This is a genomic window from Paraburkholderia sp. BR14320, assembly GCF_040948665.1.
Classification (GTDB): Bacteria; Pseudomonadota; Gammaproteobacteria; order Burkholderiales; family Burkholderiaceae; genus Paraburkholderia; species Paraburkholderia youngii.
The window spans coordinates 1-57075 of sequence record NZ_JBFPKG010000008.1 but is presented as its reverse complement, the minus strand read 5'-3'; the positions used below and the strand labels follow the sequence as shown (position 1 = coordinate 57075).

At 64.9% G+C, this 57075-nt stretch carries 52 protein-coding genes, 1 tRNA gene and 3 pseudogenes (1 of these 56 only partly in view); 30 read left to right on the top strand and 26 right to left on the bottom strand.

Annotated features, from left to right (window positions below):
- From AB3X89_RS10740 to AB3X89_RS10725, 4 genes and pseudogenes are all read left to right on the top strand, one after another.
- Positions 1-1282, top strand: partial view of an efflux RND transporter permease subunit gene (locus tag AB3X89_RS10740; protein ID WP_368583247.1) — the 3' portion only. Its footprint begins 1901 nt before the window's first position; only the last 1282 of its 3183 coding nucleotides appear in the window; its start codon lies beyond the left edge, outside the window; its stop codon occupies positions 1280-1282.
- Between the two features lie 103 nt (positions 1283-1385).
- A pseudogene (locus AB3X89_RS10735) lies at positions 1386-2117 on the top strand (efflux RND transporter periplasmic adaptor subunit); the annotation flags it as partial.
- A pseudogene (locus AB3X89_RS10730) lies at positions 2104-3306 on the top strand (efflux transporter outer membrane subunit); the annotation flags it as partial. The pseudogenes AB3X89_RS10735 and AB3X89_RS10730, both read left to right, overlap by 14 nt.
- Before the next feature lie 221 nt (positions 3307-3527).
- Positions 3528-4718 carry an MFS transporter gene (locus AB3X89_RS10725; protein ID WP_368583246.1) on the top strand — a complete coding sequence of 397 codons (1191 nt, stop codon included), beginning with the start codon at positions 3528-3530 and terminating at the stop codon, positions 4716-4718.
- A gap of 14 nt (positions 4719-4732) precedes the next feature.
- Here AB3X89_RS10725 and AB3X89_RS10720 read toward each other — a convergent pair whose 3' ends face one another.
- Positions 4733-4900: a hypothetical protein gene (locus AB3X89_RS10720; RefSeq protein WP_368583245.1), complete on the bottom strand. Its 168-nt coding sequence runs from the start codon at positions 4898-4900 to the stop codon at positions 4733-4735.
- A gap of 101 nt (positions 4901-5001) precedes the next feature.
- On the opposite strand from AB3X89_RS10720, the gene AB3X89_RS10715 reads away from it, so the two are divergent.
- On the top strand, positions 5002-5184 hold the full coding sequence (locus tag AB3X89_RS10715; RefSeq protein ID WP_008923386.1) for a hypothetical protein: 183 nt from the start codon (positions 5002-5004) through the stop codon (positions 5182-5184).
- Between the two features lie 100 nt (positions 5185-5284).
- Here AB3X89_RS10715 and mgrA read toward each other — a convergent pair whose 3' ends face one another.
- Complete coding sequence (gene mgrA, locus AB3X89_RS10710; protein WP_018436920.1) at positions 5285-6328, bottom strand: L-glyceraldehyde 3-phosphate reductase; 1044 nt, start codon at positions 6326-6328, stop codon at positions 5285-5287.
- Between the two features lie 226 nt (positions 6329-6554).
- On the opposite strand from mgrA, the gene AB3X89_RS10705 reads away from it, so the two are divergent.
- Positions 6555-6761, top strand: a complete 207-nt coding sequence (locus tag AB3X89_RS10705) for a DUF3185 family protein (protein ID WP_152851698.1) — start codon at positions 6555-6557, stop codon at positions 6759-6761.
- Between the two features lie 30 nt (positions 6762-6791).
- On the opposite strand, the gene AB3X89_RS10700 is transcribed toward AB3X89_RS10705, so the two are convergent.
- Positions 6792-7553 carry a phytanoyl-CoA dioxygenase family protein gene (locus tag AB3X89_RS10700; protein WP_368583244.1) on the bottom strand — a complete coding sequence of 254 codons (762 nt, stop codon included), beginning with the start codon at positions 7551-7553 and terminating at the stop codon, positions 6792-6794.
- 515 nt (positions 7554-8068) lie between these two features.
- On the opposite strand from AB3X89_RS10700, the gene AB3X89_RS10695 reads away from it, so the two are divergent.
- On the top strand, positions 8069-8431 hold the full coding sequence (locus AB3X89_RS10695) for a hypothetical protein (protein WP_368583243.1): 363 nt from the start codon (positions 8069-8071) through the stop codon (positions 8429-8431).
- 151 nt (positions 8432-8582) lie between these two features.
- On the opposite strand, the gene metK is transcribed toward AB3X89_RS10695, so the two are convergent.
- Entirely contained in the window at positions 8583-9770 is a 1188-nt protein-coding gene (gene metK / locus AB3X89_RS10690) for a methionine adenosyltransferase (protein WP_368583242.1), read from the bottom strand.
- Between the two features lie 282 nt (positions 9771-10052).
- On the opposite strand from metK, the gene AB3X89_RS10685 reads away from it, so the two are divergent.
- From AB3X89_RS10685 to hslU, 9 genes are all read left to right on the top strand, one after another.
- Positions 10053-10937 carry a lipid A biosynthesis lauroyl acyltransferase gene (locus AB3X89_RS10685; RefSeq protein WP_368583241.1) on the top strand — a complete coding sequence of 295 codons (885 nt, stop codon included), beginning with the start codon at positions 10053-10055 and terminating at the stop codon, positions 10935-10937.
- 228 nt (positions 10938-11165) lie between these two features.
- Entirely contained in the window at positions 11166-12101 is a 936-nt protein-coding gene (gene dapF, locus AB3X89_RS10680) for a diaminopimelate epimerase (protein WP_368583240.1), read from the top strand.
- Between the two features lie 57 nt (positions 12102-12158).
- The gene (locus AB3X89_RS10675; protein ID WP_368583239.1) at positions 12159-12917 is read left to right on the top strand and encodes a DUF484 family protein; all 759 of its coding nucleotides are present in this window, start codon (positions 12159-12161) and stop codon (positions 12915-12917) included.
- Between the two features lie 28 nt (positions 12918-12945).
- Complete coding sequence (gene xerC, locus AB3X89_RS10670; RefSeq protein ID WP_368583238.1) at positions 12946-13869, top strand: tyrosine recombinase XerC; 924 nt, start codon at positions 12946-12948, stop codon at positions 13867-13869.
- 63 nt (positions 13870-13932) lie between these two features.
- Positions 13933-15135, top strand: a complete 1203-nt coding sequence (locus AB3X89_RS10665) for a class I SAM-dependent rRNA methyltransferase (protein ID WP_368583237.1) — start codon at positions 13933-13935, stop codon at positions 15133-15135.
- 233 nt (positions 15136-15368) lie between these two features.
- A complete protein-coding gene (locus AB3X89_RS10660) occupies positions 15369-16469 on the top strand; it encodes a GTP-binding protein (protein ID WP_368583236.1) in 1101 nt (366 codons plus the stop codon).
- 682 nt (positions 16470-17151) lie between these two features.
- Positions 17152-17571 (top strand): RNA polymerase-binding protein DksA, encoded by a 420-nt coding sequence (gene dksA, locus AB3X89_RS10655; protein WP_008923580.1) that lies wholly within the window; start codon positions 17152-17154, stop codon positions 17569-17571.
- Positions 17572-17910: 339 nt separating this feature from the next.
- Positions 17911-18447, top strand: coding sequence for an ATP-dependent protease subunit HslV (gene hslV / locus AB3X89_RS10650; RefSeq protein WP_013088078.1), 537 nt, complete (start codon positions 17911-17913; stop codon positions 18445-18447).
- Between the two features lie 10 nt (positions 18448-18457).
- Positions 18458-19804, top strand: a complete 1347-nt coding sequence (gene hslU, locus AB3X89_RS10645) for an ATP-dependent protease ATPase subunit HslU (RefSeq protein WP_368583235.1) — start codon at positions 18458-18460, stop codon at positions 19802-19804.
- 99 nt (positions 19805-19903) lie between these two features.
- Here the strand turns inward: hslU and AB3X89_RS10640 are convergent, their stop codons facing one another.
- Positions 19904-20446 (bottom strand): response regulator transcription factor, encoded by a 543-nt coding sequence (locus AB3X89_RS10640; protein WP_013088076.1) that lies wholly within the window; start codon positions 20444-20446, stop codon positions 19904-19906.
- The gene (locus AB3X89_RS10635; protein ID WP_368583234.1) at positions 20443-21753 is read right to left on the bottom strand and encodes an ATP-binding protein; all 1311 of its coding nucleotides are present in this window, start codon (positions 21751-21753) and stop codon (positions 20443-20445) included. The genes AB3X89_RS10640 and AB3X89_RS10635 overlap by 4 nt, the downstream gene beginning before the upstream one ends.
- Before the next feature lie 126 nt (positions 21754-21879).
- Here AB3X89_RS10635 and AB3X89_RS10630 point away from each other — a divergent pair.
- A pseudogene (locus tag AB3X89_RS10630) lies at positions 21880-23460 on the top strand (hypothetical protein); the annotation flags it as partial.
- Positions 23461-23467: 7 nt separating this feature from the next.
- On the opposite strand, the gene AB3X89_RS10625 reads toward AB3X89_RS10630, so the two are convergent.
- Positions 23468-23695, bottom strand: coding sequence for a cysteine-rich CWC family protein (locus AB3X89_RS10625; RefSeq protein ID WP_368583354.1), 228 nt, complete (start codon positions 23693-23695; stop codon positions 23468-23470).
- 265 nt (positions 23696-23960) lie between these two features.
- On the opposite strand from AB3X89_RS10625, the gene argB reads away from it, so the two are divergent.
- From argB to AB3X89_RS10590, 7 genes are all read left to right on the top strand, one after another.
- On the top strand, positions 23961-24860 hold the full coding sequence (gene argB / locus AB3X89_RS10620) for an acetylglutamate kinase (RefSeq protein ID WP_013088074.1): 900 nt from the start codon (positions 23961-23963) through the stop codon (positions 24858-24860).
- A gap of 163 nt (positions 24861-25023) precedes the next feature.
- Positions 25024-25791, top strand: coding sequence for a pyrimidine 5'-nucleotidase (locus AB3X89_RS10615; protein WP_368583233.1), 768 nt, complete (start codon positions 25024-25026; stop codon positions 25789-25791).
- 41 nt (positions 25792-25832) lie between these two features.
- On the top strand, positions 25833-26543 hold the full coding sequence (gene slmA, locus AB3X89_RS10610; protein WP_368583232.1) for a nucleoid occlusion factor SlmA: 711 nt from the start codon (positions 25833-25835) through the stop codon (positions 26541-26543).
- Positions 26544-26864: 321 nt separating this feature from the next.
- The gene (locus tag AB3X89_RS10605; RefSeq protein ID WP_368583231.1) at positions 26865-28010 is read left to right on the top strand and encodes a homoserine O-acetyltransferase; all 1146 of its coding nucleotides are present in this window, start codon (positions 26865-26867) and stop codon (positions 28008-28010) included.
- Positions 28007-28615 (top strand): methionine biosynthesis protein MetW, encoded by a 609-nt coding sequence (gene metW / locus AB3X89_RS10600; RefSeq protein ID WP_368583230.1) that lies wholly within the window; start codon positions 28007-28009, stop codon positions 28613-28615. The genes AB3X89_RS10605 and metW overlap by 4 nt, the downstream gene beginning before the upstream one ends.
- A 14-nt stretch (positions 28616-28629) precedes the next feature.
- A complete protein-coding gene (locus AB3X89_RS10595) occupies positions 28630-30024 on the top strand; it encodes an AmpG family muropeptide MFS transporter (protein WP_368583229.1) in 1395 nt (464 codons plus the stop codon).
- Positions 30021-31250, top strand: a complete 1230-nt coding sequence (locus tag AB3X89_RS10590) for a M48 family metallopeptidase (RefSeq protein ID WP_368583228.1) — start codon at positions 30021-30023, stop codon at positions 31248-31250. Before AB3X89_RS10595 ends, AB3X89_RS10590 begins: the two co-directional genes overlap by 4 nt.
- 61 nt (positions 31251-31311) lie before the next feature.
- On the opposite strand, the gene AB3X89_RS10585 is transcribed toward AB3X89_RS10590, so the two are convergent.
- From AB3X89_RS10585 to gatC, 5 genes are all read right to left on the bottom strand, one after another.
- A complete protein-coding gene (locus AB3X89_RS10585) occupies positions 31312-32091 on the bottom strand; it encodes an exodeoxyribonuclease III (protein ID WP_368583227.1) in 780 nt (259 codons plus the stop codon).
- 52 nt (positions 32092-32143) lie between these two features.
- On the bottom strand, positions 32144-32983 hold the full coding sequence (locus AB3X89_RS10580) for a PPK2 family polyphosphate kinase (RefSeq protein ID WP_368583226.1): 840 nt from the start codon (positions 32981-32983) through the stop codon (positions 32144-32146).
- 132 nt (positions 32984-33115) lie between these two features.
- Positions 33116-34591, bottom strand: coding sequence for an Asp-tRNA(Asn)/Glu-tRNA(Gln) amidotransferase subunit GatB (gene gatB, locus AB3X89_RS10575; RefSeq protein ID WP_368583225.1), 1476 nt, complete (start codon positions 34589-34591; stop codon positions 33116-33118).
- Between the two features lie 5 nt (positions 34592-34596).
- On the bottom strand, positions 34597-36084 hold the full coding sequence (gene gatA, locus AB3X89_RS10570; protein WP_368583224.1) for an Asp-tRNA(Asn)/Glu-tRNA(Gln) amidotransferase subunit GatA: 1488 nt from the start codon (positions 36082-36084) through the stop codon (positions 34597-34599).
- Between the two features lie 158 nt (positions 36085-36242).
- Positions 36243-36542, bottom strand: coding sequence for an Asp-tRNA(Asn)/Glu-tRNA(Gln) amidotransferase subunit GatC (gene gatC, locus AB3X89_RS10565; protein ID WP_013088063.1), 300 nt, complete (start codon positions 36540-36542; stop codon positions 36243-36245).
- Between the two features lie 373 nt (positions 36543-36915).
- On the opposite strand from gatC, the gene AB3X89_RS10560 reads away from it, so the two are divergent.
- The 5 genes from AB3X89_RS10560 to rodA all read left to right on the top strand — a co-directional run bounded on the left by AB3X89_RS10560 (position 36916) and on the right by rodA (position 43400).
- A complete protein-coding gene (locus AB3X89_RS10560; protein WP_004189550.1) occupies positions 36916-37959 on the top strand; it encodes a rod shape-determining protein in 1044 nt (347 codons plus the stop codon).
- 154 nt (positions 37960-38113) lie between these two features.
- A complete protein-coding gene (gene mreC, locus AB3X89_RS10555; RefSeq protein ID WP_368583223.1) occupies positions 38114-39277 on the top strand; it encodes a rod shape-determining protein MreC in 1164 nt (387 codons plus the stop codon).
- Positions 39274-39786 carry a rod shape-determining protein MreD gene (gene mreD / locus AB3X89_RS10550; RefSeq protein ID WP_176109827.1) on the top strand — a complete coding sequence of 171 codons (513 nt, stop codon included), beginning with the start codon at positions 39274-39276 and terminating at the stop codon, positions 39784-39786. The genes mreC and mreD overlap by 4 nt, the downstream gene beginning before the upstream one ends.
- 79 nt (positions 39787-39865) lie before the next feature.
- Positions 39866-42241 carry a penicillin-binding protein 2 gene (mrdA, locus tag AB3X89_RS10545; protein ID WP_368583222.1) on the top strand — a complete coding sequence of 792 codons (2376 nt, stop codon included), beginning with the start codon at positions 39866-39868 and terminating at the stop codon, positions 42239-42241.
- Positions 42242-42251: 10 nt separating this feature from the next.
- Positions 42252-43400, top strand: a complete 1149-nt coding sequence (gene rodA, locus AB3X89_RS10540; protein WP_368583221.1) for a rod shape-determining protein RodA — start codon at positions 42252-42254, stop codon at positions 43398-43400.
- Positions 43401-43479: 79 nt separating this feature from the next.
- On the opposite strand, the gene AB3X89_RS10535 is transcribed toward rodA, so the two are convergent.
- The 14 genes from AB3X89_RS10535 to def form a co-directional block, all read right to left on the bottom strand.
- Complete coding sequence (locus tag AB3X89_RS10535) at positions 43480-44217, bottom strand: tetratricopeptide repeat protein (RefSeq protein ID WP_368583220.1); 738 nt, start codon at positions 44215-44217, stop codon at positions 43480-43482.
- Positions 44214-44996: an HpcH/HpaI aldolase/citrate lyase family protein gene (locus AB3X89_RS10530; RefSeq protein ID WP_368583219.1), complete on the bottom strand. Its 783-nt coding sequence runs from the start codon at positions 44994-44996 to the stop codon at positions 44214-44216. Before AB3X89_RS10530 ends, AB3X89_RS10535 begins: the two co-directional genes overlap by 4 nt.
- Positions 44997-45199: 203 nt before the next feature.
- The gene (gene queD, locus AB3X89_RS10525; RefSeq protein WP_368583353.1) at positions 45200-45643 is read right to left on the bottom strand and encodes a 6-carboxytetrahydropterin synthase QueD; all 444 of its coding nucleotides are present in this window, start codon (positions 45641-45643) and stop codon (positions 45200-45202) included.
- A gap of 9 nt (positions 45644-45652) precedes the next feature.
- Complete coding sequence (gene queE, locus AB3X89_RS10520; RefSeq protein ID WP_013088055.1) at positions 45653-46285, bottom strand: 7-carboxy-7-deazaguanine synthase; 633 nt, start codon at positions 46283-46285, stop codon at positions 45653-45655.
- Positions 46286-46339: 54 nt separating this feature from the next.
- Positions 46340-47071: a 7-cyano-7-deazaguanine synthase QueC gene (queC, locus tag AB3X89_RS10515; protein WP_026228978.1), complete on the bottom strand. Its 732-nt coding sequence runs from the start codon at positions 47069-47071 to the stop codon at positions 46340-46342.
- 394 nt (positions 47072-47465) lie between these two features.
- Positions 47466-47541: transfer RNA gene (locus AB3X89_RS10510), tRNA-Phe, on the bottom strand.
- A 94-nt stretch (positions 47542-47635) separates the two neighbouring features.
- A complete protein-coding gene (gene esaR, locus AB3X89_RS10505; protein WP_176109833.1) occupies positions 47636-48325 on the bottom strand; it encodes a response regulator transcription factor EsaR in 690 nt (229 codons plus the stop codon).
- Positions 48326-50752, bottom strand: coding sequence for an ATP-binding protein (locus AB3X89_RS10500; RefSeq protein WP_368583218.1), 2427 nt, complete (start codon positions 50750-50752; stop codon positions 48326-48328).
- The gene (locus AB3X89_RS10495) at positions 50742-51341 is read right to left on the bottom strand and encodes a DUF4390 domain-containing protein (protein WP_368583217.1); all 600 of its coding nucleotides are present in this window, start codon (positions 51339-51341) and stop codon (positions 50742-50744) included. The genes AB3X89_RS10500 and AB3X89_RS10495 overlap by 11 nt, the downstream gene beginning before the upstream one ends.
- Positions 51338-52777 carry a 16S rRNA (cytosine(967)-C(5))-methyltransferase RsmB gene (gene rsmB, locus AB3X89_RS10490; RefSeq protein ID WP_368583216.1) on the bottom strand — a complete coding sequence of 480 codons (1440 nt, stop codon included), beginning with the start codon at positions 52775-52777 and terminating at the stop codon, positions 51338-51340. Before rsmB ends, AB3X89_RS10495 begins: the two co-directional genes overlap by 4 nt.
- Positions 52778-52974: 197 nt before the next feature.
- Positions 52975-53832 (bottom strand): zinc metalloprotease HtpX, encoded by an 858-nt coding sequence (htpX, locus tag AB3X89_RS10485; RefSeq protein ID WP_013088049.1) that lies wholly within the window; start codon positions 53830-53832, stop codon positions 52975-52977.
- A 105-nt stretch (positions 53833-53937) separates the two neighbouring features.
- Positions 53938-54579 carry a LysE family translocator gene (locus tag AB3X89_RS10480; RefSeq protein ID WP_368583215.1) on the bottom strand — a complete coding sequence of 214 codons (642 nt, stop codon included), beginning with the start codon at positions 54577-54579 and terminating at the stop codon, positions 53938-53940.
- A gap of 115 nt (positions 54580-54694) precedes the next feature.
- Complete coding sequence (gene fmt, locus AB3X89_RS10475) at positions 54695-55690, bottom strand: methionyl-tRNA formyltransferase (protein WP_368583214.1); 996 nt, start codon at positions 55688-55690, stop codon at positions 54695-54697.
- 29 nt (positions 55691-55719) lie between these two features.
- On the bottom strand, positions 55720-56223 hold the full coding sequence (def, locus tag AB3X89_RS10470) for a peptide deformylase (protein WP_176122366.1): 504 nt from the start codon (positions 56221-56223) through the stop codon (positions 55720-55722).
- 275 nt (positions 56224-56498) lie between these two features.
- Here def and AB3X89_RS10465 point away from each other — a divergent pair.
- Positions 56499-57075 (top strand): DNA-processing protein DprA (locus AB3X89_RS10465; RefSeq protein WP_368583213.1); only part of this gene is annotated, 577 nt, incomplete at its 3' end.

Sequence of the window (57075 nt, the reverse complement as noted above, 5' to 3'; positions counted from 1 at the left end):
CTCCGACTCGGACATCCTGATCACGCTGAACCCCGAACATCATCCGAGCGCCGGCTATGTGCGCACCTTGCGGCGCACGCTCACCGACGAATTCCCCGGCGTGCAGTTCGCGTTTCTGCCGGCCGATATCGTCAGTCAGACGCTGAACTTCGGCATGCCGTCGGCGATCGATATCCAGATCGTCGGCCGTGAGGCGGCCGCCAATCGTGCGTTCGCCGCGAAGCTGCTGAACCGTCTGCGCACGGTGCCGGGCCTCGTCGATGCGCGCATCCAGCAGCCCGCCGATCTGCCGCGGATTTTCATCGACGTCGATCGCACGCGCGCGCAGCAAGCGGGTTTTTCGCAGCGCGATATCGCGAGCAATCTGCTGATCACGCTGTCGGGCAGCCAGCAGACCACGCCGACGTTCTGGCTCAATCCGCGCAACGGCGTCAGCTACAACGTGATCACGGAAGCGCCGCAATACACGATCGATTCGCTGCAATCGCTCGCGAACATTCCGTTGAACGCCAACGGCCGCAACAACATTCTCGGCTCGCTCGCGACAATGCGCCGCGAAGCCAGCAACGCGGTGCTCACGCACTACAACGCGCAAACCACGATCGACATCTACGGCACCGCCGACGGCCGCGATCTCGGCGGCGTGTCCGACGACATCCGCAGGATCATCGACGAATCAAAAGCCGAGTTGCCGAAGAGCTCGACGATCGAACTGCGCGGCCAGGTGCAAACGATGAACGAGTCGTTCTCGGGCCTGCTCGCCGGTCTGCTGTTCGCGGTGCTGCTCGTGTATCTGCTGATCGTCGTCAATTTCCAGTCGTGGCTCGATCCGTTCATCATCGTCACCGCGCTGCCGGGCGCGCTCGCGGGCATCGTGTGGATGCTGTTCCTCACGCACACCACACTGTCGATCCCTGCTCTCACCGGCGCGATCATGTGTATCGGCATCGCGACCGCGAACTCGATTCTGGTGATCAGCTTCGCGCGCGAACAATTGCTGCTGCACGGCGACGCGACCCGCGCGGCGATCGAAGCGGGCTTCACGCGCTTCCGCCCGGTGTTGATGACCGCGCTTGCGATGGTGATCGGCATGGTGCCGATGGCGATCGGTCTCGGCGAAGGCGGCGAGCAGAATGCGCCGCTCGGGCGCGCGGTGATCGGCGGGCTCGCGGTCGGCACGCTGGCCACGCTGATCTTCGTGCCAGTCGTGTTCTCGATGATCTATCGACGGCTCGCGGCGCGGCATCAGCGCGCCGCGGAACACGTGGTGCAGAAGCCATGAACGTCCCGCACGCGATAACCGTTCCGGCCGGCACGCGCATCATGCGATGCCACGACACAAGAGGCAGCCTCGACTGCCCATGCAATTTCGAAGGGGAAGCTTGATGGAAGCACAACGTCCCGGCGGCTCGGGTTCAGGATCGGGCTCTGGCGGCCACGCCGCGCATGATCCGGCGAAAGCGCGGCGCACGCGCCTGATCATGATTGCCGCCGCCGTCGCGGTGCTCGCGCTCGCCGCGCAAGGGATCTGGTCGCGCCACGATGCGCATGCGGCGCTCGAACGCGATGCCGAGCACACGAGCCAGTTAAGCGTCGAAGTCGTGCAGCCGCAAAAGTCGTCGGCCGGGTTCGATCTGACGTTGCCCGGCAACGTGCAGGCCTTCCTCGACACGCCGATCTACGCGCGCACCAACGGCTATCTGAAGAAGTGGTACGCCGACATCGGCGCGCGCGTGAAGAGCGGCCAGTTGCTCGCGGAAATCGACACGCCCGAAATCGACGACCAGTTGCGCGCCGCCCGCGCCGATCTCGCGAACGCCGAAGCGAATTACGCGCTGGCGAAGAGCACCGCGGATCGCTGGACGGATATGTTCAAAAGCAAGTCGGTGTCAAAACAGGAGACCGACGAGAAAGTCGGCGACATGCTCGCGAAAAAAGCCACGCTCGACGCCGCGCGTTTCAACGTCGCGCGACTCGAAAAGACGCAGTCGTTCCAGAAGGTCTATGCACCGTTCGACGGCACCGTGACCGCGCGCAACGTCGACGTCGGCGCGCTGATCGACGCGGGCAGCTCGGGCGGCCCCGCGAAGGAAATGTTTCATGTCGCGCAGGCGGACCTCGGAGAACGTGCTGCATAAATCGACCGCCGGTCTCGCGCTGAACGACTATCTGGTGCAGGTCGACGCGTCGTGGGAACCGGACCTGTGGGGCCGCGTGTCGCGCAGCGTCGAAGGCGCGAAGGCTGGCGCGCAGGCGAGCGCCGCCGACGTCGACGCCGCGCTGCTGTCGATGCAGGCCGAGCTCGCCACCGATTACTTCGAGCTGCGCGGACTCGATCAGGAGCGCCGACTCCTCGACGACACGATCAAGGCCTACCAGGAGGCGCTCGAACTGACGCAGCATCGCTACGCCGGCGGCATCGCGACCGATGCCGATGTCGCGCAGGCACAAGCGCAGCTGAAGACGACCCAGGCGCAGGCGCTCGATCTCGGCGTGCAGCGCGCGCAGCTCGAACATGCGATCGCGATCCTGATCGGCCAGCCGCCGTCGACCTTCACGCTGCCGGTCGCGCCGCTCGTCGCGGTGCCGGTCGTCGCGGCGGCCGGCGTGCCGTCCGGCTTGCTCGAGCGGCGTCCCGATATCGCGGCGGCCGAGCGGCACGTCGCCGCGATGAATGCGCAGATCGGCGTGGCCACCGCGGCGTTTTTCCCGAATCTCGTGCTGGCCGTGACGGGCGGACTCGAAGCGACCAACTACAGCCAATGGCTGCTCGCGCCGAGCCGGCTGTGGTCGCTCGGGCCGACGCTCGCGGGCACACTGCTCGACTTCGGCGGCCGCGCGGCCGTCAAGGATCAGGCGCGCGCGCACTACGACGAAAGCGTCGCGCAATATCGGCAAACGGTGCTGAACGCGTTCGGCCAGGTCGAGGACAATCTCGCCGCGCTGCGCGTGCTGGAACAGGAAGCCGCTGCCCAGGACGACGCGGTCGCGGCCGCGCGGCGCGCGCTCGCGGTCGTGTCGGACCGCTACCGGAACGGCGCGATCACCTACCTCGACGTGGTCGTCGCGCAGACGACCACGCTCACCAACGAGCGCAACGCCGTGTCGATCGCACGCCGCCGGATGGCCGCGAGCGTCGCGCTCGTGAAGGCGCTCGGCGGCGGCTGGGATACGTCGGTACTGCCTGGCGACGATTCGCCGGGCGACGATTCGCCGGGCGACGCTTCGCTCGTCCATCGGCCTGCGGCGACTTCCGGTTCGACGCAGACGCCGGCGCCGGCCAGCGTAGCCGGGGCGCACGGCTAGCGCCGGGAGACGGGCGCGCGACTTGGTGCGGGCGGCGCGGAACGCCGCGTTGCCCGCGCCGCCGGCTCGAAACGAGTTTTCAGCGTATCCTTAACATCTTTTGCGCGTTTCCGTGTGACCCAAGGAGTTCAGTTGTGAACCTGCCGCCGCAATCCCAGCGGACTGCTTCTGCCGTTCCCTCCCCCGCCGCAGCTTCGGCTCCTTCCACCCGCACCACCACCGTGTCGGATATCCCCTATCTGGAACGCGGCTCGCCCGCGTACTGGCGCGCCAGCCTCGCGCTGCTGTTCGCCGGCTACGCGACGTTCTCGCTGCTTTACTGCGTGCAGCCGCTGCTACCGTCGTTCTCCGAAGCGTTCGACGTGACGCCGGCGCAAAGCAGTCTGTCGCTGTCGCTATCCACCGCGGCGCTCGCGCTGGCGATTTTCGTCGCCGGTTTCGTCTCCGAGGGTTGGAGCCGGCACAAGCTGATGACGCTGTCGCTGACGGTGTCGTCGGTGCTGACGATTGGCGTGTCGGTCGCGCCGCACTGGAATCAGCTGCTCGTGCTGCGCACGCTCGAAGGGCTTGCGCTCGGCGGCGTGCCGGCCGTCGCGATGGCCTATCTCGCCGAGGAAGTGCATCCCGACGGTCTCGGCCTCGCGATGGGTTTGTACGTCGGCGGCACGGCGATCGGCGGCATGGCCGGACGGGTGATCACCGGCGTGGTCGCCGATCTGTTTTCATGGCGCGTCGCAATCGGCACGATCGGCGTGCTCGGCCTGCTGTCGATGCTCGCGTTCCGCGCGCTGCTGCCGCCATCGCGCCATTTCGTGCCGCGCCGCGGCCTCGGCTTCGCGCATCACCGCACGCTGCTGTTGCGGCAGTTCACGCGACCGGGCTTGCCTCTGCTGTTCCTGCTCGGCTTCGTGCTGATGGGCAGCTTCGTCACGCTGTACAACTACATCGGCTACCGGCTGCTCGCGCCGCCGTATCGGCTGAATCAGACGGAGATCGGCGCGATCTTCATCGTCTATCTGGTCGGTGTGGTCGCGTCGCCGTGGTCCGGGCGCATGGCCGATACGTTCGGCCGCGCGCGCGTGCTGATCGGGAGCCTGCTGCTGATGGTGTTCGGCCTCGCGCTGACGATGCTGCATCCGCTCGCGGCGGTCGCGACCGGCATCGCATGCGTGACGTTCGGGTTCTTTGCCGGGCATTCGGTCGCGAGCGGCTGGGTCGGGCGTCTGGCGAAAGATGCGAAAGGCCAGGCCGCTGCGCTATATCTGCTCGCATACTACATCGGCTCGAGCCTGGTCGGCTCGTATGGGGGCCACGTGTGGGCCGGTCATGGCTGGAACGGGGTCGTCGGACTGGTCGGTGCGCTGCTCGTGATCGGCTTGATCGCGGCGACGCACCTGCGCGCCCGCGCATAGCCGCAGGCGATCATTCACCCCGCATGGATCGGCGCAAAACGAAAGGCTTTCGCAAGCGAACGCTCGACATTTTCCGCCGTGTTTTGTTGCGCCGCGCCAATCGCCGCGCGCCCGTCGCGCCGAGGTTCAGCGGCTTGCGAATAAGCGACGGCGCGCAAGCTCGCGCCGCCGCGCCGCTCCATCCGTCTCCTATACTCGATTCGTGCACTGGTACTGCATGATTTCAAAGCCGCAGCCTCTGCCGGAACGACATAGCATCCATCCTGCATGGGAGGAGACGAAGATGACGTACTTCACGATCGGCGATTTCATCCTGGTCATTCCGATGGCGTTGGCGGGTGCGCTATTCGTCGGCGCGCTGCCCTGCAAAACCGAGTTGCGACACAACGCGCTGCGTGTGCTGGGCGCGCTGATCGGTGTGATGTGCGCGGTGGCGCTGGTCGAGGGTCTGCCGGCGCTCGTGTAGCGGCGCGGCGAAGTATCAACGAAAAAGCCGCACGCTGAGCGTGCGGCTTCGTTTTGCCCTTCGTTCCGTCTGCCAGTTGCGCGGACGGCTCCTCACGCGATCAGATCGCCTGGTCCGTCGATGGCTTTTCCCACAGGTTGATCCCGCCTTCGGTCGCATAGCGATCGATCTCGGCGAGCTCGTCGGCCGAGAATGCGAGGTTCTTCAGCGCGCCGACGTTCTCGCGGACCTGCTCCGCGCGGCTCGCGCCGATCAGTACCGACGTCACGCGCTGATCGCGCAACGCCCACGCAAGCGCCATCTGCGCGAGGCTCTGACCACGGCGCTGCGCGATGTCGTTGAGCTTCCTCACGTGCTCGATGTTCTGCGGGCTCAGATGCTCGTCTTTCAGCGAACCGCCGCCCGGCTTGTTGACGCGCGCATCGGCCGGCACGCCGTTCAGGTACTTGCCGGTCAACAGCCCTTGCGCGAGCGGCGTGAACGCGATCGCGCCCGCGCCGACTTCGTCGAGCGTATCGAGCAGGTCGTGTTCGATCCAGCGGTTCAGCATGTTGTACGACGGCTGATGGATCAGCAGCGGCACCTTGTATTCGGCGAGCAGCTTCGTCATTTCGCGCGTCTTCGCCGACGAGTACGACGAGATGCCGATGTAGAGCGCCTTGCCCTGCTGCACCGCGCTCGCCAATGCGCCCGCGGTTTCTTCGAGCGGCGTGTGCGCGTCGAAGCGATGCGAATAGAAGATGTCGACGTATTCGAGGCCCATGCGCTTCAGGCTCTGATCGAGACTCGCGAGCACGTACTTGCGCGAGCCGCCGCCCTGGCCGTACGGACCCGGCCACATATCCCAACCGGCCTTCGACGAAATCAGCAGCTCGTCGCGATACGGTTTGAAATCGTCCTTGAAAAGGCGGCCGAAGTTGGTTTCCGCGCTGCCGTACGGCGGGCCATAGTTGTTCGCCAGATCGAAGTGCGTGATGCCGAGGTCGAAGGCCGTGCGCAGGATGTCACGCTGCGTCGAGATCGGCGTGGTGTCGCCGAAGTTGTGCCACAGGCCGAGCGACAACGCCGGCAGTTTGAGACCCGACTTGCCGCAGACGCGGTATTGCATGTCCGAATAGCGTTCTGAAGCTGCTTCGTAAGCCATTGCTAGTGTCCTTGTCGATGAGATCGCCCGAGAATTCCGGGCGTGAGGATTCGCGCGTTGCGGGAGGCGTGCTGCTCGGGGAATTTATTGTTGTGATGTCGCCGTGGTGCGGCTAGACCGCTATGTTAGCCAATCGACGCGGCGCTTGCAGGCACCAGTATGCGGGATGGACGAGCACGCGCGGCTCACCTACACTCTGGCCGGTTCAAGTTGATGGGAGGTGCAGATGGCCAAAGCGATTTCGATCGCGCTGATTGTCGGCGGTATCGTGCTGCTGTATTTCGGCGGGCAGGCGTTCAATTCGGTGAGCAGCGACGTGTCGCGCTTCTTTACCGGTTCCCCGAGCAACAAGGCGATCGTGCTGATCGTCGCGGGCGTGGTGGCGACGCTTGCCGGGCTGACGGGAATCGCGATGTCGGGGCGCAAGCGCTGAGCGTCCGCGCGAGCCCCGCGACGAAAATAGCTAGAACGCGATCTCGGGCTTCGCGGCCGAGCGCGTGCCGGGCAGCGGCACGTTGCTTACGCCGTGATAGGTGAAGACCAGCGAGAACTTCACCTGATCGCTGAGATTCTTGCCGGCCGAGTGCAGCGTGTTGCAGTGGAAGAACACCACGTCGCCGGTCTTCAACTCGGGCGACACCGCGGTGCGGATCGCCGCCTCGTTCTCGGCGATATCCGTGCGGAAAAATTTCGCTTCGTCGAAACGATCCGACGTGAAGGCGGCGCCGTGCGATTGCGGCACGAACCACAGCGCGCCGTTATCGATCGTTTCCGGGCCGACCGCGAGCCACACCGACACCAGGTCGTCGCGCTCGAACGACCAGTAGCGCACGTCGCGATGCCAGCCGGTCAGGCTGCCGTACGCGGGGTGCTTGGTCATCATGCAGTTGTGATGCGCGCGCGACAGTCGCGGCTCCTCCCCAAAATACAGTTCCATCCAGCCACGGATTTCGGGCGCGGTCGCCCATTGCGCGAACGCCGGGTGACGACCGTACGCGTCGAGCAGGCGCCGCACCGTGTGTCCGCCCGGCGCATCCTTCGATGACGGCGCGCCCGGATACTTCAGATCCGCTTCGAATTCGATCGGCGCCGCCGCTTCCTGCAGCTGCCGCTGTGCGATCCGCTTCAGCTCGTCGCAACGTTCGGGCGACACGAGTCCTGGCACGACGACAAAACCCTGCTCCCGCAACGTTTGAATCTGCTCTTTCTTCGAATGGAGTGACATGGCGTTCCGTTACTGTCGACTAACTGATGTCCGATTGTAAAACGGGCGCGATCGGGGTGCGTTGTTTCGCGGCGCGCCGATGCACCGGTTTCAGGCGTGGAGTGCATCCGCATCGCACATTCGCAGGGCAACTATGCACGTAAATCGCCCGTCAAAAGTGAGACCAGATTGGTGTCGGCGACGATTCGATCCAGAGGAGATTCGACCTCGCAGGGTACTAACCCGACTTTCTGACGTCACGATTCCCGTGTAGCCTGCTCGCATGTCGATCGCCGCTTACGCAGTTTTCTATTGTGCGCAGCCCGTCAAGGCTCGTGCCGTCGGATTCTCCGCGTTGTACCTTCGCAGCGCTGCGCGCCTTGTTTCGCGTCGCGATCTCCCGCGACACGACGCGCACCGGATTTCCGGCTTTCAGGCCGTTCATCGCAACCCCGTCATTGGCACATATGGTGCTGTTTGTCCGTGCACATCCGATGCACGCGCCGACGTGCGGTTCATTGCCTAAATGTGAAGCCATGCATACTCTTTTGAGCACCCGTCTTACCCGCGCCGCGCTGAAAGCGGCGCGTCCCGCGCGCCGTCATATGATGCGAGCGCTGCGCCACCATGCCGCGCGCACCCGTGCGCTCGGCGAGCAGTGGCGCGACGCGAAGGCCGTCGACGGCTTTCGCACCTGGTTCCATACGTTCTTCTCGGCGCTGCGCCAGCAGAGCGGCACGCGCCGCCTGTCGCTGCGTACGTTGCTGCGCAAGCCGACACCGTTGCACCTCGCGGTCGCGAAACGCGCGCCGGAGGTGCGCACGCCTGCGAGCCGCCGACCGCGTCGGCTGTCGACGAGCAGCAGCGGGTGGTTCGCGTTTGCGTTTGCGAGCCGGTGAGATTGCTGGACCGGTGAGTTGCAGTTGCGCGTTGAGTGGCTAGACCGCTGATCTGCTGACATCGCCGCGCCATCGACGGACAAAGAAAAAACCCCGCCCGGCTCACGCCGGCGGGGTTTTTTGCTTTCAGGTAATGATCGACCCGCGCTAGTTACGCGATCGCCGCGACCGGCTCGGTGCCTGCCGCTTCGGCGAGTGCAAGCGCCTTGTCGGTGGCTTCCCACGTGAATTCCGGCTCTTCGCGGCCGAAGTGGCCATACGCCGCGCTCTTCTCGTAGACCGGGCGTAGCAGGTCGAGCATCTGGATGATGCCCTTGGGACGCAGGTCGAAATGCTGACGCACGAGTTCCGTGATGGTCGCATCCGACACGCGGCCGGTGCCGAACGTGTTGACCATCACCGAGGTCGGCTGAGCGACGCCGATCGCGTACGACACCTGGATCAGGCAGCGCGACGCGAGGCCCGCGGCCACGATGTTCTTCGCGACGTAACGGCCGGCGTATGCTGCCGAGCGGTCGACCTTCGACGGGTCCTTGCCCGAGAACGCGCCGCCGCCGTGCGGTGCCGCGCCGCCGTACGTGTCGACGATGATCTTGCGGCCCGTCAGACCGCAATCGCCTTGCGGACCGCCGATCACGAAGCGACCGGTCGGGTTCACGAGGTACTTGATGTCACCCTTGATCAGCTCGGCCGGAAGCGTCGGCTTGATCACTTCTTCGATCACCGCTTCGCGCAGCGTGTCGAGCTCGATGTCCGGCGCATGCTGGGTGGACAGCACGACGGTGTCGATCGAATGCGGCTTGCCGTCGACGTAGCGCACGGTGACCTGCGACTTCGCGTCCGGACGCAGCCAGGGCAGACGGCCGTCGCGGCGCAGATTCGCCTGACGCTCGACGAGGCGGTGCGACAGGTGGATCGGCAGCGGCATCAGTTCCGGCGTTTCTTCGCACGCGTAACCGAACATCAGGCCCTGGTCGCCTGCGCCTTGATCGAGGTTATTGTCGTGCGCGCGGTCCACGCCTTGGGCGATGTCCGGCGACTGCTTGTCGTAGGCGACGAGCACCGCGCAGCCGCGGTAGTCGATGCCGTAGTCGGTGTTGTCGTAGCCGATGCGCTTGATCGTGTTGCGCGCTATCTGGATGTAGTCGACGTTCGCGGTGGTGGTGATTTCACCGGCCAGCACGACGAGACCCGTGTTGCACAGCGTTTCGGCCGCGACACGCGAGTACTTGTCCTGAGCGAGGATGGCGTCAAGGATCGCGTCCGAGATCTGGTCCGCGACTTTGTCGGGATGGCCTTCGGAGACGGATTCGGAAGTGAAGAAATAGTCGTTTGCCACGTTGCAGACTCCTGTTAGTGGTTACGGTTGCGTTCCACGTAGCCGACTTCGGGAGTCTGAAGCGGCGACGCTTTAGCGGATTACCTTACCGATGGACGCTACCCATGGAATCCATGGACCGCACCCGCCGGCTTCGCCCCGCAAGTTGTCTATTAACTCGGCGAAGCCCTTATTATAGCGACTTCCTTTGAATGTCACAGAGTGTCCACGAGTGCGGTATCACGCCAATTTTTCCGCCCACCAAAATTCCGCCCCCATCAGCGCCGCGCGCCCGGAGGCTGCATGCTGAGCCGCTACGGCGCGAAGCTCGCGGTCGGGCTGCTTAAACTCTTTGCGTTGTTGCCGTATGGATTCGTCGCCCGTCTCGGCGATGGGCTCGGCTGGCTGCTCTATCAAATCCCGAGCCGTCGCAAGCGCATCGTTCATACGAATCTGAAGCTGTGCTTCCCCGACTGGAGCGACGAGCACCGCGAGGACGTCGCGCAGAAGCACTTCCGTCATGCGATCCGCAGCTATCTCGAGCGCAGCGTGCAGTGGTTCGGCTCGGCGAAGAAGCTCGAAAAGCTGATCCAACTCGACAGCGCGATCGACCTGACCGACCCGAACCTGCCGCCGACGCTCTTTCTAGGCTTTCATTTTGTCGGCATCGAGGCGGGTTCGATTTTTCTGAACTACTCACTGAAGCGCCGGTGCGGCTCGCTGTATCAGCCGATGTCGAATCAGGAGCTCGAGGGAGTCGCGAAAGCGGCGCGTGCGCGTTTCGGCGCCGACATGGCGAGCCGCGCGGACAGCGCGCGCGTCGTACTGCGCTGGCTGCGCGAACGCAAACCGGTGATGCTCGGCGCGGACATGGACTACGGCGCGCGCAATTCGACGTTCGTGCCGTTCTTCGGCGTGCCGACCTGCACGCTGACCGCGGTCGGCCGTCTCGCGAAGGTCGGGCACGCGCAGGTCGTGCCGTTCATCGGCGAAGTGCTGCCGAACTACAAGGGCTACCGGCTCAAGGTCTTCAAACCTTGGGACAACTATCCGACCGGCGATGATGACGCCGATGCGCGACGCATGAACGAATTTCTCGAAGAGCAGATTCCGCTGATGCCCGAGCAATATTACTGGGTGCACAAGCGGTTCAAGACGCGGCCGCCGGGAGTGCCGGGGGTATATTGAAGATGGCGCTGGCACCGGGCTCCCAGCAGTCGGAGCACGTCGATCAGTGCACGTGAGGCGGCATCTCGGCCCTTGCCCGCCATACCGTTTCCGATGGGCCAACGTGTATCATCTGCTATTGGCCCAACCCGGCTCGAAAGGGTGATTCACCCGACGGCCGGCAAGGCCCGGATTTTCGGCTCCGCCCGCACGCGCGAAGCCCTACGCAGCAACGGATACACGAAAAACGTGAAGCTCAAATTCACCAAAATGCACGGCGCGGGTAACGACTTCGTCGTACTCGACGGCTATACCCAACCGCTTGAACTGACCACGGCACAGGTTCGCGCGCTCGCGAATCGCCATTTCGGCGTCGGTGCCGACCAGTTGCTGCTGGTCGAAAAGCCGACCGTCGAAGGCGTCGATTTCAGATATCGCATCTTCAATTGCGACGGCGGCGAGGTCGAACATTGCGGCAACGGCGCGCGCTGCTTCGTCAAGTTCGTGCGCGAGCGCGGTCTCACTGACCAGCGCAGTGTGCGCGTGCAAGTCCAGAACGGCACGATCACGCTGACGATGCAGGACAACGGCGAGGTGATCGTCGACATGGGCACGCCCGTGTTCGATCCCGAACTCGTGCCGTTCGCGACCAAAGGCCTGCAAGGCCGCCGCGAAGGCGCGGACACGCTCTGGCCGCTCGACGTGAACGGCACGACGCGCTGGATGTCGGTGGTGTCGATGGGCAATCCGCACGCGGTGCAGGTCGTCGACGATGCCGAGGCGTTCCCGGTGCTGGTCGAAGGTCCGGCTATCGAGCGGCACACGCGCTTCCCGCAGCGGGTCAATGCGGGCTTCATGCAGATCGTCAACCGCAACGAGATCAGGCTGCGCGTCTACGAACGCGGCGCGGGCGAAACGCTCGCGTGCGGCACCGGCGCGTGCGCGGCGGTCGCGGCCGGTATCCGGCGCGGGCTGCTGGATTCGCCGGTGCTCGTGCACACGCACGGCGGCGATCTGACGATCACGTGGGACATTGCGCAACCAGGCGCGCCGCTGCTGATGGCCGGCCCCGCGGCCACCGTCTTCGAAGGGGAGATCGAGTTGGCAGAAGAGGCGGCGAGCGCGTCGCCGGACTCGCCGCAGCACAACCCGTCCAGCCCGGCCGCCGTGGCGCCCTCCGTCTAACTCATTGACCGACGCGCCGCCGTGAGGCGGCCCTCCCGTAGTCCTCTAGCCGAAACCATGAACGATCGCGAAGTCGCCGAATACCTGCTCGCCAATCCCGAATTCTTCGTCGAACACGCGGAAACGCTCGCGACCATCCGGCTCGCGAACCCGCACGGCAAAGCCGCGGTGTCGCTGCAGGAGCGGCAGATGGAAATGCTGCGCGACAAGAACAAGCATCTCGAGCGGCGTCTGGCCGAACTGCTGCGCTACGGTCACGAGAACGACAGCATCGCGGCGAAGTTCAACCGCTGGACCATCCGGGTGATGGCCGAGCGCGATCCGTACGCGCTGCCGCGCACGATCGCCGGCGGCCTGCGCGATATCTTCGACGTGCCGCAAGCGGCACTGCGCGTGTGGGACGTCGCCGAGCCGTATGCGCAAGCCGACTTCGCGCGCCACGTCAGCGAGGAGGTGCGGATTTTCGCGGGCAGCCTGAGCACGCCGTACTGCGGCGCGAACACCGGCTTCGAGGCCGCGCAATGGCTCCCGCAAGCGGCGAGCGCTGCCAACGGAGCGGCCACCCCGGCGACGAACGTGGCAATGAGCGCGACCGACGACCCCAACGCCGCATCGAGCGAAACGGCGCAGACCACCGAATCGATCGCGCTGCTCTCGCTGCGCGACCCCGAAGGCGCCGAAGACGCGCCGACGTTCGGCCTGCTCGTGATGGGCTCATCCGACCCGCGCCGCTTCCACGAAGGCATGGCCACCGATTTCCTCACGCAGATCGGCGCGCTCGCGAGTGCCGCGCTGAGCCGGCTGCTGCCGCGCTGAGCCGCGCCATACAACATCACCGCCCACCGTGACCGCCGCCGACCCGATCGCCGCCTACCTGTCGCATCTCGAGCACGAGCGGCGGCTGTCGGAGCATACGCTGCGCGGTTATACGCATGAGCTCGCGGAACTGAAGCAACTCGCCAAAGGCCGACCGCTGGAAAGCCTCACCGCCGTCGACATCCGCGGCGCCGTCGCGCGCGCGCATGCGGGCGGCCTCACCGCGCGCTCGATCGGCCATCGGCTGTCGGCGTGGCGCGCGTTTTATCGCTGGCTCGCGGGCCATGTCGAGCTGCCGGCCAATCCGGTCGCCGCGGTGCGCGCGCCGAAGCAGGCAAAAATGCTGCCGAAGGCGCTTTCCGTCGACGACACCGCACGCCTGATGGACAACCCGCCCGCCGAGTCCCCCGAAGGCCTGCGCGATCACGCAATGCTCGAACTGTTCTACTCGTCGGGCCTGCGCCTCGCCGAACTGGTCGGCCTCGACGTGTGTTTCGCCGACGTCGACGGCTATCGCTCGGCCGGCTGGCTGAAGCTCGATTCCGCCGAAGTCGAAGTACTCGGCAAAGGCAACCGGCGCCGCGTCGTGCCGGTGGGCAGCAAGGCCATCGCGGCGCTGAACGCATGGCTCGCGGTGCGCGAACGGATGGTCCGCCACGATCCGCATCCGCTCTTCCTGTCGGCGCGCGGCAACCGGCTGTCGCCGAACGTCGTGCGCGAGCGCGTAAAGCGCGCGGCGCTCGTGGCCGGCATTCCTGCCAACGTGCATCCGCACGTGCTGCGTCATTCGTTCGCGACGCACGTGCTGCAGTCGAGCGGCGATCTGCGCGCCGTGCAGGAGCTGCTAGGACACGCGAGCATCACCGCGACCCAGGTGTATACGGGCCTCGATTTCCAGCACCTCGCCCACGTCTACGACAGCGCGCATCCTCGCGCGAAGAAACGCAACTGATCACGCGACTGCCGCCGCGCGCCACCACGCGCCGCCCCATCGCTAGTACCTCACCGACACCTGATGAATACCGTTACGCTCAAACCGTCGAAAGAAAAATCGCTGCTGCGCCGCCATCCGTGGGTCTATGCCAATGCGATCGAACATGTCGACGGCCGCCCCGCGCCCGGCGCGACCGTGCTCGTGCGCGCGCACGATGGCCGCTTTCTCGCGCGCGCCGCCTACAGCCCGCACTCGCAGATCCGCGCACGGGTGTGGAGCTTCGACGAAGCCGAGCCGATCGATCACGCGTTCTTCAAGCGCCGCGTGCAGCGCGCGTTCGCGCATCGTCAGGCGATGGTGCGCGACACCGGCGCCGTACGACTGATATTCGGCGAGGCGGACGGTCTGCCGGGCCTGATCGTCGATTACTACGTCGCCGAGGACGCGGGTCAGCGCAGCCAGATCGTCTGTCAGTTCATGGCGGCCGGCGTCGAGGCGTGGAAGGACGCGATCGTCGCGGCGCTGATCGGCGCGACCGGCTGCCCGAACGTCTACGAGCGCTCGGACGTGTCGATACGTCAGAAGGAAGGGCTCGAACAGATCACCGGCGTGCTCGCGGGCGAGCCGCCTTCGGAGCAGCTGATCGCGAGCGAAAACGGCGTGCGCTATCACGTCGACGTGCGCAACGGCCACAAGACCGGCTTCTATGTCGACCAGCGCGATAACCGCCTGCTCGTGCAGCAGTTCGCGAAAGATCGCGACGTGCTGAACTGCTTCTGCTACACCGGCGGCTTTTCGCTCGCGGCGCTCAAGGGTGGCGCGAAGCGCGTGGTTTCGGTCGATTCATCGGGTGAAGCGCTCGCGCTCGCGCAGCAGAACGTCGCGGCCAACGGCTTCGACGCCGATCGCGCGAGCTGGCTCGACGCCGACGCGTTCAAGACACTGCGGCGCCTCTACGACGAAGGCGAGCGCTTCGACCTGATCGTGCTCGATCCGCCGAAGTTCGCGCCATCGCGCGAGCACGTGGATCGCGCGTCGCGCGCGTACAAGGACATCAATCTGACGGGCCTGAAGCTGCTGCGTCCGGGCGGACTGCTGTTCACCTACTCGTGCTCGGGCGCGATCGATCCCGAACTGTTCCAGAAGATCGTGTCCGGCGCTGCTGCCGATGCCCGCGTCGACGCTCGCATCCTGAAGCGGCTGGGCGCGGGCGTCGATCATCCGCTGCTCACGGCGTTCCCCGAGGGGGAGTATCTGAAGGGGCTGCTGTTGCAAATCGCCTGATCGCCCATATTTCGTGGGCAATTGCGCGTGCCGGCGGAGGCAGCGGCCACCCTCCGCGCAGCCCGCCATCGGCCGGCCGCAAGGCCGCCGCCCTGCGCCCGCCAGGCAAATATGTTTCAATAACCGGCTGGACAGGGCCGCGCCATCTGGCTGCGGCGGCCGGCCTCACGCTTCTGGCTAGCCTTGCGCTAGCGTTCGATCACGCACCGTTTCACGACTTACAGGCGACCCACATGATTCCAGTCACCATCCTGACCGGCTTCCTCGGCAGCGGTAAAACCACCCTGCTCAAGCGCATCCTGAACGAAAAGCACGGCATGAAGATCGCCGTCATCGAGAACGAGTTCGGCGAAGAGAACATCGACAACGAGATCCTCGTGCAGGACACGACCGAGCAGATCATCCAGATGAGCAATGGCTGCATCTGCTGCACGATTCGCGGCGACCTGTCGCGCGTGCTCAACGATCTGGCCGCGAAGAAGCAGGCGGGCGAAGTGGACTTCGACCGTGTCGTGATCGAAACCACCGGCCTCGCGAATCCGGGCCCGGTCGCGCAAACCTTCTTCATGGACGATCAGATTGCGAGCGACTTCCTGCTCGACGCGATCATCACGCTGGTCGATGCAAAGCACGCGGACCGTCAGCTCGACGAGCATGAAGTGGTGCAGCGCCAGGTCGGTTTCGCCGACCGCCTGTTCATCACCAAGGCCGATCTCGTCGATGAGCGGCAACTGGGCGATCTGCGCCACCGTCTGCTGCACATGAACCCGAAGGCGGCGATCAGGGTCGTCAATTTCGGCGAAGCGGACATCAAGGAAATTTTCGATCTGCGCGGCTTCAACCTGAACTCGAAGCTCGAAATCGACCCGGACTTCCTCGCCGAAGACGAACACGCGCACAGCCACGCGCATGCGCACGACGAACACGGCCACACGCATGGCGACCATGATCATGATCACGCGAATTGCGATCACGACCATGGCCACTGCGATCACGAAGGCCACGATCATGGGCATCACCACCATGCGCATCACGACGACAAGATCAAGTCGTTCGTGTACCGCAGCGATCGTCCGTTCGATCCGAACAAGCTCGAAGACTTCCTCGGCGGCATTCTGCAGATCTACGGCGAGCACCTGCTGCGCTACAAGGGCGTGCTGTACATGAAGGGCGTCGATCGCAAGGTCGTGTTCCAGGGCGTGCATCAAATGATGGGCAGCGACCTCGCCGCGAAATGGCAACCGGCCGAGAAGAAGACCAACAAGATGGTGTTCATCGGCATCGAACTGCCGCGCGACCTGATCACCGACGGTCTCGACGCCTGCCTCGCCTGAGCGGGCGCAGCGCAGTCACACAAGCAAGCCCCGTAGAAGTCCCACGACATGCCGCGCGTAGCGCGGCATGCGTCGTGCTACTGCTATTGCGCCGAGACACCCGAGGTCGACTGCGCGGGCGTGAATCCTCTGCAGAAACTGCGATGCCGTGGCACCAAAACCGCGCGATTGCCGGCTATATGAAAAACACGTGAAAACCCTGCCGCATTAAAGCGTGCACGACCATCGCTTTTTGGCTTTGTGCGCGTTATATTTTCGGGATATCGCTGCACCGCAGGCAGAATTCGGCAGTTGCGGTGCCGGATTGTGATTCAGTTACAATACGTGCCCACTGGAGAATGACAACGAATTGCCCGGTCGCGCGTATCCCGCGACGGGCCTGAAACGGCGCCGGAAAATCTTGTCCGGAGACACGCCGAAAACGCCGGCGGGCACGGCCTGAAAGGGCACGCGCTGGTCGGCGAGCGATGCCTCAGGAGCATGTGTGAATCGGTTTCCAGAGGAGTTCGGCCCCGCAGTGGCGTAGCTAGCAACGCCCGGTGTGTGGGCGCCAGGCGCTTCGGCGTCACGACAGCCCAACGTTCGTGACCACCCCTGCGCTGCGCGTCCGCGCGACGCGTTTGCGGGCAATACGAAAGTGCGGGCACTATGAGTTTTGCCTCACATTGAAGAAGTAAGCCAGATGACGACGAAACGACTCTTGACCGAAGCCGAAATCCTGAAGATGAGCGACAAGGATTACATGAATGAGGATCAGCTCGCCTTCTTCAAGAACAGGCTCGAACAGTTGCAGGCGGACATTCTCCGCAATGCCGGCCAGACGACCGAGAACCTGCGTGAAACGGTCATCGTGCCGGACCCGGCCGATCGCGCCACGATCGAGGAAGAGCATGCGCTCGAACTGCGCACGCGCGACCGCGAACGCAAGCTGCTGAAGAAGGTGCAGCAATCGATCGCGCGCATCGAGGCGGGCGACTACGGCTGGTGCGAAGAAACCGGCGAGCCGATCGGCATTCCGCGTCTGCTCGCACGGCCCACGGCCACGCTGTCGCTCGAAGCACAAGAGCGCCGCGAATTGCGCCAGAAGCTGTTCGGCGACTGATGAGCTGAGGCGCGGCTCCGGCCTGGCGCCCTGAAAACGCTGCTTCGTCGAGAGGCGCACGGTGAACCGTGCGCCTTTTCTTTTTGCGCGACATCCGCGCGAGCTCCGCCATCCCTCCTGTCCCACCACGCCTTTCCGCCTCATTTCTCAGGCTTCCTGAGCGGATTTTCAGTTTTTCTCCCTAGGCCTTCCGGCGGATCTTGATATGACCGCGCCCGCCCTAAAATAGATCGGACATGCGCTCACGAGCGCGCCAGCCGGCGCGCCGTCCGCTGACTGGATTCATGCGGTAGCGCGCAGCGCTGCCGCGTCCTACCCGTTTTGCAAAGAGGAACGCATATGGAGCAATTTCACGGCACGACGATCGTTTCCGTGCGCCGCGGCAACAAGGTGGCGCTCGGCGGTGACGGCCAGGTGACGCTCGGCAACATCGTCATGAAAGGCGGCGCGAAGAAGGTCCGGCGCATCTATAACGGCAAGGTGCTGGTCGGCTTCGCTGGCGGCACGGCGGATGCCTTCTCGCTGCTCGACCGCTTCGAGGCGAAGCTCGAAAAGCATCAGGGCAATCTGACGCGCGCGGCCGTGGAGCTCGCGAAAGACTGGCGCACCGACCGCATGCTGCGTCGTCTGGAAGCGATGCTGATCACCGCGGACGCGACCACCACGCTCGTCATCACGGGCAACGGCGACGTGCTCGATCCCGAAGGCGGCATCTGCGCGATCGGTTCGGGCGGTGCGTATGCGCAGGCGGCCGCGAAGGCGCTTGCCGACAACACCGAGCTGTCGCCGCGCGACATCGTGGAGAAATCGCTGGAAATCGCCGGCGACATGTGCATCTACACGAACCATAACCGCGTCATTGAGACGATCGAGTAAGGACCCATCGATGAGCACCATGACCCCCGCCGAGATCGTCTCCGAGCTCGACAAACACATCATCGGCCAAGGCCGCGCGAAGAAAGCCGTGGCCGTCGCGCTGCGCAACCGCTGGCGCCGTCAGCAGGTCGACGAACCGCTGCGCCAGGAAATCACCCCGAAGAACATCCTGATGATCGGACCGACCGGCGTCGGCAAGACCGAAATCGCGCGGCGTCTCGCGAAGCTCGCGGACGCGCCGTTCATCAAGATCGAAGCGACCAAGTTCACCGAAGTCGGTTACGTGGGCCGCGACGTCGACAGCATCGTGCGCGACCTGATCGAAATTTCGGTCAAGCAGACCCGCGAAACCGAAATGCGCAAAGTGCGGACCAAGGCCGGCGATCTCGCCGAAGACCGCATTCTCGACATCCTGCTGCCGACCGCACGGCCGGTCGGCTTCGGTTCGAGCACGAGTTCGACCGATACCGCCGATGAAGGCAGCACGACGCGTCAGACGTTCCGCAAGCGCCTGCGCGAAGGCCAGCTCGACGACAAGGAAATCGAGCTCGACGTCGAGCAGCCACAGGTCGGCATGGACATTATGGGGCCGCCGGGCATGGAAGACATGACCGAGCAGATCCGCTCGATGTTCGCCAACATCGGCGGCGGCAAGAAGACGCGCCGCAAGATGAAGGTCAAGGAAGCGCTGAAGGTGCTCACCGACGAAGAAGCCGGCAAGATGCTGAACGACGAAGAGGTGAAGTCCAAGGCGGTGCAGAACGTCGAGCAGAACGGCATCGTGTTTCTCGACGAAATCGACAAGATCGCGTCGCGCAACGAAGCGGGCGGCGGTGAAGTGTCCCGTCAGGGCGTGCAGCGCGATCTGCTGCCGCTCGTCGAAGGCACGACGATCAACACCAAGTACGGCATGGTGAAAACCGATCACATCCTGTTCATCGCGAGCGGCGCGTTCCATCTCGCGAAGCCGAGCGATCTGATTCCCGAGCTGCAAGGGCGCTTCCCGATTCGCGTCGAACTCGATTCGCTGTCGGTCAACGACTTCGAATCGATCCTCGTATCGACGGATGCGAGCCTCGTCAAGCAATACCAGGCGCTGCTCGCGACCGAAGACGTGCACCTCGAATTCGCCGACGACGGCATCCGCCGTCTTGCCGAGATCGCGTACTCGGTCAACGAGAAGACCGAGAACATCGGCGCGCGGCGTCTTTATACCGTCATCGAGAAGCTGCTAGAGGAAGTGTCGTTCTCGGCCGGCAATCATTCGGGCCGTACAGTGCAGATCGACGCGGCGTATGTCGATCGCGCGTTGAACGAAGTCGCGCAAGACGAGGATCTGTCGCGCTACGTGCTGTGATGTGCGCGGGCACAGCGCCGAGCGCTGATGCATGAAAAACGGGCTGCCTTCGGATATCGGATAGGCAGCCCGTTTTGCTTTGTGCTGTTCGATCGCGGCCTACTGCCTCACCGGCCGCTTCGCCAGCTTGCGCTGCAACGTGCGCCGATGCATGTTCAACGCGCGCGCGGTCGCCGAGATATTGCCGTTGTGTTCGGCGAGCACGCGCTGGATATGCTCCCATTCGAGCCGCGCCACCGACAGCGGCTGCGGATGCTCGATCGCCTCCTCGGCTTGCAACGCGCTCGCCTCGCTTTGCAGCGCCGACAGGATCGTCTCGACGTTGGCGGGCTTCGCGAGATAGTTGTCGGCGCCGTCCTTGACCGCTTGCACCGCGGTGGCGATGCTCGCGTAGCCGGTCAGCACCAGCATGCGCGCATCGGGCTGCAGATCGCGTAACGGTGCGACGAGCGTCAGGCCGGAGTCGTTGCCCAGATGCAGGTCCACGGTGATCTCGCTGAACTTCTGCTGATTCGCGAGCCGGATCGCCTCGTCCGCGTTGTGCGCTTCGCTCACCGTGTAGCCGCGCCGCGTCAAGCCGCGCGCCAGGATGCCGGAGAACACTTCGTCGTCGTCGATCACCAGAAAATTCTTTTCGCTCATGCCTGTTTCTCCGTGTTGGATGGCGCGGCGCCTTGGGGGCTCGCTCCGGAAATCTTGCGCGCGCCGAGCGGCAGTCGCAGCACCGCACGCGTGCCGCGCGGCCGCCCGCCGTTGGCGTCGGTCAGTTCAATCGATCCCTTCAGACGCGCCGCCGCCGAAAACGCCAGATACAGGCCGACGCCGTGACCGCCCTGCGTGCTCTCCACGGGCATCGTGCCGAGCGAGCCGCGTAGCGCGACCGGAATGCCAGGACCGCGGTCGCATACTTCGAACTCTATCTGGTCGCCGCGTGGTGCGAGCGTGCAGGACAGCGTCACGTGATCGCGGCTCGCGCGCGCGGCGTTGTCGAGCAGGATCGTCAGTATCTGGCTGACGGCCACCGTGTCGTTGAGACTGACATCGGCGGGCGGCGTGCCGAGCCGCTCGAACTTCACGTGCGGATGGCGCAGGCGCCATTGCTCGGCAAACGACTCGAGCCATTCGTCGACCGGCTCACGGTTCGTCGTGGTCGTCGCGCGACTGCGCAAGCGCGCGAGTGCCGACGTGCACAACGTCATCTGCTGCTCGAGCAGTTCGAGATCGGCGCGGTAGGGCGCGAGTCCCGCGTCGGTGCGCGCCGCGTCGCGCAATTCCTCTGACAACATCGCGATTGTAGACAGAGGGGTGCCGATTTCGTGTGCCACGGTGGCCGCCTGAACACCGAGCGCGACCGCCCGTTCGTCCTGGAGCAAGCGCTGCTGCGCTTCTCCAAGCGCTGCGTCACGTAGCCGCAGTGCCCGTGACATGCGCGCGACGAACCACGCGATCAGCCCCACGCTGACCATGAAGTTGACCCACATGCCCGAACGATAGTAGTCGAACAGGTTGGCGGGATTCTCGAGATTGAGCGGCACCGAATCGAAACTGAGCATCGCGTAGCAGGCGACCGCGAACGCCGCGAGCCAGGCCATCAGGTACCACGGCAGCACGGCCGCCGCGATCGCGAGCGATGGCAGGTATAGCGACACGAACGGGTTGGTGGTGCCGCCGGACAGGAACAGCAGCGCCGACAACGCGCCGAGATCGACCCAGATCTGCCCGAACAGCTCGATGTTGGACTCGGGACGCTGCTGCGACACGCGAAACCATGTGAGCGCATTGAACAGCACTTCGAGCCCGATCACGAGCAGCATCGCGGGCAAGGGCAGATTGGCGCCGATGAAGATCTGCACGAACGCGATCGTCAGCAACTGACCGATGATCGCGAGGCTGCGCAGCCAGAACAGGTGACCGAGATTGACGCGGCCGGTGTTGGTTATACGTTGCATGACCCTAGTCTACCCGTTCGGACCCGCATGGCTGACCACGCGGCCGAGTGCCGGTAACATGACTGTGTTCGAAATAGCATTGCACGCCGCCGCGCTGCATCGACGACTGTTCCGCGCCATCCCTTCATGCCGCCCACCGCGATTCGAGAAGCCGACGCTTCTTCCGCATACCTGACTTTACTGCGCGATGCCGCCGCGGCCCGAGCCAGTGGCGCCACGGCGGACGAAGCCCGTTACCTCGACGCCGCGGCCAAGCTGCATCCGCTCGACGGCGCCTCGCTCGACGCGCTGATCGCCGCATGGCTCGCGAAGCAGCGCCATGCGGAGGCGATCGAACTCGCCGCCATTATTGCCAAACTCGATGCGGGGAGCGCCGTCGCGCACTTCCGCGCCGGCTACACGCTGCAGATGGCCGGCCGGCATGCCGACGCGATCGCTCCGTATCGTCGCGCGCTGGCGCTCGATCCGGCACTGCCGCAATTACGCAACAATCTCGCGAGCGCGCTGACAATTACCGACGGCGATCTGAGCGAACAGCTCGCGCTGCTCGAAGCCGCGATCCGCGATACCCCCGACGATGGCAACGCATGGATCAACCTCGCCAACGCGTATCGCCAGAGTCTGGACCTGCCGCACGCGCTCGATGCCGGCGCGCAGGCCGTGCAGTGCGCGCCTCGCAGTCCGCTGGCTTACAACAACTATGCGCTGACGTTACGTGAAGCGCAACGCTGGGACAACGCCGAACAGGCCGCCGCGACGGCCTGCGAGCTCGCCCCGCAGAACCCGGCGATGCGCTCGAACCTCGGCATGCTGCAACTCCTGCGCGGTCGATACGCCGAAGGGTGGGCGTCACACGAGTCGCGCTGGGACGGCTCCAAGGAGCTCGCCGGCAGCCGTCCCCTGATGCCGGCGCCGATCTGGCGCGGCGAGCCGCTCGCCGGCAAGACGCTGCTCGTATGGGGCGAACAGGGGATGGGCGACGTGCTGCAGTTCAGCCGCTATATCCCGATGCTGGCAGAGCGCGTGCATCGCGAGAGCGGCCGCGTCGTGTGGAATTCGTTTCCGCAGATGGGCGCGCTGCTCGCGCGCAGCCTCGGCGCTCATGTCGACGGTTTCTCGTCCGGCGGCGGCATCGAGTCGCTGCCGCCGATGGACTATGAAATTCCGCTGCTGAGCTTGCCGCTGATCTTCGACACCCGCGAAGAGACCATTCCAGCCGCGCCCTACCTGTTCGCCGATGTGGCCGCGTTTGCGGCGTGGCGCGAGCGCGTTGCCGACGGGCGCCGCCTGAAGGTAGGCCTCGCGTGGACGGGTAGCCGCGGGCATCAGCGCAACCCGTTTCGCAGCGTCGGCTGGCAGCGCTATGCCGCCCATTTCGCCGGCATCGACGACGTCACGTTCTACTCGCTGCAGCCGGGCGCGGCCGCTGAGGTCGCCGCCGCCCGCGCGGCCGGCCTGCGCATCATCGATCACACTGCAAGCCTCGCGACCTTCGACGACACCGCCGCCTTCGTCGGCGCGCTCGACCTCGTGATCACCGTATGCACATCGGTCGCGCATCTGAGCGGCGCGCTCGGTCAGCGCACGTGGGTGCTGCTCGACGTCAATCCGCATTGGGTCTGGTTGCTGGAGCGCGGCGACAGCCCGTGGTATCCGAGCGCCACGTTGTATCGGCAGCCGCGGTTCGGCGAATGGGAGCCGGCGCTGGCAGCGTTTACGGGGGTTCAACGCCACTTGCCTCGCGTGTCGCCTGGGCGATCTCAGCGGCGAGACATTCCGGGCACAAGCACGGGCCGCCCGGCTTCAGCCGCTCCGCCGGCAGCGGCGGCAGAGCACGGCACCAGCACGGAGATGTTGTCTCGCCCTGCATGCCGCAGTCGAAGGCATTGCCGCAGCGCGGACAGCGCGCGCTGCGCCCGGAACGGGTAGAAGACGGTTTCATTGCGGATGGGCGCGAAAGGCCGGAGGCATCGGTCAGATCATGATGCCATGACTGATACGCCTGGGTGCAGCCGTCCGTTCGGCCAATGCACGGCCGTCACGCAAGTGCGTTACGCTTGCCGTTTACCCGTCCCGTGACCCGTCATGGTGCGGTACGCCAAACCTGCACCGCCCGTCGCTCGCGCTGCTGCCGAAAACCCTGTTGCAGCGCGCCAGTCCTGTACAATTCGCGCTGTTTTAACTGTTCCGTGCCCGAGCCTGCCGCCATGTCCGAGCTTCCCGACCTCTCGCAGATTGCGCCCACCCTGAAAGCCGAAATTCTGGCCGAGGCGCTGCCCTACATCCGCCAGTATCACGGCAAGACCGTGGTCATCAAATACGGCGGCAACGCCATGACCGAAGAGCGTCTGAAGCAGGGCTTCGCGCGCGACGTGATTCTGCTGAAGCTGGTCGGCATCAACCCGGTCATCGTGCACGGCGGTGGTCCGCAAATCGACCAGGCGCTTAAGAAAATCGGTAAACAGGGCACGTTCATCCAGGGCATGCGCGTCACCGACGAAGAGACGATGGAAGTCGTCGAATGGGTGCTCGGCGGCGAGGTGCAGCAGGACATCGTGATGCTGATCAACCACTTCGGCGGCCACGCGGTCGGCCTGACCGGCAAGGATGGCGGCCTGATCCACGCGCGCAAGATGCTGATGCCGGATCGGGAAAAGCCCGGCCAGTACGTCGACATCGGCCAGGTCGGCGAAGTCGAAGCGATCAACCCGGCGGTCGTGAAGGCACTGCAGGACGACGCGTTCATTCCGGTGATCTCGCCGATCGGCTTCGGCGAAGACGGTCTGTCGTACAACATCAACGCGGACCTCGTCGCGGGCAAGCTGGCGGTCGTGCTGAACGCCGAAAAGCTCGTGATGATGACCAACATCCCCGGCGTGATGGACAAGGAAGGCAATCTGCTGACCGACCTGTCAGCGCGCGAAATCGACGGCCTGTTCGAAGACGGCACGATCTCCGGCGGCATGCTGCCGAAAATTTCGTCCGCGCTCGATGCGGCGAAGAGCGGCGTGCGCTCGGTGCACATCATCGACGGTCGCATCGAGCACTCGGTGCTGCTCGAAATTCTGACCGAACAGCCGTTCGGCACGATGATCCGCTCGCATTGAGCGTTGCGGCATCCCCGGCACAGGGGTTGCGTCACTGTGGCGCGCCCCCTGTGCTCCACCTCGCGGCTGGCAGCCTATGCGCGCCGCCGAGCGTCGCTGCGACACACTTCCCGCATCCGCATCCGCAGCATGAAACGCCCGTCAGCGGCTGAAGACCTCCAACATGCGCACCCCCACTTCGCGGCGCCGCCGTCCTGACATCGCGAGCGGCAAGCCAGTCTGGCTGTTCGACCTCGACAACACGCTGCATCGTGCGTCGCATGCCATTTTTCCCGCGATCAATCGCGGCATGACCCAGTACATCATCGACGCGCTGCAAGTCGACATCGACGAAGCCAACCGTCTGCGCACCGGCTACACGCTGCGCTACGGCGCGGCACTGCTCGGGCTCACGCGCCACCATCCGCTCGACGCGCACGACTTCCTGAAGGTCGTGCACACGTTCCCCGACCTCGGTTCGATGATCCGCCACGAGCGCGGCGTCGCGCGGCTGGTCGCGGCGCTGCCGGGCCGCAAGATTGTGCTGACCAATGCGCCCGAAACGTACGCGCGCGCCGTGCTCGCCGAGTTGCGCATCGAGCGGCTGTTCGAGCGGGTGATCGCGATCGAGCACATGCGCGATCGCCGCCAATGGCGCGCGAAGCCCGATCACGCGATGCTGCGCCGCGCGATGCGCGACGCGCACGTGTCGCTGAAAGACGCGATCCTCGTCGAGGACACGCGTTCGCACCTGAAAAATTATCGGCGGCTCGGCATCCGCACCGTGTGGATCACCGGGCACCTGCCGCGCAAGCCGCACGCGGCCGGCGTACCGACGCGCCTGCCGGGCACCGGCCGGCCTCATTATGTCGACCGCAGCATTCGTTCGCTAAAATCGCTACGACTGGGCACGCGCTCGGTTCGATGGAAGGGACGCAAGCCTGGACAGTAAGGACGAAAGCCGCCAACGACATCAGCCGGGGGACGACAGCCATGCAGCCGATCGACAAGCCTGACGAAGCCTCAGCCGCAGACTCCGCCGCGGCGCCCGCCGCGACACGCGCAACGCGTCCGAAGCCGGGCGAGCGTCGCGTGCACATCCTGCAAACGCTCGCCAGCATGCTTGAGGCGCCGAAGAGCGAAAAGGTCACCACCGCCGCGCTCGCCGCCCGGCTCGGTGTGTCGGAAGCCGCGCTGTATCGCCATTTCGCCAGCAAGGCGCAGATGTTCGAAGGGCTGATCGAGTTCATCGAGCAGACGCTGTTCGGGCTCATCAACCAGATCACCGGTCACGAAAGCAACGGCGTGCTGCAGGCGCGCTCGATCGCGCTGATGCTGCTCAACTTCCCCGCGAAAAATCCCGGCATGACGCGCGTGCTGACCTGCGAGGCGCTGGTCGGCGAGCACGAACGGCTGACCGAGCGCGTGAACCAGATGCTCGAACGGGTCGAGGCATCGCTGAAGCAGTGCTTGCGGCTCGCGCAAACCGAAGCGCTTGCCCGTGCTGATAACCACGCCACAGGCCATACCGACCCGCAGACCGCGCCGCCATCCGCCGCACTGCCCGCCGGCTACGATCCCGCGATTCGCGCGAGCCTGCTGGTGAGCTACGTGATCGGCCGCTGGCATCGCTATGTGCGCAGCGGTTTCGCGCGGCCGCCCGCCGAACACGCGGACGAGCAACTGCTGCTGATTCTTCAGTAGTCCGCGAGGACTCGCCCCCCTTCGCGCGGCACCGTCCGCGCCGCTGCCGCGTGGAATTTTCCGCTATACTTTGCGCCTGACGCCGCCGCGGTCCCACGATGAACAACAGACCGCGCCAAGGCATCCCGAACACGTTGCACCCGGTTTCACACCCTTTCACGCGCCGATTTGCTGACTCGATTGCGGGCGCGCGAACCTTGGGCCTCAGGCCCGCGGTTCACTATAAATGCGGCTAAAGAGGTCGTCAGCTGCGCACACCGCCCTTCTCTCCGTGCTTCGCCGACGCCGTTTAGCCGCCCTGTTGACTCAATGGCGGAATGAATGGACTCCATCGGCATCGTCGCTCCCCAAAAAATGCATTTCACCGAGCCGCTGCGCTTGCGCAACGGCAGCTCGCTCGCGGGCTACGACCTGATGGTCGAGACCTACGGCACGCTCAATGCCGCGCGCAGCAATGCGGTGCTCGTGTGTCACGCGCTAAACGCATCGCATCACGTGGCGGGCGTGTACGCCGACAATCCGAAGGACATCGGCTGGTGGGACAACATGGTGGGCCCCGGCAAGCCGCTCGATACCGACAAATTCTTCGTGATCGGCGTGAACAACCTCGGCTCGTGCTTCGGCTCGACCGGGCCGATGAGCATCGACCCCGCCACCGGTAAGCCGTATGGCGCGACGTTTCCGGTCGTCACCGTCGAAGACTGGGTCAACGCGCAGGCGCGCGTCGCCGACGCGTTCGGCATCACGCGCTTCGCCGCCGTGATGGGCGGCAGCCTCGGCGGCATGCAGGCGCTCGCATGGAGCATGATGTACCCCGAGCGGATCGCGCATTGCATCGTGATCGCATCGACGCCGAAGCTGTCCGCGCAGAACATCGCGTTCAACGAGGTCGCGCGCTCGGCGATCCTGTCGGACCCCGACTTCCACGGCGGCAACTACTACGCGCACGGCGTGAAGCCGAAGCGCGGCCTGCGCGTCGCGCGGATGATCGGCCACATCACTTATCTGTCGGACGACGACATGGCCGAGAAATTCGGCCGCTCGCTGCGTCGCGCGGAAGGCGCGCTCGATGACTACAACTTCAGCTTCGACGTCGAGTTCGAAGTGGAATCGTATCTGCGCTATCAGGGCGACAAATTCGCCGACTACTTCGACGCCAACACCTACCTGCTGATCACGCGCGCGCTCGACTACTTCGATCCGGCCAAGGCCTTCGATGGCGATCTGACCGCCGCGCTCGCGCACACCACCGCGAAGTATCTGATCGCGAGCTTCTCGACCGACTGGCGTTTCGCGCCGGCTCGCTCGCGTGAACTGGTGAAGGCGCTGCTCGACCACAAGCGCACGGTCACCTACGCGGAGATCGACGCGCCGCATGGCCACGACGCCTTCCTGCTCGACGACGCGCGCTATCACAACCTGCTGCGCGCCTACTACGAACGCATTGCAAACGAGGTCAACGCATGAACCAGCGAGCACTTGATTACCTGGCATCGCGCCCGGACTTCCGCGCGATCGCCCGCTGGGTCGAACCGCATTCAACGGTGCTCGATCTCGGCTGCGGCGACGGCTCGCTGCTGTCGCTGCTGAACGAGGAACTGGAGGTGCAGGGCTACGGCATCGAGATCAACGACGCCGGCGTGCTCGCCGCGACGCAGAACGGCGTCAACGTGATCCAGCAGAATCTCGAAGACGGCCTGCGCCTGTTCGAAGACGGCAGCTTCGATTTCGCGGTGCTGTCGCAGACGCTGCAGACCATTCATCAGACCGCGGCGATCCTGCGCGAGACGGTGCGGGTCGGCAAGCAATGCATTGTGTCGTTTCCGAATTTCGGCTACTGGGCGCATCGGCTGTCGGTGCTGCAGGGGCGCATGCCGGTGTCGAAGTCGCTGCCTTATCAATGGCACAACACGCCGAACGTGCGCGTGCTGACGATCAAGGACTTCGAAGCGCTCGCGCCCGAAGTCGGCATCGAAATTCTCGATCGTGTCGTGCTGCACGACGGACAGGTGGTGCGGTGGGGCGTGAACTGGCGTGGTAGTCTTGCGGTCTATCGCGTCAAGAAAAGCTAACCTCAGTTATCCACATGTCGAACCCGCCGCACGAGGCGCCCGCACTTACCGCTCACGAAGAACACCCCGGCTGGCGCGCGTTTTTGAATACGCGCATGCTGATTTGCGTCTTTCTCGGCTTTACGTCGGGATTGCCGCTGTTTACGCTCGTCTACCTCGTGCAGGCGTGGCTGCGCTCGGAAGGCGTCAATCTGAAGGAAATCGGCCTGTTCGCGCTGATCCAGTTTCCGTACACCTGGAAATTCGTGTGGGCGCCGCTGATGGACCGTTACGTGCCGCGCGTGCCCGGCTGGCGGCCCGGCAGACGGCGCGGCTGGATGCTCGTCACACAATTGCTCGTGGCCGGCGCGATGGCGACGCTCGGTTTCGTGTCGCCGCGCGAAGCGATCTGGAGCGTCGCCGCGCTGACCGCGCTGGTCGCGTTCTTCGGCGCGAGCTCCGACATCGTGATCGACGCGTACCGGCGTGAATTGCTCAGCGACACGCAGCAGGGCCTCGGCAACGCGGTGCATGTGAACGCGTACAAGATCGCGGCGCTCGTTCCCGGTTCGCTCGCGCTGATTTTGTCCGATCATCTGCCGTGGAGCACCGTGTTCATCGTGACGGCCGCGTTCATGCTGCCTGGCGTTCTGATGACTCTGGTCGTGCGCGAGCCCGAGGTGCACGGCCAGCCGCCGAAGAATCTGCGCGAGGCGATCGTCGAGCCGTTCAGGGAATTCATTCAGCGCGACGGCTGGCGCGGTGCACTCTTCGTACTCGGCTTCATCTTTCTCTACAAGCTCGGCGATACGATGGCGACCACGCTGTCCACGTCGTTTTTCCTCGACATCGGCTTTTCGCGCACGCAGATCGGCGTGATTGCGAAGACCACGGCATTCGGCGCGAGTCTCGCGGGCGGCATCGTCGGCGGCATCTGGCTGATGAGGATCGGCATCGGCCGTGGGTTGTGGATCTTCGGTTTGCTGCAGATGGTGTCGACGCTCGGCTTCGCGTGGCTCGCGCATCTCGGTCCCGATTCGCCCGGACTTGCCGCGATTTACAACATCGCCGTCGCGCTGAGCCAGGGGACAACGAAGCTGCTGTCGTTGATCGGCATCGACTGGAGCGTGCAGCTCGATCCGCGCTCGGTCGCGCTCGCGCTCGTCTACGGCTTCGAGACCTTCGCCACCGGTCTGACGATGGCCGCGTTCACCGCTTACATCGCGAGCACCACCGATCCGCGCTATACCGCGACGCAGTTCGCGCTGTTCACGAGCCTCGCGTCGGTGCCGCGCACGCTCGCGTCGGCGGCGAGCGGCTTCGTGGTCGCGCGGATCGGCTGGTTCGACTACTTCATCCTCTGTACCGCGCTCGCGGTGCCTGGCATGCTGCTGCTGGTGCGCATCGCGCCGTGGAGGGAGCGGTCGTGAAGGTACCGTTTCCGGCCCGCGCGCGCCGCGCCTCACTCAGCGCGGTACGTGTGCTCGGCTGCGCGAGCGTCGCGCTGGCGATGCCGATGGGCGCCTATGCGGCCGGCGCCCCAGCGACTGGCGCCAGCCCGGTGAGCGGCGCGCAAGCGCCTGCGCCGGCTGCCGCCGCCGCGACCACGAGCGGTGCAACAGCCAACCCGGCCCCGACGCCTGCGGCCAAGTCCGCGCCAAGCGGCGCCAGCGCAGAAAACGCAACCTCGTCTGCGGCCGGCAACAGCGGCACCGGCGGCGCCAATCCTGGCGCGAATAACAGCACCGGCGCCAACGCCGGTGCCGCGGGCGCGTCCGGCGCTAGCGGCAGCGCTCCGAGCGCCGGCGCGTCGGCCCCCCCGGCCGTCCCGCCGCCCTACTACGTGAGCCCGCAGCTTCGCTACGGCGGCTACATGGTGTTCCGCAACCTGATCCCGTCGTCGATGCTCGAGGCGCAGGCCGCCGAGGAGTTCAACCAGATAGTCTACGGCGCCAGCCACGCGAACCGCCTGTACGGCGACACGGACGCGCGCGTGACGCGCGTGCGCTCGATCATCGACCGGATGATTCCGTACTCGCTGAAATGGAACGAGCGAGCCAAGGGCTGGAAGTGGGAAGTCGCGGTGGTGCGCTCGAACGACATCCGCATGTACTGCCTGCCGGGCGGCAAGATCGTCGTCTATAGCGGGATACTCGATCGCGTGCGCCTGAACGACAACGAGGTCGGCATGCTGATCGGCCACGAGATCGCGCACGCGTTGCGCGAGCACGCGCGCATGCGGCTCGGTCAGTTGCAGGCGAGCCAGCTCGATTCGTCCGGCACGATCCCGCAACTGTTCGGTCTCGCCGACCTGGGCATGGCGCCGCTCGGCATCGGTTCGCGTCTGCTGGAAATGAAGTACGAGAGCACCGACGAAACCGAAGCCGACGTGATCGGCAGCGATATCGCGTCGCGCGCCGGCTTCGATCCGCGCGCGGCGGTCACGCTGTGGGACAAGCTCGCGCAAGCGACGCGCGGCAATCGCGAGCAGGGCTTCATCTACGTGCACCCGTTCACACCGGCGCGCCGCGACGACATCATCAAGCGGCTGCCGGACATGCTGTCGCTGTACGCGAAAGCAATCGGCAAGAACGTCGACGAGTTGCCCGATTACGCGGGCATCGGCCGTCCGGCGCGCAAGACGGCGCGCGACTGAGACGCCGTTTCTACCGGCTGCTGGCAGTCGACGGCGCTGCACGCGCCGGCGGCCGATGGGCTTACTTGCTGACCTTGTGGTCGTAGTCGACGGTCAGCGGCGCATGGTCGCTGAACTTGATGTCGCGGAACACGTCGGTGCGCTTCGCCTTGCTTGCGATGCCCGGCGTCGCGATCTGGTAATCGATCCGCCACCCGACGTTCTTCGCATACGCCTGACCGCGATTGCTCCACCACGTGTACTGCTCGGGCCGCGGGTCGAGCGTGCGGAACACGTCCACATAACCGACTTCGTCGAACAGTTTATCGAGCCACGCGCGCTCTTCGGGCAGGCAGCCCGAATTCTTCTGGTTGCTCTTCCAGTTCTTGATGTCGATTTCCTTGTGCACGATGTTCACGTCGCCGCACACGATCACCTCGCGCTCCTTGGCCAGCTCGGCGAGATGCGGCATGAACTCGTCCATGAAACGGAACTTGGCCTGCTGGCGCTCGTCGCCGCTCGACCCCGACGGCACATACACCGAAACCACCGACAGCTTGCCGAAACGCAGCTCGACATAGCGCCCTTCCGGGTCGAACTCCTCGCTGCCGAAGCCGATCACCACTTCGTCCGGCTCATGACGCGTATAGACGCCCGCGCCGCTGTAGCCCTTTTTCACCGCGTGCTGGAAATAGCCGGTGAAATCGTGCGGCGCCATGAACTCCGGCGTCATGTCGTCCTGCGAGCATTTGATTTCCTGCACGCACAGCACATCGGCGCCTTGTTCGCCGAACCATTCGAAAAAGCCCTTCTTGGCCGCCGAGCGGATGCCATTGAGGTTGGCGGTAATCACACGCAACATGTCGTTCCTCTTTTGTTCGATTCGTTTCTGAAGCCAAAGGCCGAAGTCGCGTTCACTCGACCTTGACGCCCTTCAGCGATTCCTTCGCTGGCGGATATTCGAGCTTCAGCGCATTGAGCGTGCGCAGCAGCAGTTCGGCGACCATCACGTTGCGATGCGTCTTCGAGTCGGCCGGAATCACGTACCACGGCGCGTATTCGGTCGACGTCGCGGCCAGCGCGTCGCGATACGCGGACTGATATGCGTCCCACTGCTTGCGCGCTTCGAGATCCGACACGTCGAATTTCCAGTGCTTCAGCGGATCGTCGATGCGCTCCTGCAAACGCACACGCTGCTCGTCCTTCGAAATGTGCAGCATGCACTTGAGGATCGTCGCGCCGCTGTAGGCGAGCAACTGCTCGAACTGACGGATGTGGCAGCAGCGCTGCTGGAAGGCTTCGGCGTCGAGTTCGCCCTGCACGGTCGGAACGAGCAGGTCTTCGTAGTGACTGCGATTGAAGATCGTCAGCTCGCCAGCCGCGGGTGCCTGCGAATGCACGCGCCACAGGAAGTCATGCGCGAGCTCGACGGGCGTCGGCGCCTTGAACGGCACGATGCGCAAGCCGAGCGGGTCGACTTCGTGAAATACCGCGCGAATCGTGCCGTCCTTGCCGCTCGTGTCCATGCCTTGCAGCACCAGCAGAACGCGACGCTTGCGCTGCGCGTGCAGCCGCTCCTGCAGATTGTCGAGCAGCAGGCCCACTTCCGACAGACGCGCGCGGTCCGCGTCTTTCGAGCCGCTCGAAAACGGCTTGGCCTTAGGATCGAAATGGTCTAGCGAGAAATGGTTTTTCTTCTTGCCGTCGTCGAAGTACGGCACGCGGAAATCGTCGAGATCGGGATGCTTTGTCATGCACACACTCCGTGGTCTGCGCTTAACCGGCTGAAGCGGGTCCGCAAAATAAAACGGGCCGTTGCCCTGCTTCGATCCGGCAACGGCCCGTGATGACTCGGGCGTGACCACGCCCGGCCGCGGCACTTCAACTCAGGACAACTTCTTCTTTAGCAATTCATTGACCTGAGCAGGGTTGGCCTTACCCTTGGTTGCTTTCATCGCCTGGCCGATCAGCGCGTTGAACGCCTTTTCCTTGCCGGCGCGATATTCGTCGACCGACTTCTGGTTCGCGGCGAGCACTTCGTCGATGATCGCTTCGAGCGCGCCGGTGTCCGAAATCTGCTTCAGGCCCTTCGCCTCGATGATGCGATCGGCGGCGGCTTCGTCGGTGGCCTTCTCTTCCCAGATCGCGAGGAAGATTTCCTTCGCGATCTTGTTCGAGATCGTACCGTCGGCAATGCGTTGCAGAACCAGCGCGAGCTGTGCGGCCGAGACCGGGCACGCGGCAATGTCGAGGCCTTCGCGATTGAGCTGCGACGACACTTCGCCCATCACCCAGTTCGCCGCGACCTTCGCGTTGGCCGGACCGACCTTCGCGACCACCGCTTCATAGTAAGCGGCCGTCGCCTTGCTCGAGGTCAGCACGTTCGCGTCGTACGGCGTGAGGCCGTACTGCGACACGAAGCGCCGCTGGATCGCTTCGGGCAGCTCCGGCATCTCGCTCTTCACGCGCTCGACCCATGCTGCGTCGATCACGAGCGGCATCAGGTCGGGGTCGGGGAAATAGCGATAGTCGTGCGCGTCTTCCTTGCTGCGCATCGAGCGCGTTTCGCGCTTGTCCGGATCGTACAGACGCGTTTCCTGCACCACCGTACCGCCGTCTTCGATCAGCTCGATCTGGCGACGCACTTCGTACTGGATCGCTTCTTCAAGGAAGCGGAACGAGTTCAGGTTCTTGATCTCGGCGCGCGTGCCGAATTCTTTCTGGCCGAGCGGACGCACCGACACGTTCGCGTCGCAGCGGAACGAGCCTTCCTGCATGTTGCCGTCGCAAATCCCGAGCCACACGACGAGCGTGTGCAGCGATTTCGCGTAGGCAACGGCCTCGGCCGCGCTGCGCATTTCTGGCTCGGTGACGATTTCGAGCAGCGGCGTGCCGGCACGATTCAGATCGATGCCGGTCATGCCAGCGAAGTCTTCGTGCAGCGACTTGCCCGCGTCTTCCTCGAGGTGGGCACGCGTCAGGTTGATGGTTTTCTCGTACGCTTCCTTGCCCGCCTTTTCATTGGCCGGCACCTGGATCGTCACCTGACCGCCCTGCACGACGGGAATTTCGTACTGGCTGATCTGGTAGCCCTTCGGCAAATCCGGGTAGAAGTAATTCTTGCGCGCGAAGATGCTGCGCGGCGCGACCGTTGCGCCGATCGCGAGGCCGAACTGAATCGCACGTTCGACCGCGCCGCGGTTCATCACCGGCAGCGTGCCCGGCAAGGCCAGATCGACGGGGCTTGCCTGCGTGTTCGGCGCGGCGCCGAATTGGGTCGCGGTGCCCGAGAAGATTTTCGAATGCGTCGACAACTGCGTGTGGGTCTCCAGACCGATCACGACTTCCCATTGTTTCGTCATGGTGCTCACACTCCTGCCGGTGCCTGACGGTGCCAGTCGGTCGCGCGCTGGAACGCGTCGGCCACCTGCAGCATCCGGGCTTCATTGAAATAGTTGCCGATGATCTGCAGACCGACCGGGCGCTGAGCATTCGTGCCCGCGCCAAAACCGCACGGCACGCTCATGCCCGGCAGGCCAGCGAGGCTCACCGACAGCGTGTAGATGTCGGCCAGATACATCTGCACCGGATCGTCGCCCTTCGCGCCGATGTCCCACGCCACCGACGGCGCGACCGGTCCCATGATCACGTCGCACTGCTTGAACGCTTCCTGGAAGTCCTGCGCGATGATGCGGCGGATCTTCTGCGCCTGCAGGTAGTACGCGTCGTAGTAGCCGTGCGACAGCACGTAAGTGCCGACCAGAATGCGGCGCTTCACTTCGGGGCCGAAGCCTTCGGCGCGCGACTTCTTGTACATGTCCAGCAGATCGCGGTACTCGGCCGCGCGGTGGCCGAAGCGCACGCCGTCGAAACGCGACAGGTTCGACGAGGCTTCGGCCGGCGCGATCACGTAGTAGACCGGGATCGACAGTTCGGTTTTCGGCAGCGACACCTCGACGAGCGTCGCGCCGAGCGCTTCGTACTGCTTCAACGCGGCGTCGATCGACGCGCGCACGTCGTCGGCGAGACCGGCGCCGAAGTACTCCTTCGGCAGGCCGATGCGCAGGCCAGCGAGCGGCTTGTCCGCGCCGCCGTCCCGCCACGACTTGCCGAGGTAGCGCGTGTAATCCTCGTGCTCGTGCGACAGGCTCGTCGAGTCGCGCTCGTCGAAGCCGGCCATCGCGTTGAGCAGGGTCGCGCAGTCCGCGGCGCTTTGCGCCATCGGGCCGCCCTGATCGAGCGACGACGCGAACGCGATCATGCCGTAGCGCGACACGCGGCCATACGTCGGCTTGATGCCCGTGATACCCGAGAACGACGCCGGCTGACGGATCGAGCCGCCAGTGTCGGTGCCGGTCGCGGCGGGCGCGAGACGCGCGGCCACGGCGGCCGCCGAGCCGCCCGACGAACCGCCCGGCACGGCCTTGCGGTCCCACGGATTCTGCACGGCGCCAAAATACGAATTCTCGTTGGACGAGCCCATCGCGAACTCGTCCATGTTGGTCTTGCCCACGCACACCATGCCGGCGTTCTGCAGACGCGCGACCGCGGTCGCATCGAACGGGCTCTCGTAGTTCGCGAGCATCTTCGAGCCGGCCGTGGAGCGCCAGCCCTTCGTGACGAACACGTCCTTGTGCGCGATCGGCACGCCGACGAGCGGGCCGGCGTGGCCGGTGTGCAGCAGCGCGTCGGCGGCTTTCGCCTGCGCGAGCGTCAGTTCGGGATCGACCTGGATGAACGCGTTCAGGCTGTTGGCCGCGTCGATCCGCTTGAGGTACAACTGCGCCAGTTCGACTGCGGAGCATTCCTTGGCCGCGAGCGCAGCGCGCAGTTCGGTCAAACTTTTTTCATGCATTGCGTTTTATCCTGGAAAGCGCGGCAGCGTAGTCACGCTGCCGTGGAGGCGTTCGGTTGCCCGTCGGCAGACGGCCCGGCAAGGTACGCGGCGACGCCGCGCGGCTGCGGCACGAAAGACTCGCGCCGACGCCGGGCCGAGGGTCTGCCCGGCGCGTCTTATTCGATCACCTTCGGCACGAGATACAAGCCGTCCTGAACGGCCGGCGCGGGGCGCTGGAAAGCCTCGCGCTCGACCGTCTCGGTGACGGCGTCGTCACGCAGACGCAGCGCGACGTCTTCGATCTGCTCGATCGGGTGGGCAAGCGGGGCGATGCCGGTGGTATCGACCGCCTGCATCTGCTCGACGAGGCCGAAAAAATCATTGAGCTGGGCACGCGTGTGCTCTGCGTCGGAATCGGCCAGTTCGAGCCGCGCGAGATGCGCGATGCGTTTTACATCGGTCAGGGTCAGAGCCATGCAGTCACCGGAAAGGGTGGAATCCCACAACAGTTAAAAAGTCGCGCTGTAACAGCGGGTTACGACAAGATAGGACAATCTGAAAAAAGAAGCGGCAACGGAAAAATGTACGCTCCGTTTCCTTCAAAACATCCAAAATTATAAGGTATCATTACGCGTTCGACCCAAACCCGGACCGACTTACCAAGGCCTTACGGACAATTCAAAGAACGTCCGGCGTTTTCCGCCCTGGCTTTGCAACGGCCTCCGGTAGACTCCCCCGCGGCTTCAAGTTCATGTGGCGTCGCTACCGCCCGGTTGAAGCTGTTATTTATTCCGCTGCCGTCCTACGCATACGGTGCGAGGCCCGGCCCCCAGCGAGACAGGATTTTGAATGTTCGGTTTTTTGCGCAGCTACTTCTCCAACGACCTGGCCATTGACCTCGGCACCGCCAACACGCTTATCTACATGCGCGGCAAGGGCATCGTTCTCGACGAACCGTCGGTCGTGTCGATCCGCCAGGAAGGCGGCCCGAACGGCAAGAAGACCATTCAGGCAGTCGGCAAGGAAGCCAAGCAGATGCTCGGCAAGGTGCCGGGCAACATCGAGGCGATCCGCCCGATGAAAGACGGCGTGATCGCCGACTTCACCGTCACCGAGCAGATGATCAAGCAGTTCATCAAGACTGCTCACGAATCGCGCATGTTCTCGCCGTCGCCGCGCATCATCATCTGCGTGCCGTGCGGTTCGACCCAGGTCGAGCGTCGCGCGATCAAGGAAGCCGCGCACGGCGCGGGCGCCTCGCAGGTATACCTGATCGAGGAGCCGATGGCCGCCGCGATCGGCGCGGGCCTGCCGGTGTCGGAAGCAACGGGTTCGATGGTCGTCGACATCGGCGGCGGCACGACCGAAGTCGGCGTGATCTCGCTCGGCGGTATCGTGTACAAGGGCTCGGTGCGCGTCGGCGGTGACAAATTCGACGAAGCGATCGTCAACTACATCCGCCGCAACTACGGCATGCTGATCGGCGAGCAGACCGCCGAAGCGATCAAGAAGGAAATCGGCTCCGCGTTCCCGGGCTCCGAAGTCAAGGAAATGGAAGTGAAGGGCCGCAATCTGTCGGAAGGCATTCCGCGCAGCTTTACGATCTCCAGCAACGAAATCCTCGAAGCGCTGACCGATCCGCTGAACCAGATCGTGTCGTCGGTAAAGATCGCACTGGAACAAACGCCGCCGGAACTCGGCGCGGACATCGCCGAGCGCGGCATGATGCTGACCGGCGGTGGCGCGCTGCTGCGCGATCTCGACCGACTGCTGGCCGAAGAAACCGGCCTACCGGTGCTCGTCGCCGAAGATCCGCTGACTTGCGTCGTGCGCGGATCGGGCATGGCGCTCGAGCGCATGGACAAGCTCGGCAGCATCTTCTCGTACGAGTAAGCGAGCCTTCCTCCCATGTCAGTAGCGCGGATCTGGCACACGGCCCCTTGCGGGCCGCTTTGTCGTTGGCTGGGCCGACCAGCCTCCGCGCGCTGACCGCGCTTGCCTAGCGCGCCGCCGTCTCACCCAACCGCTCACGCCCCCGGCGCCGACCATGGAATACAGTCCGCCGCCCCTGTTCAAGCAAGGCCCCTCCGCTCTCGCGCGACTGGTGTTCTTCGTCGTGCTGGCGCTCGCCCTGCTGATCTCCGACGCCCGCTTCCAGACGCTCGAAATCGTCCGCGGCGTGCTCGGCGCGGGTCTTTATCCGTTGCAGCGCGCGGCGCTCGTGCCGCGCGACATCTTCATGGGCGCCGCCGATCTCGCCGTGACGAGCGCCACGCTACGCAACGAAAACGCGAAGCTGCGCGCGAAGGATCTGCAACTGTCGCAGCAGGCCAACACGGCCGCTTCGCTCGCTGCCGAGAACACCCATCTGCGCGCGCTGATGCAACTGTCGCAGCAGTTGACCACGCAATCGCTTCCCGCCGAAATCCAGTACGACACGCGCGATCCGTTCACGCAGAAGGTCGTGATCGGACGGGGCGCTCAACAAGGCATCCAGAACGGCTCGCCGGTCGTCGACGAGGACGGCGTGATCGGCCAGGTCACACGCGTGTTCCCGCTGCAGGCCGAAGTCACGCTGCTGACGGACAAGGATCAGGCGGTGCCGGTCGAAATTCTGCGCACCGGCTTGCGCAGCGTGATCTACGGCACGCCGAAGGGCGACACGCTCGATCTGCGCTTCGTGCCGATCAGCGCGGACGTGCAAACCGGCGACGAACTCGTCACCAGCGGTCTCGACGGCGTGTATCCGCCGGGGCTGCCGGTCGCGAAGGTCGTACGCGTCGACAAGCAGGCCGACACCGCGTTTGCCCGCGTAGTCAGTCTGCCGGTCGCGGCGGTGCGCGGCGCGCGTCAGGTGCTGGTGCTGCACGTCCAGAACACCGCGCCGCCGCGCCCGGCCGACGAACCCGACGCGGCAACCGTCGCGAAAGAGGCGAAAGCGAAGAAGGGCGTCAAAGCCGCGGAAGGCAAGAGCGCGGCGGAGAAATCCACCGGCAAGTCGGCGGACAAGAACGCCGCCGATAAAGCCGCGGCCGAAAAGCCGGCAGCCAAATCCACGGAGAAGGCGCCGGCCAAACCCGCCGCCGACAAGAAGCCCGAAAAGCTCGCCGCCGACAAGAAGCCCGAAAAGCCCGCAGCCGACAGAAAAGCCGAAAAACCGGCCGCCGCGAAGAACGCGAAGCCGCAAGCCGAGCCGGGGGCTCAGCCATGAATCGCCCGCAATACATCCTGCAGCCAGTCAACCCGTACTTCATCGCGTTCAGCCTCGCCTCCGCGTTCCTGCTGAACCTGATGCCGTGGGGGCGTCTCGCCGGCGTGCCCGATTTCGTCGCGCTCGTGTTGCTGTTCTGGAATGTGCATCAGCCGCGCAAGGTCGGCATGGGCATCGCGTTTTTTCTCGGCCTGCTGATGGACGTGCACAACGCGAGCCTGCTCGGCGAACACGCGCTCGCCTACACGCTGCTGTCGTACGGCGCGATCACGATTCACCGCCGCGTGTTGTGGATGTCGCTCGGCGTGCAAACCTTCGCGGTGATGCCACTGCTCGTCGTCGCGCAACTGGTGCCGTTCGTGATCCGCCTGTTGACCGGTGCGGCGTTTCCGGGCTGGAGTTATCTGATCGACGGTTTCGTCGAAGCCGCGCTGTGGCCGCTCGCGAGCATCTTGCTGCTGATGCCGCAGCGCCGCCCGGCTGACCCGGACGATACGCGCCCCATTTGATCCCGCATCGGGCCCGCCGCCCGGGGCCAGTTTGGGCGCACACTCTTGATGGCCGCACGCCGGCCTTTTGCAGAATCGCATGACCGAATTCAAGGACACTCAACAGCAGCTCACGAAATTCCGCCTGCGCGTCGCGGCGGCGGGCCTGTTCGTGTTCGTCTGCTTCGGGCTGATCGGCTTCCGCTTCCTGTTCCTGCAGGTCTGGCACTACAGCAAGTACTCGCTGCAGGCCGATGAAAACCGCATCTCCGTCGCGCCGATCGTGCCGAACCGCGGCATCATCACCGACCGCAACGGCGTCGTGCTCGCGAAGAACTACTCGGCCTACACGCTCGAAATCACACCGTCGAAGCTGAACGACACGCTCGATAACGTGGTCGACAACCTCGCCACGGTAGTCTCGATCGACGCGCGCGACCGCCGCCGCTTCAAGAAGCTGCAGGAAGACTCGAAGAATTTCGAAAGTCTGCCGATCCGCACGCGCCTGACCGACGACGAAGTCGCGCGTTTCACCGCGCAGCGCTTCCGCTTCCCCGGCGTCGAAGTGCGCGCGCGGCTGTTCCGCCAGTACCCGCTCGGGCCGACCGCCGCGCACGTGATCGGCTACATCGGACGGATTTCGCAGCGCGACCAGGACCGCATCGACGACGCCAGCGATCAGAACGACAGCGATCCGGACCACTACGATCCGCGTCTGGACGCGAACAACTACAAGGGCACCGATTACATCGGCAAGATCGGCGTCGAGCAGAGCTACGAAACCGAGCTGCACGGCCAGACCGGCTTCGAGGAAGTCGAGGTGACGGCGGGCGGCCGCCCGGTGCGCACGCTGTCGCGCACCCAGGCGACGCCGGGCAACAACCTCGTGCTGTCGCTCGACATCGGCCTTCAGCAGGTCGCCGAGCAGGCGTTCGCCGGACGTCGCGGCGCGCTCGTCGCCATCGAGCCGTCCACCGGCGACGTGCTCGCGTTCGTGTCGGCGCCGAGCTTCGACCCGAATTCATTCGTCGACGGCATCGACCAGCAGACCTGGGACGAGCTGAACAACTCGCCCGACCATCCGCTGCTGAACCGGCCGCTACACGGCACCTACCCACCGGGCTCGACCTACAAGCCGTTCATGGCGCTCGCCGCGCTGTCGCTGCACAAGCGCACGCCGAGCTGGGGCTTCCAGGACCCCGGCTACTACACGTTCGGCGGACACACGTTCCGCAACGACGTGCGCTCGGGCCAGGGTTGGGTGGACATGAATCGCGCGATCGTCGTGTCGAACGACACGTACTTCTACATGCTCGCGCACGATCTCGGCGTCAACAACATCGCGAACTTCATGAAGCCGTGGGGTTTCGGACAGATCACCGGCATCGACATCGCCGGCGAAGCGAAGGGCATCCTGCCGTCGACCGACTGGAAGCGCCATGCGTATCGCCGCCCCGAGCAGCAGAAGTGGTACGAAGGCGAAACGGTCAGCCTCGGCATCGGTCAGGGCTACAACTCGTTCACGATCCTGCAGCTCGCGCATGCCACCGCAACGCTCGCGAACAACGGCGTCGTGATGAAGCCGCACCTCGTGCGCGACATCGAGAATCCGATCACGAAGGACACGCGGCCGGTGGTGCGCGACCCGAGCGACAAGATCGCGGTCAAGCAGCAGGATATCGACTTCATCAAGCACGCGATGGAAGGCGTGGTCACGAACGGCACGGCGGCCAAGGTGTTCGCGGGCGCCGCGTACCAGGCGGCGGGCAAGACCGGTACCGCGCAGGTGTACTCGCTGCAGGGCGCGAACTACAAGGGTCACGCGATCGCCGAGAATTTGCGCGATCACGCGCTGTTCATCGCGTTCGCGCCAGTCGAGCAACCGAAGATCGCGCTCGCGCTGATCGTCGAAAACGGCGGCTGGGGCGCGGAGGCGGCCGGTCCGATCGCGCGCCGGGTGCTCGACTATTACCTGGTCGGCAAGAACAAGCCCGGCGTGGTGGAAGCCGCCGTCGCGGCAGCGGCATCGAACACCGCCGAAGCGTCCGCGCCACAGGTCGGTGAGACGCCGACGCAGCATGAGGGCGCCCAGCCGCTGAGGATTGCGGCGGGCTTCAAGGCACTGCCGGTGCCGGGGGCGGCGGCTGCCGTGGCGGCCTCGGGTGCGTCGGCGGCTGTTGCGGCTTCGGACTCGAATGGCGCGTCCGTGCCGGTGGCGGCATCGGCTGGCGCGGCGGCAACGGTGCCGGCCAGCGCACCGGCAGCGGCTTCGGCCGGCGCGGCGCGGGCGGCGTCGGCGGCCAGGCCGGCATCGGCTTCGGCCGCGGCAAAGCAATCCGCGTCGCGTACGTCCGGCGCCCCGCACAAACCCCGTCCGGCCAGCGAGCCGGCACCGAGCGTCGCGGCCCCATCGCGCGAGAACAGCGTCCAGGGCGCGTCACCGCGCCAGCCCGCCACCAGCGGTATCGACGAATAAGGAGAAAGGCATGCAATTCGACAAGCGCGCCTGGCTCGACCGCATCAAGCGGATGTTCGCGGGCTTCGACCGTCCGCTCGCACTGATCGTGTTTCTGCTGCTGTGCGTCGGCATCGTCACGCTGTACAGCGCGAGTCTCGACGTGCCGGGCCGCGTCGAAGACCAGCTGCGCAACATCCTGCTCACCTTCGTGCTGATGTGGGGGCTCGCCAATGTGCCGCCCAATACGCTGATGCGCTTCGCGGTCCCGCTTTACACGTTCGGGATCGCGCTACTGGTCGCAGTCGCGATGTTCGGTCTCACGCGCAAGGGCGCGAAGCGCTGGATCAACGTCGGCGTGGTGATCCAGCCATCGGAAATACTGAAGATCGCGACACCGCTGATGCTCGCCTGGTACTACCAGCGCCGCGAAGGCGTGATGCGCTGGTACGACTACCTTGTCGGCTTCGCGATCCTCATCGTGCCGGTCGGCCTGATCGCGAAACAGCCCGACCTCGGCACGGCCGTGCTCGTGTTCGCCGCCGGCCTGTTCGTGATTTACTTCGCGGGGCTGAGCTTCAAGCTGATCGTACCGGTCCTGATCGCAGGCGTGATCGCGGTTGTGTCGATCGCGGCGTTCCAGGACAAGATCTGTCAGCCCGAAGTGCAGTGGCCGCTAATGCACGACTATCAGAAGCACCGTATCTGTACGCTGCTCGATCCGACCTCGGACCCGCTCGGCAAAGGCTTCCACACGATTCAGGCGGTGATCGCGATCGGTTCGGGCGGCCCGCTCGGCAAGGGCTGGCTGAAGGGCACGCAAGCGCATCTGGAGTTCATCCCCGAGAAGCACACCGACTTCATCTTCGCGGTGTTTTCGGAAGAGTTCGGTTTGGCGGGCGGGATCGTGCTGCTCACGCTGTACATGCTATTGATCGCGCGCGGGCTCTACATCGCGGCCAACGGCGCGACCTTGTTCGGGCGATTATTGGCCGGCTCTTTGACGATGGCGTTCTTCACGTACGCGTTCGTCAATATCGGCATGGTGAGCGGGATTCTGCCGGTGGTCGGCGTGCCGTTGCCGTTCATGAGTTACGGTGGCACCGCGCTGACTACATTGGGTGTCGCGACCGGGCTGATCATGAGTGTCGCGCGACAGAAGCGGTTGATGCAGAGCTAAGCGTCGCTAGCGGCACGCAGCAATCGAAAATGCAAAAGGGCGCTCGTTGCGAGCGCCCTTTTGCTTTATTGCTACCTCATTACTGCGGCTTCACTTCCTTCTGATCGCGCAACTGCGCGCTCAACTGCTGATACTTCAGGCGCGCGGCCGGATCGCCCTGCGCCGCCGCGGCCGCGTAATACGCGCGTGCCACATTCAGATTCCGGTCGACACCATCGCCGCCGCGCTCGTAGAACGAGCCAGTCACATACTGCGCGGTCATGTCGCCGCCCTGCGCCGCCTTCTTGTACCAGACGAACGCCTGCTTGTTGTCGCGCTCGGTACCGCGTCCGTCGAGGAACTGGTTCGCGAGCGCGAGCTCCGCCTGCACATGACCCTGCGCAGCCGCCTTCATGAACCAGCGATGCGCCTCCGCCGGGTCGCGCTCGACGAACTCGCCATCGTCGTACATCTTGCCGTACACATATTGCGCGTGCGACATGTTCGCGTCGGCGGCCTTGCGCAGCCACTTCTTGCCTTCGTCGACGTTGACCGGCGTGCCTTCGCCGTTGAGCAGCATCATCGCGTAGTTGAATTGGGCGAGCCGGCTGCCGCGCTCGGCGGCCTCGCGGAATTCGGTCAGCGCAGCGGCGAGGTTGCCGGCGTTGTAATCGGCCACTGCGGATTGCGTCTGCGGATCGTTCGCTCTTGCGACGTGATCCTGTGCGTACGCGGCGCTCCATGCGGTACTCGCGAGCAGCGCTGCCGCCGTAATGGTCACTTGCGCGGTCACCCGCGCAATCCTCGGCCCGGCGCCCCCCTGCACTCTGCCGTTCATGACCTCACCTCCTGTAATGCCTGACGCGTCGCGCGCAACATCCAGATCACGTCGGCGGCCAGCGCCACGAAGCGAAAGCCCGCGTCGCGATGCTGCCGCGCGCTGGCCACGTCCATCGCGAAGATGCCGGCGGCAATACCGGCCTTGTCCGCCGCGCTGACGATACGCGCCATCGCTGCCTGCACGTCCGCGTGCTTCGCGTCGCCCAGATGACCGAGGCTCGCGGCGAGATCGGCCGGCCCGACGAACACGCAGTCGACGCCCGGCGTCGCCGCGATCTGCTCGACCTCCCGCAAGCCGCGCGCCGATTCGATCTGCACAATCGTCGCGATCTGTGCGTTGGCCGTCTGCACGTAGTCGCGTCGCATGCCGTAGCCGGCCGCACGCACGACGCCCGCAACACCGCGCAGTCCGTCGAGGGCCTCGGCGGTCGGATATTGGGTGAGCCGCACGGCGCGTGCCGCGTCTTCAGCGGATTCGATGTTCGGGAACATCAGCGTGCGCGCGCCGGCGTCGAGCACGCGCTTGACGAGCCACGGCTCGCTCGCTGGCACGCGCACCACCGGCTCGCTCGGCAGATGGGCGGCGGCGATCGCGCGCAGTTGCGACTCGACACCACCGCTATCGTTCGGCGCGTGCTCCATGTCGATCAGCAGCCAGTCGAAGCCGGCGTGCGCGAGCGCTTCGGCGCCGGCTTCGCTGCCGAGCGACAACCACAGCCCGAATAGCGGCGCGTTGTCCTTCAGACGTTGTTTGAGGGAGTTGGTGAAGGTGCTCATCGGCTGGCCTCGCGCAGGGTTGCAATTCGAAGCGGGGCCAGATAGCGAATCAGGCAGGCACCGGGGCGCTGACGGCCTCGATGCCTGCTGCGACGCGATGCGGTGACCGGCATGTCTCGCTCCGTGTGTTGGTCGGAACGATCATACCGTGACAAAAACGCGAGAGTTCGCTCGCGCGCCGGGGTGTGGCTTCGGGCTGGAAGCTAGTCGCGGACCACGTCGGCCCAGCAGTTCGGCGTCTCGTACAGACGCACTTTATGCAGGCGCAGATTCACGCCGTAGTGCGCGTCGTAGACGTTCGCGAGAATATCGAACGCAATCGCGGCGAGGTTTTCGACCGTGGGAATGCGATCGATCACGACCGTCTTGTGACCCGCCATGCTGTCGAGAAAGCCGCGCACCTGCGTGTCGCCTTCGTAGACGAGAAACGCGTGGTCCCACTTGTCGACCAGGTGCTCGGTTGCGAGCGACTTCACGTCGGCGAAGTCCATCACCATGCCGCGGTCGGGCGCGCCTTCGGTGTCGACCAGATCGCCTTGCAGCGTGATTTCGAGCACATAGCGATGGCCGTGCAGATTACGGCACTGGCTGCGGTGATCGGGGATGCGGTGGCCCGCGTCGAATTCGAGTTTTCGGGTAATCGTCAGCACGGCAAATCAGGGAATGTTCAGATACTTGTGAGTCTGCATCGACAGGCGCCACTGCGGATGACGCTTGCACCAGTCGATCGCGAGCTTCGTGTTGATATCGCGCGACGGACCGTCCATCGGCTGGACGAGGAAATACTCGAAGTCGAGCTTCGCGTAGTCGGCGAGGCGCTGGTTGTCCTGAGGGATCACGACCTTCAGTTCGTTGCCCTTGGTCACGACGAGCGGCGCGTCGGCCTTCGGGCTCACGCAGATCCAGTCGATCGTGTCGAGCACCGGCAACGAGCCGTTGGTCTCGATCGCGATCTCGAAGCCCGCCGCGTGCAGCGCGTCGACGAGCGGCTGATCGATCTGCAGCATCGGCTCGCCACCGGTGCACACGACGAAGCGTTCGCCCTCGCCTTGCGGCCATTGCGACGCGATCATCGCGACGAGTTCGTCAGGTGTGCGGTACTTGCCGCCGTTCTCGCCGTCGGTGCCGACGAAATCGGTGTCGCAGAAACGGCAGACCGCTTCCGCGCGATCCTCTTCGCGGCCCGACCACAGATTGCAGCCCGCGAAACGGCAGAACACGGCCGGCCGCCCGGCATTCGCGCCCTCGCCCTGCAACGTGTAGAAGATTTCCTTGACCGCGTACGTCATGCTGCTATCTGTCCTGTGTTCCTGAATCAATGATGCGCGCTCTTGCGCGAACCGTCACACTGGCTCGGTGACTTTTTCACCGGCGAGGTAAGCCTCATAGCCACGTTTGCGCAACCGGCATGCCGGGCATTCGCCGCAGCCGAAGCCCCATGAATGCAGCTCGGCGCGTTCGCCGAGGTAGCACGTGTGCGTTTCGACGCGCACCAGTTCGACCAGTGCGTCGCCGCCGAGCTCGTGTGCGAGACGCCATGTGTCGGCCTTGTCGAGCCACATCAGCGGTGTCTCAAGCGCGAAGCGCGTGTCCATGCCGAGATTCAGCGCGACCTGCAGCGCCTTCATCGTGTCGTCGCGGCAATCGGGGTAGCCCGAGAAGTCCGTCTCGCACATCCCGCCGACCAGCACCTGCAAACCGCGCCGATATGCGATAGCCGCGGCAATCGTCATGAACATCAGATTGCGGCCCGGCACGAACGTGTTCGGCAACCCATTGGCCGTGGCTTCGATTTCGATCTCGCGCGTCATCGCGGTGTCGCTGATCGCGCCGAGCAGCGACAGGTCGATCGTGTGATCGTCGCCGAGACGATCGGCCCATGCAGGAAACGCACGCACGACAGCCTGGCGGAACCCCTCGCGGCATTCAAGCTCGACGCGATGACGCTGACCATAATCGAAGCCGATCGTTTCGACCGTGTCGTAACGATCGAGCGCCCACGCGAGACACGTGGCGGAATCCTGGCCGCCGGAAAACAGCACGAGCGCGCTACGCTTAGCGTCTTTGCGGATCACCGTGATACTCCGTGAATGAGAGTGCCACGTCGCGCTGCGCGAGGTGCGCTATGCGAGCAACGCGGCGCGGCGTGTGCCGGCATTGTGCCGGCCCAAAGCAGTATAGGTCGCGCGTTGCGCGTGAACGTGGCTGGGCGCTTATACCGTCGATCGTCGGGCGAAGGGTTGGGTGCTTCGGTGCGATACGCTCGGCACCGCATTCGCGCGGTGTACGACCGCGTGCGACGCCTGCAGGCAAGTCCTTGAACTGGCGCGATTTTATCACGCGACACCGAATGTCACCGACGCCTGCTGTCCTACGCGCGCGGTTCCAACTGCATGGCGAGCCAAAGTGACGACTTGTCCGCCAAACGGAAAAGCCCCAGGAATCTTGCGATTTCCTGGGGCTGAATTCTGGTGGCCTGGGGCGGAATCGAACCACCGACACGCGGATTTTCAATCCGCTGCTCTACCAACTGAGCTACCGGGCCAACGAAGAACGAAACTATATCAAGCGATCCGCAGTTCAGCAAGCCCTTTCATAAAAAATTTTGCCTAGCCGCGTTCGCATGCAACAGGTGGCGCTCACTCGCCCTTGTTCTTGCCGAGATCGACGCCGAGTTGCTTCAGCTTGCGATAAAGATGCGTGCGCTCCAGACCGGTCTTCTCCGCGACGCGCGTCATGCTGCCGTTCTCGCGCGCGAGGTGATATTCGAAGTACGCGCGCTCGAACGCGTCGCGCGCATCGCGCAGCGGAATGTCGAACGAGATCGACGCGGTTTGCGCGGCGAGCGCGCCGCCGCCGACGCCATCGGCCGACAGCATCGGCAACGCGGCCGCCGACGCGACCGACGATGCGCTGACGGGCAACGCCGGCTTCGCGGCCACACCGCCTGGCACGGCCGCCGAGTTGCCGCGCGCGAGTCCTTGCTCGACCGCCTTCAGCAGCTTCTGCAACGCGATCGGCTTTTCGAGGAAGTTGAGCGCGCCGATCTTGGTGGCCTCGACCGCGGTGTCGATCGTCGCGTGACCGGACATCATGATGACGGGCATCGTCAATTGACCTTGCGCGGCCCATTCCTTGAGCAGCGTCACGCCGTCGGTGTCCGGCATCCAGATGTCGAGCAGCACGAGGTCCGGCGCCTGACGCAGCCGGAACTCGCGCGCTTCCTGCGCGTTTTCAGCGGCCTCCACGACGTGTCCTTCGTCGCTGAGGATCTCCGAGAGCAGTTCCCGGATGCCCATTTCATCATCTACCACCAGGATGGTTGCCATTTACGCTGCCCTTGTCTGCACTGTTGCTTTTGTCGTTCCCTGCGACGCTCCACCACGCGCCGGATGCGCACCCGAACCAGGTGCACCCGGCTGCGCGGGGTCGTCCGCCAGTTGAAGGAAGAGAATCGAAATCTGCGCGCCTTCGATCACGTCGCCAGCCTTCATGCGATTGCGAATGTCGATGCGCGCGCCATGTTCGTCGACGATCTTCTTGACCATCGCAAGTCCCAGACCCGTACCTTTGGCCTTGGTCGTCACGTACGGCTCGAACGCGCGCGTGAGGATACGCGCGGGAAAGCCCGGTCCGTTATCCGACACGGTCAGACGCACCGCGACGCGCGCCTTGCCTTGCACGTCGGGGTCTCCGTATTCTACTGTCCTCGTCTCGAGCAAAACACGCGGATGCGCGACTTCGGCGACCGCGTCCTGCGCGTTCTGCAGCAGGTTGTGGATCACCTGACGCAATTGCGTCGCGTCGCCGCGTATCGCGGGCAGGGCCGCGAGCTCAATCTGGATCGCGCCCTTGCCTTCCTCGATACCGTACAGCGTGAGCACCTCGCTGACCAGATCGTTCAATTGCAGATGCGCGAGCACCGCGGGCGGTGTGCGCGCGTAGTCGCGGAAATCGTCGACCATCTGCTTCATCGCGGCGACCTGATTGACGATCGTCGTCGCACCGCGCTTCAGCACGTCCGCATCCGACGGCGCGAGCTTGTCGGCGAGCTTCATCTGCAAACGCTCGGCCGACAATTGAATCGGCGTGAGCGGATTCTTGATCTCGTGCGCAAGGCGCCGTGCGACTTCGCCCCATGCAATCGAACGCTGCGCGGAGATCACGTCGGAGATGTCGTCGAATACGACCACGTAGCCAGAGGTCTGGATGTCTTCGGCATCGCGCTCGTTCGCCGCGACGAGGCGCGCGCCCCGCACGAGCAACGTGAGCGGCTCGGTCTCGCCGGGTACAGGCACCGAGAACTGCTGCTGCCAATGGCCGTTATCGTCATGGCCGTCTTCGCTCGCCGCTTCGCGATCGGCGAATGCCTTGCGCACCATCGCGCCGAATTCGCCGAGCACGCCGATCTGATCGAGCGACGATCCGAGCACCGTCTGGAACGGCTGACGGAAAATCCGCTCGGCGCCGCGATTCGCAGTGGTCAGCCGGAACTGTCGGTCGAACACGAACACGCCCGCGGTCAGGTTCGCGAGGATGCTCTCCAGATACGCCTTCGAATGCTCGAGCGCGATACGATTTTTCTCGACCGCCCCGCGCGCTTCCGCCAACTGCCGCGTCATTGCGTTGAACGACTGCGTGAGGAAGCCCAGTTCGTCGCGCGACTTGATCTCGCGCTTCGGCGTGTAGTCGCCCTCGGTGATTTCCTTCGTGCCCTGCGCGAGCAGGAACAGCGGCCGCGCGAGCTGATTGCCGAGCGCGAGCGCGAGCATCATCGCGATGAAGGTCGCGAGAAACAGCGACAGCGTCAGCGTGCCGATGTACATCTTGCGCAGGCCCGTACGGCCGAGCGCCTTCTCCTGATACTCGCGATACGCGCGCTGCACCGCGTCGGCGTTGCGCGCGAGTGTCGTCGAAACTGGCTGCGTCAGTTGCAGGAAGCGCTCGGCGGGCTGCAATAGCGATGCGTTCGCATCGGGAATACGCTGCACCACGCGCAGACGCAGCGCGCCCTTGCCGCCCTGCGCATGCGCGTCGCCGTCCACCTCGCCTTCGATCGCCGCATAGCCGTGGCCGCGCGCCTGCTCGATCATCAGCGGTGTCGGCAGATCGTTCGGCAGCAGCATCGCGTAATTGCTGGACGCCTGCGCGACCACGTGCATGTCCGGCGTCGCGCCCGACATGCTGCGGGTCGGCTCGACGATCGTCGCGTCCTGCACGCCGAACTGGTCGCGCAGACGCAGCAACGTCAGCGTGGTGCCGGCCGCATCCGCGCTCGCGATCTGCTCGGACATCAGACGCGCCTTCGTCTGCAAATCGGACAGCGACGCGTCGAGCATGCCGCGCCCGAGATTGAGGCCGGACGCGAGCGCGGTTTCGACGTTCACGTCGAACCATGACTCGATGCTGCGCGACACGAACTGATACGACACGATGTAGATGATGCCGCCCGGCACCACGCCGACCAGCGCCATGAAGAACGCAAGCTTCGCGAGCAGCCGTGTACCGAATTTGCCCGTGCGTAATCGCACGACGATGACGACGACGAGCGTCGCCACCACCAGCAGAAAGATCATCGCGACCGCGACGTTGGCCGCGTACAGCCACTGGTAGTAGCGGTCGAAAAATTCGGTGTTCGCGCTCGCGGCGGCCAGCAATACGAGCAGCAGCACGGCCGTGACCGCGACCGTCGACACCAGCACGCGCACGACGATGCTGCTGACACTGGTGGAAGATGAGCGCACTTTATTTAGCACGATCTGCCGCCGTGAAAGTGAAGCGCTTCCAATCGGAGGCGAGGTTCCAGTCGCGGTTGTTCACCGCGTCGATCTGGAATGGCTTGGGCATCAGCCCGATATCGAGTTGCATGCGCACCGACGCGTTATAGGTTTCGCCGACACGCACCTCATTGCGGTCAATCACGTGCCACGAGGTCACGTGCTTGATCACCGCGAGCGCGTCCTTCAGCGTGGAAAAGCCGAGCTGCAAGCCGCCCGATTGCACGCTCGACACGCGATATTCGCGCGTGAGCGGCTGGAACGACAGCCGCAAGCTTTGCGATACGCTGACTGGCTGCTCGTCGAACCAATACCAGCGGGGCCGGCTCAGTTCGAAATCGGTCGTGAAATAAAGCGGGATGCCTTTGTTGACCGCGTCTTCGAGATTGCTGTTCAGCTCGAATTCGAAATGCGCATCGAGACTCCAGCCGCCGCTGTCGGCCTGCAGCGACGCCCGCTGCACCGCGATCGAGTCAGCGTGCGCCGCGCCCGGCGCTGCAAGCCAGACGGCCAGCGCGATCCAGAGCACGGCAGCGAGCCGAAGCGGGAAGAAGCGTTTTATGGTCACCGTTTCTGAAAGCGCGCGTAGAAAAATCCGTCGTGGTCTGAGTTCGTGCCGGCGCTGAAATCAGCGGGTCGTCCAGCATGAGAACCGGCCGATGAGTCGGCGGGCGCGCGGGCAACTGAGGGTAAAAGCTGCCCCGGCGCGTCCAATCGTACCGCATCCTGATGCTGGTTTCCAAACCACTGAGCCTGCAACTCGCCTTCTTCGGGGAAGATCGAACAGGTAACGTAAAGCAGCTCACCGCCGGGTTTCACGAGCGGCCACAGCGCGTCGAGAATGCGGCGCTGTTCGGCGACGAGCGCGGCGATATCCGACTGGCGACGCAGCCAGCGGATATCCGGATGACGCCGCACGATGCCCGACGCAGAGCACGGCACGTCGGCGAGAATGCGGTCGAACGGCTGATCAAGATCGTCGTGCCACTGCGCGGGGTTGCCCGCGTCGCCGATGCGCACTTCCGCTTCGAGCTTCAGACGCCGCAGGTTTTCGCCGATGCGGCGCGCGCGCGACGCATCGCTTTCGAGCGCAACGAGTTGAATGTTGGCGAGTTCGAGCAGATGGCCGGTCTTGCCGCCAGGGGCCGCGCATGCATCGAGCACGCGCATGCCGTCACGCACGCCGAGCAGTTGCGCGGCGAGTTGCGCGCCTGCGTCCTGTACAGACACGACCCCTTTGCTGAAGCCCGGAATGCGCTCGACCGGTATCGCCGTGGCGAGGGTGACCGCGTGCTCGCCCGTCTTGCTCGCGGCGATCTGCTGGCGTTGCAGCTCTTGCAGATAGGCGTCGACCGTCGAATGGCGTGCGTTCACGCGCAACGTCAGCGGACCTTGCGCATTGCCGACGGCCAGCACCGATTGCCATGCCTCCGGCCATGCGCGCTTCACCGCGTCGATCCACCACGCCGGATAGTTCCAGCGCGCGGCTTCGTCGGCTTGCACGGCGGCGAGCAACATGTCGCGCTCGCGCAAGAAGTTACGCAGCACCGCATTGACGAGCCCCTTCGCGAACCCGAACTCGCGGCGTGCGCCAATCGCCCTGACCGCCTGATCGACGACCGTAAACGGCGTGTAAGCGGCGCTCGCTTCGTCGTCGACGAGCAGTGCGAACGCGCACGCCAGCACATGCGCGACGTGCGGCGGCGGCGCTTTCTTCACGAGCTTCGCAATCAGCCACTCGGCGGTCGCGAGACGGCGCATCGTGCGATAGGCGATGTCCTGCACCGCGCCGCGCGCCGCCGCGGCGTTGCCCTCGGGCATCGACACGAGCACGCTCTGCAGCGCCGCGGGCAAGGCCGCGCCGAGACGCACGGCGCCGACGGCCTGAGCCGCGCAGTCGAGCGCGAACCCGAGCGATTCGGGCGACAGATGCAGCGCCGACAAACGGGATTCGCGCGAGCGCGCCGACGAGGAAGCAGAACGCGAAGAAGGCTTTGAAGTCATGAAGGGAGCAAGGGCCAGCCGCACGGTGCGCGCGGCGCAATCAGCGCACATTGTAGCGTGGCGCCGGTGGGGCGCCGCCGTGCGGGGGCGGCGGCAGACGCTGTCGCGCGGTGGCGACGAACGGTGCGAAAAAAAAGCGAGCCTCGCGGGCCCGCTCTTCAGTACTTCAGACTCGACGCGCCGAACGAGGCTGCGGCTCAGTCGAAGCGCCCGGTGCGCGCCATTTCCATCAGACGCGCGATGCGTTCTTCGGTCGCAGGGTGTGTCGAGAACAGGTTCGCGATACCGCCGCCCGAGAGCGGATTCATGATCATCATCTGCGCGGTGGCCGGATGCGCCTCGGCCGTCGGGAACGGGATGCCGCTCGCATAGCGATGGATCTTGTCGAGCGCCGACGCCAAGGCCTGCGGGTCGCCCGAAATTTGCGCGCCGCCACGGTCGGCTTCGAATTCGCGCGCACGCGAAATCGCCATCTGGATCAGCGCGCCCGCAATCGGCGCGAGCAGCGCAACCGCGATGCTCGCGATCGGGTTCGCGGGACGCCCGTTTTCGTCGCGGCCGCCGAAGAACATCGCGAAGTTCGCCAATGCGGAAATCGCGCCGGCCATGGTCGCAGAAATCGTCGAGATCAGAATGTCGCGGTGCTTCACGTGCGAAAGTTCGTGCGCCATCACGCCGCGCATTTCGCGCTCGGACAGCACGCGCAGAATGCCGGTGGTCGCCGCGACCGCCGCGTGCTCCGGATTGCGGCCGGTGGCGAATGCGTTCGGCGCGTCTTCGTTGATCAGGTAGACGCGCGGCATCGGCAGGTTCGCGCGCGTGGCGAGATCGCGCACCATCCGATAGAACTGCGGCGCACTGTTTTCGTCGACTTCCTGCGCGTTGTACATGCGCAGGACCATCTTGTCGGAGAACCAGTACGAAAAGAAATTCATCCCAAGGGCGATCACGAGCGCGAGCATCATGCCGCGCGACCCGCCGATCATCCCGCCGATCACGATGAAAAGGGCCGTAATCGCGGCCATCAACATCGCGGTTTTCACCCAATTGAACATGTCTGCAACTCCTTGCCCTGAGCGTGGCCTTCATCTCCGTGCCGCGCGATTGCGGCGCCAGATTGTAAGAGAAATGTTAGATATGGGCGATGCGGGAAAATTCAATCACCGCGAGGCGGTCGCGAGTTTGATGCCGAGGCCCACGAACGCGCTGCCGACGCCGCGATCGAGCCAACGCTTGACCGTCGGCTTGCCCGAGAAACGCTGCGTGACACTGCCCGCAATCCACGCGACGAAACTGTTCCAAACCATGCTCATCAGCACGAAGACCGCGCCGAGCGTCAAAAACGCGAAGGTCTTGTGTTCGCTGCCCGTTGCGACGAACTGCGGGAAGAACGACACGAAGAACAGCACGACCTTCGGGTTCAGCACATTGGTCCAGAAGCCTTGCAGGAACAACTGCCGCAGTGACTTCGGCGTGGACGGCGCACGCGCGTCGCTGGCGGGTGCGCCCGCGGCCGGCTTCGTGAAGACCAGGCGCACACCCAGATAGATCAGATAAATCGCGCCGACGAATTTGACGATGGTGAACGCGGTGGCCGACGCGGCCAGCAGCGCGGTCAGCCCGAACGCGCAGGCCAGCGAGTGAATGCAGCAGCCCGCCGAAATGCCGAGCGCCGACATCAGCCCCGCGCCGCGGCCCTGGGCGACGCTGCGCCCGACGATATAAGCGGTATCCGGCCCCGGCGTGATGTTCAGGAGAAAAACCGCGACGATGAAAAACTCGAAATGGACGATGCCGAACATGTGATGAACCCTCGAAAACCTGGTCTGCTGCATGAGGATTCTAACGCGCGGTTGGCTCGCGGCGGGCGCCTGGAACGCCGGCGGAATCGACGATGCTCTGGCGTGCGCGCCGCGCTTATTGCGCCTCGGGAAGCTCGAAGCGCTGGCCTGCGGCGAGCGGCGAACCGGCAAGGTATTCGCGCACCGGCAGGCGCTTGCCACCGGGCTTCTGCAATTGCGTCAGACGCAGTGCGCCTTCGCCGCAAGCGACCAGCACGCCGTCGGCAGAAACCTCGGTGATGGTGCCCGGCGCCTTGCTGCTGCCCGACGCCGGCGAGGCAACGGCGGTGGCGGCCCAGATCTTGACGGTGTTGCCGTCGTCGAGCGTGCCGGCGCCACCGGGGAACGGATCGAACGCGCGTACCTGGCGCGCAAGCGCCTCGGCCGGGCGGCGCCAGTCGAGCGCCGCTTCGTGCTTGGCGATTTTCTCGGCGTAGGTCACGCCGTCGGCCGGTTGCGGGGTCGAGGCCAGCTTGCCGCTGCGCTCGAGCTCGATCAGCGCGTCGACGATCAGTTGTGCGCCGTGCTCAGCGAGGCGGTCGTGCAGCGTGGCGGTGGTGTCGTCGGCGGAGATCGGGGTGCGGACTTCGGAGATCATCGCGCCGGTGTCGAGACCGGCGTCCATCTGCATCAGCGTGATGCCGGTTTGGGCGTCGCCCGCCTCGATCGCGCGATGAATCGGCGCCGCGCCGCGCCAGCGCGGCAGCAGCGAAGCGTGAATGTTGATGCAGCCGAAGCGCGGAATGTCGAGCACTTCCTGCGGCAGGATCAGCCCGTAGGCGGCGACCACCATCACGTCGTGCGGCGTCGCGCGCAGTTGCTCGATGCCGGCGGCGGCTTCCTCGGGGTACTTGCCCGCGCGGCGCAGCGATGTGGGCTGCGCGACTGCGAGGCCATGTTCCTGTGCGTAACGCTTGACCGGGCTTGCCTGCAGCTTCATGCCGCGTCCTGCGGGCCGGTCCGGCTGCGTCAAGACGAGCGGCACGGCAAACCCGGCGCGATGAATCGCGGCCAGCGCGGCCGCGGCGAATTCCGGCGTACCGGCGAAGATGACGCGCAACGAATGAGTCATGAATGAGCGGCGGGCAAGTTGAAAGCGCGTTACATCGCGTGGGCGAGCTTCTTCATCTTGCTCTTGATGCGCGTTTGCTTCAGCGGCGACAGATATTCGACGAACACGCGGCCCATCAGGTGATCCATCTCGTGCTGGATGCACACGGCGAGAAGCCCCTCGCAATCGAGCTCGAACGTTTCGCCCTTCTCGTTGAGCGCACGCACGCGCACTTTCTCGGCACGCTCGACGTTGTCGTAGATTCCGGGCACCGACAGGCACCCCTCTTCCGACAACTTCCTCTCATCGCTCGACCAGATGATTTCCGGGTTGATGAACGCGAGCAGTTCGTCGTGCGTTTCCGACACGTCGATCACGATCACGCGTTCGTGCACGTCCACCTGGGTGGCGGCGAGGCCGACGCCGGGCGCCGCGTACATCGTTTCGGCCATGTCGGCGACGAGGCGGCGGATACGGTCGTTGACCTCCTCGACTGGCTTCGCCACCTTGTGCAGCCGTTTGTCGGGGTAATTGAGGATGTTCAGTAAAGCCATGATTTCGAGTGTGATTTCAGACGCCGCTAACCATTGGAGGCTCGCGTTGGCCATTTGGCCAGGTTGTGAGCCCGTCGCAATACGCAGAGGATAGATGGTGTCGAACCGGTTCGATTCAACGCGCCTCGCGCGCCCGACGACGAACCCGCGCTCACGCGCGGCGCCGCGGCTATTCGCGGCTCATTGCCGTTCTATATGCACGGTTTTATTTCAGATCATGAAAATTCTAGCATGGCGCCCGCCTGCCCGCAGGCCCCGCCAGAGGAGCGACCCGCATGCACACGTTGCCCGCAACCCGTATCGAACTGACCGCCTGGCTGCGGTTGGCGCTTGCACCGGGCCTCAAACCCGCGGCGTTGCGCCTGTTGCTAGCCGCATTCGGGCTGCCGGAAGCGCTGTTTGCGCAGTCGCCGGATGCGCTCGCCGAGGTCGCCGGTGAGGCCGCGGCGCGCGCCGTGCTGGCGCCGCCGGGTCCGGCGTTCGACGGCCAGCTCGAGGCGGTGCTCGCATGGCGCGAGCAGCCGGGCAACCAGATCGTCACGCTCGACGATCCCGCGTATCCGCCCGCGCTGCTGACGATGCCCGATCCGCCGCCGCTTCTATATATAAAGGGCCGGCTCGACCTGCTCCATACGCGTGCGGTCGCGCTGGTGGGCAGCCGCAGCGCGACGCCGCAGGGCATCGAGGATGCGCGGCGGTTCGCGCGCGAGCTGTCGGCGGCGGGCGTGACGGTCGTATCGGGACTCGCGCTCGGCATCGACGGCGCCGCGCATCGGGGCGGGCTGGAAGGTGTCGGCGGAACGGTCGCGGTGGTCGGCACCGGCGCGGATCTGGTCTATCCGGCCGCGCATC

What these genes read in the sequence shown, in the direction of transcription:
- AB3X89_RS10720 (WP_368583245.1), bottom strand. Translation starts at nt 4,900, where the DNA reads ATGGAGCGGCGCGGCGGCGCGAGCTTGCGCGCCGTCGCTTATTCGCAA.
- AB3X89_RS10715 (WP_008923386.1), top strand. Translation starts at nt 5,002, where the DNA reads ATGACGTACTTCACGATCGGCGATTTCATCCTGGTCATTCCGATGGCG.
- mgrA (WP_018436920.1), bottom strand. Translation starts at nt 6,328, where the DNA reads ATGGCTTACGAAGCAGCTTCAGAACGCTATTCGGACATGCAATACCGC.
- AB3X89_RS10705 (WP_152851698.1), top strand. Translation starts at nt 6,555, where the DNA reads ATGGCCAAAGCGATTTCGATCGCGCTGATTGTCGGCGGTATCGTGCTG.
- AB3X89_RS10700 (WP_368583244.1), bottom strand. Translation starts at nt 7,553, where the DNA reads ATGTCACTCCATTCGAAGAAAGAGCAGATTCAAACGTTGCGGGAGCAG.
- AB3X89_RS10695 (WP_368583243.1), top strand. Translation starts at nt 8,069, where the DNA reads ATGCATACTCTTTTGAGCACCCGTCTTACCCGCGCCGCGCTGAAAGCG.
- AB3X89_RS10685 (WP_368583241.1), top strand. Translation starts at nt 10,053, where the DNA reads ATGCTGAGCCGCTACGGCGCGAAGCTCGCGGTCGGGCTGCTTAAACTC.
- AB3X89_RS10675 (WP_368583239.1), top strand. Translation starts at nt 12,159, where the DNA reads ATGAACGATCGCGAAGTCGCCGAATACCTGCTCGCCAATCCCGAATTC.
- AB3X89_RS10665 (WP_368583237.1), top strand. Translation starts at nt 13,933, where the DNA reads ATGAATACCGTTACGCTCAAACCGTCGAAAGAAAAATCGCTGCTGCGC.
- AB3X89_RS10660 (WP_368583236.1), top strand. Translation starts at nt 15,369, where the DNA reads ATGATTCCAGTCACCATCCTGACCGGCTTCCTCGGCAGCGGTAAAACC.
- dksA (WP_008923580.1), top strand. Translation starts at nt 17,152, where the DNA reads ATGACGACGAAACGACTCTTGACCGAAGCCGAAATCCTGAAGATGAGC.
- hslV (WP_013088078.1), top strand. Translation starts at nt 17,911, where the DNA reads ATGGAGCAATTTCACGGCACGACGATCGTTTCCGTGCGCCGCGGCAAC.
- hslU (WP_368583235.1), top strand. Translation starts at nt 18,458, where the DNA reads ATGAGCACCATGACCCCCGCCGAGATCGTCTCCGAGCTCGACAAACAC.
- AB3X89_RS10640 (WP_013088076.1), bottom strand. Translation starts at nt 20,446, where the DNA reads ATGAGCGAAAAGAATTTTCTGGTGATCGACGACGACGAAGTGTTCTCC.
- AB3X89_RS10635 (WP_368583234.1), bottom strand. Translation starts at nt 21,753, where the DNA reads ATGCAACGTATAACCAACACCGGCCGCGTCAATCTCGGTCACCTGTTC.
- AB3X89_RS10625 (WP_368583354.1), bottom strand. Translation starts at nt 23,695, where the DNA reads ATGAAACCGTCTTCTACCCGTTCCGGGCGCAGCGCGCGCTGTCCGCGC.
- argB (WP_013088074.1), top strand. Translation starts at nt 23,961, where the DNA reads ATGTCCGAGCTTCCCGACCTCTCGCAGATTGCGCCCACCCTGAAAGCC.
- AB3X89_RS10615 (WP_368583233.1), top strand. Translation starts at nt 25,024, where the DNA reads ATGCGCACCCCCACTTCGCGGCGCCGCCGTCCTGACATCGCGAGCGGC.
- slmA (WP_368583232.1), top strand. Translation starts at nt 25,833, where the DNA reads ATGCAGCCGATCGACAAGCCTGACGAAGCCTCAGCCGCAGACTCCGCC.
- AB3X89_RS10605 (WP_368583231.1), top strand. Translation starts at nt 26,865, where the DNA reads ATGGACTCCATCGGCATCGTCGCTCCCCAAAAAATGCATTTCACCGAG.
- metW (WP_368583230.1), top strand. Translation starts at nt 28,007, where the DNA reads ATGAACCAGCGAGCACTTGATTACCTGGCATCGCGCCCGGACTTCCGC.
- AB3X89_RS10595 (WP_368583229.1), top strand. Translation starts at nt 28,630, where the DNA reads ATGTCGAACCCGCCGCACGAGGCGCCCGCACTTACCGCTCACGAAGAA.
- AB3X89_RS10585 (WP_368583227.1), bottom strand. Translation starts at nt 32,091, where the DNA reads ATGTTGCGTGTGATTACCGCCAACCTCAATGGCATCCGCTCGGCGGCC.
- AB3X89_RS10580 (WP_368583226.1), bottom strand. Translation starts at nt 32,983, where the DNA reads ATGACAAAGCATCCCGATCTCGACGATTTCCGCGTGCCGTACTTCGAC.
- gatB (WP_368583225.1), bottom strand. Translation starts at nt 34,591, where the DNA reads ATGACGAAACAATGGGAAGTCGTGATCGGTCTGGAGACCCACACGCAG.
- gatA (WP_368583224.1), bottom strand. Translation starts at nt 36,084, where the DNA reads ATGCATGAAAAAAGTTTGACCGAACTGCGCGCTGCGCTCGCGGCCAAG.
- gatC (WP_013088063.1), bottom strand. Translation starts at nt 36,542, where the DNA reads ATGGCTCTGACCCTGACCGATGTAAAACGCATCGCGCATCTCGCGCGG.
- AB3X89_RS10560 (WP_004189550.1), top strand. Translation starts at nt 36,916, where the DNA reads ATGTTCGGTTTTTTGCGCAGCTACTTCTCCAACGACCTGGCCATTGAC.
- mreC (WP_368583223.1), top strand. Translation starts at nt 38,114, where the DNA reads ATGGAATACAGTCCGCCGCCCCTGTTCAAGCAAGGCCCCTCCGCTCTC.
- mreD (WP_176109827.1), top strand. Translation starts at nt 39,274, where the DNA reads ATGAATCGCCCGCAATACATCCTGCAGCCAGTCAACCCGTACTTCATC.
- mrdA (WP_368583222.1), top strand. Translation starts at nt 39,866, where the DNA reads ATGACCGAATTCAAGGACACTCAACAGCAGCTCACGAAATTCCGCCTG.
- rodA (WP_368583221.1), top strand. Translation starts at nt 42,252, where the DNA reads ATGCAATTCGACAAGCGCGCCTGGCTCGACCGCATCAAGCGGATGTTC.
- AB3X89_RS10535 (WP_368583220.1), bottom strand. Translation starts at nt 44,217, where the DNA reads ATGAACGGCAGAGTGCAGGGGGGCGCCGGGCCGAGGATTGCGCGGGTG.
- AB3X89_RS10530 (WP_368583219.1), bottom strand. Translation starts at nt 44,996, where the DNA reads ATGAGCACCTTCACCAACTCCCTCAAACAACGTCTGAAGGACAACGCG.
- queE (WP_013088055.1), bottom strand. Translation starts at nt 46,285, where the DNA reads ATGACGTACGCGGTCAAGGAAATCTTCTACACGTTGCAGGGCGAGGGC.
- esaR (WP_176109833.1), bottom strand. Translation starts at nt 48,325, where the DNA reads ATGGCAACCATCCTGGTGGTAGATGATGAAATGGGCATCCGGGAACTG.
- rsmB (WP_368583216.1), bottom strand. Translation starts at nt 52,777, where the DNA reads ATGACTTCAAAGCCTTCTTCGCGTTCTGCTTCCTCGTCGGCGCGCTCG.
- htpX (WP_013088049.1), bottom strand. Translation starts at nt 53,832, where the DNA reads ATGTTCAATTGGGTGAAAACCGCGATGTTGATGGCCGCGATTACGGCC.
- AB3X89_RS10480 (WP_368583215.1), bottom strand. Translation starts at nt 54,579, where the DNA reads ATGTTCGGCATCGTCCATTTCGAGTTTTTCATCGTCGCGGTTTTTCTC.
- fmt (WP_368583214.1), bottom strand. Translation starts at nt 55,690, where the DNA reads ATGACTCATTCGTTGCGCGTCATCTTCGCCGGTACGCCGGAATTCGCC.
- def (WP_176122366.1), bottom strand. Translation starts at nt 56,223, where the DNA reads ATGGCTTTACTGAACATCCTCAATTACCCCGACAAACGGCTGCACAAG.